Source organism: Pseudomonas lundensis, from assembly GCF_002269125.1.
In the GTDB taxonomy this organism is placed as follows: domain Bacteria; phylum Pseudomonadota; class Gammaproteobacteria; order Pseudomonadales; family Pseudomonadaceae; genus Aquipseudomonas; species Aquipseudomonas lundensis_A.
The window spans coordinates 57,672-105,229 of record NZ_NQKI01000015.1; the positions used below are offsets into that span (position 1 = coordinate 57,672).

Annotated in this window: 36 protein-coding genes (1 of these 36 only partly in view); 17 read left to right on the forward strand and 19 right to left on the reverse strand. The window is 56.7% G+C overall.

What is annotated here, in order from left to right; translation table 11 throughout:
* The 4 genes from CJF39_RS11535 to CJF39_RS11550 form a co-directional block, all read left to right on the forward strand.
* Positions 1-241, forward strand: partial view of a DMT family transporter gene (locus CJF39_RS11535; RefSeq protein WP_094993544.1) — the end only. It extends 806 nt beyond the left edge of the window; the window shows 241 of its 1,047 coding nt (coding positions 807-1,047); its start codon lies beyond the left edge, outside the window; the stop codon is at positions 239-241.
* Between the two features lie 40 nt (positions 242-281).
* The gene (locus CJF39_RS11540; protein ID WP_094993545.1) at positions 282-857 is read left to right on the forward strand and encodes a DedA family protein; all 576 of its coding nucleotides are present in this window, start codon (positions 282-284) and stop codon (positions 855-857) included.
* Positions 858-1,054: 197 nt separating this feature from the next.
* On the forward strand, positions 1,055-1,600 hold the full coding sequence (locus CJF39_RS11545; RefSeq protein ID WP_094993546.1) for a DUF4174 domain-containing protein: 546 nt from the start codon (positions 1,055-1,057) through the stop codon (positions 1,598-1,600).
* A 228-nt stretch (positions 1,601-1,828) separates the two neighbouring features.
* The gene (locus tag CJF39_RS11550) at positions 1,829-2,437 is read left to right on the forward strand and encodes a LysE family translocator (protein WP_094993547.1); all 609 of its coding nucleotides are present in this window, start codon (positions 1,829-1,831) and stop codon (positions 2,435-2,437) included.
* Here CJF39_RS11550 and punR read toward each other — a convergent pair.
* Complete coding sequence (punR, locus tag CJF39_RS11555; RefSeq protein ID WP_094993548.1) at positions 2,431-3,354, reverse strand: DNA-binding transcriptional activator PunR; 924 nt, start codon at positions 3,352-3,354, stop codon at positions 2,431-2,433. The genes CJF39_RS11550 and punR overlap by 7 nt on opposite strands.
* 118 nt (positions 3,355-3,472) lie before the next feature.
* Here punR and punC point away from each other — a divergent pair, with 118 nt between their 5' ends.
* Entirely contained in the window at positions 3,473-4,657 is a 1,185-nt protein-coding gene (gene punC, locus CJF39_RS11560) for a purine nucleoside transporter PunC (protein ID WP_094993549.1), read from the forward strand.
* A 57-nt stretch (positions 4,658-4,714) separates the two neighbouring features.
* A complete protein-coding gene (locus CJF39_RS11565; RefSeq protein ID WP_094993550.1) occupies positions 4,715-5,251 on the forward strand; it encodes a hypothetical protein in 537 nt (178 codons plus the stop codon).
* Between the two features lie 63 nt (positions 5,252-5,314).
* On the opposite strand, the gene CJF39_RS11570 is transcribed toward CJF39_RS11565, so the two are convergent.
* Positions 5,315-6,010, reverse strand: coding sequence for a pirin family protein (locus CJF39_RS11570; RefSeq protein ID WP_094993551.1), 696 nt, complete (start codon positions 6,008-6,010; stop codon positions 5,315-5,317).
* A 268-nt stretch (positions 6,011-6,278) separates the two neighbouring features.
* Here CJF39_RS11570 and CJF39_RS11575 point away from each other — a divergent pair, with 268 nt between their 5' ends.
* Positions 6,279-8,756 (forward strand): UvrD-helicase domain-containing protein, encoded by a 2,478-nt coding sequence (locus CJF39_RS11575; protein ID WP_094993552.1) that lies wholly within the window; start codon positions 6,279-6,281, stop codon positions 8,754-8,756.
* 36 nt (positions 8,757-8,792) lie between these two features.
* Here the strand turns inward: CJF39_RS11575 and CJF39_RS11580 are convergent, their stop codons facing one another.
* Complete coding sequence (locus CJF39_RS11580; RefSeq protein ID WP_094993553.1) at positions 8,793-10,319, reverse strand: ArnT family glycosyltransferase; 1,527 nt, start codon at positions 10,317-10,319, stop codon at positions 8,793-8,795.
* A gap of 368 nt (positions 10,320-10,687) precedes the next feature.
* On the opposite strand from CJF39_RS11580, the gene CJF39_RS11590 reads away from it, so the two are divergent.
* The gene (locus CJF39_RS11590) at positions 10,688-11,293 is read left to right on the forward strand and encodes an SCO family protein (RefSeq protein WP_094993555.1); all 606 of its coding nucleotides are present in this window, start codon (positions 10,688-10,690) and stop codon (positions 11,291-11,293) included.
* Positions 11,294-11,320: 27 nt separating this feature from the next.
* Positions 11,321-11,815, forward strand: coding sequence for a copper chaperone PCu(A)C (locus CJF39_RS11595; protein ID WP_094993556.1), 495 nt, complete (start codon positions 11,321-11,323; stop codon positions 11,813-11,815).
* Positions 11,816-11,865: 50 nt separating this feature from the next.
* On the opposite strand, the gene CJF39_RS11600 is transcribed toward CJF39_RS11595, so the two are convergent.
* The 3 genes from CJF39_RS11600 to CJF39_RS11615 form a co-directional block, all read right to left on the reverse strand.
* Complete coding sequence (locus CJF39_RS11600; protein ID WP_094993557.1) at positions 11,866-13,218, reverse strand: OprD family porin; 1,353 nt, start codon at positions 13,216-13,218, stop codon at positions 11,866-11,868.
* Between the two features lie 54 nt (positions 13,219-13,272).
* Complete coding sequence (locus CJF39_RS11605) at positions 13,273-14,439, reverse strand: DUF1624 domain-containing protein (protein WP_094993558.1); 1,167 nt, start codon at positions 14,437-14,439, stop codon at positions 13,273-13,275.
* 833 nt (positions 14,440-15,272) lie between these two features.
* Complete coding sequence (locus CJF39_RS11615) at positions 15,273-15,710, reverse strand: DUF4225 domain-containing protein (protein ID WP_094993560.1); 438 nt, start codon at positions 15,708-15,710, stop codon at positions 15,273-15,275.
* Positions 15,711-15,949: 239 nt separating this feature from the next.
* Between CJF39_RS11615 and CJF39_RS11620 the strand changes: the two genes are divergently transcribed.
* The 3 genes from CJF39_RS11620 (at position 15,950) to CJF39_RS11630 (ending at position 22,469) form a co-directional block, all read left to right on the forward strand.
* A complete protein-coding gene (locus CJF39_RS11620; RefSeq protein ID WP_094993561.1) occupies positions 15,950-16,285 on the forward strand; it encodes an RcnB family protein in 336 nt (111 codons plus the stop codon).
* Positions 16,286-16,513: 228 nt separating this feature from the next.
* Entirely contained in the window at positions 16,514-19,492 is a 2,979-nt protein-coding gene (locus CJF39_RS11625; RefSeq protein ID WP_094993562.1) for an RHS repeat-associated core domain-containing protein, read from the forward strand.
* A gap of 85 nt (positions 19,493-19,577) precedes the next feature.
* Positions 19,578-22,469, forward strand: coding sequence for an RHS repeat domain-containing protein (locus tag CJF39_RS11630; RefSeq protein ID WP_249275352.1), 2,892 nt, complete (start codon positions 19,578-19,580; stop codon positions 22,467-22,469).
* A gap of 54 nt (positions 22,470-22,523) precedes the next feature.
* Here CJF39_RS11630 and CJF39_RS11635 read toward each other — a convergent pair whose 3' ends face one another.
* From CJF39_RS11635 to CJF39_RS11655, 5 genes are read right to left on the reverse strand one after another with little or no spacing between them, the layout of a single operon-like run.
* A complete protein-coding gene (locus CJF39_RS11635) occupies positions 22,524-27,041 on the reverse strand; it encodes a SpvB/TcaC N-terminal domain-containing protein (RefSeq protein ID WP_094993563.1) in 4,518 nt (1,505 codons plus the stop codon).
* Positions 27,038-31,873, reverse strand: a complete 4,836-nt coding sequence (locus CJF39_RS11640) for a neuraminidase-like domain-containing protein (protein WP_094993564.1) — start codon at positions 31,871-31,873, stop codon at positions 27,038-27,040. Before CJF39_RS11640 ends, CJF39_RS11635 begins: the two co-directional genes overlap by 4 nt.
* Positions 31,874-31,912: 39 nt before the next feature.
* Positions 31,913-32,758 carry a hypothetical protein gene (locus CJF39_RS11645; RefSeq protein WP_094993565.1) on the reverse strand — a complete coding sequence of 282 codons (846 nt, stop codon included), beginning with the start codon at positions 32,756-32,758 and terminating at the stop codon, positions 31,913-31,915.
* A gap of 7 nt (positions 32,759-32,765) precedes the next feature.
* Positions 32,766-33,689 (reverse strand): hypothetical protein, encoded by a 924-nt coding sequence (locus tag CJF39_RS11650; RefSeq protein ID WP_141232182.1) that lies wholly within the window; start codon positions 33,687-33,689, stop codon positions 32,766-32,768.
* Complete coding sequence (locus CJF39_RS11655) at positions 33,646-34,788, reverse strand: Tc toxin subunit A (RefSeq protein ID WP_170942674.1); 1,143 nt, start codon at positions 34,786-34,788, stop codon at positions 33,646-33,648. Before CJF39_RS11655 ends, CJF39_RS11650 begins: the two co-directional genes overlap by 44 nt.
* A 340-nt stretch (positions 34,789-35,128) precedes the next feature.
* Between CJF39_RS11655 and CJF39_RS11660 the strand changes: the two genes are divergently transcribed.
* Positions 35,129-35,686, forward strand: a complete 558-nt coding sequence (locus CJF39_RS11660) for a hypothetical protein (RefSeq protein WP_141232183.1) — start codon at positions 35,129-35,131, stop codon at positions 35,684-35,686.
* Positions 35,687-35,902: 216 nt separating this feature from the next.
* Here the strand turns inward: CJF39_RS11660 and CJF39_RS11665 are convergent, their stop codons facing one another.
* The 3 genes from CJF39_RS11665 to CJF39_RS11675 all read right to left on the reverse strand — a co-directional run bounded on the left by CJF39_RS11665 (position 35,903) and on the right by CJF39_RS11675 (position 37,856).
* On the reverse strand, positions 35,903-36,112 hold the full coding sequence (locus CJF39_RS11665; protein ID WP_094993569.1) for a PLD nuclease N-terminal domain-containing protein: 210 nt from the start codon (positions 36,110-36,112) through the stop codon (positions 35,903-35,905).
* Between the two features lie 76 nt (positions 36,113-36,188).
* Positions 36,189-37,034, reverse strand: a complete 846-nt coding sequence (locus tag CJF39_RS11670) for a site-specific integrase (RefSeq protein WP_249275354.1) — start codon at positions 37,032-37,034, stop codon at positions 36,189-36,191.
* A gap of 189 nt (positions 37,035-37,223) precedes the next feature.
* Positions 37,224-37,856 carry a LysE family translocator gene (locus tag CJF39_RS11675; protein WP_094993582.1) on the reverse strand — a complete coding sequence of 211 codons (633 nt, stop codon included), beginning with the start codon at positions 37,854-37,856 and terminating at the stop codon, positions 37,224-37,226.
* A gap of 147 nt (positions 37,857-38,003) precedes the next feature.
* Between CJF39_RS11675 and CJF39_RS11680 the strand changes: the two genes are divergently transcribed.
* On the forward strand, positions 38,004-39,404 hold the full coding sequence (locus CJF39_RS11680) for a PLP-dependent aminotransferase family protein (RefSeq protein WP_094993570.1): 1,401 nt from the start codon (positions 38,004-38,006) through the stop codon (positions 39,402-39,404).
* Here the strand turns inward: CJF39_RS11680 and CJF39_RS11685 are convergent.
* Both CJF39_RS11685 and CJF39_RS11690 read right to left on the reverse strand, forming a co-directional pair.
* Positions 39,391-40,026, reverse strand: a complete 636-nt coding sequence (locus CJF39_RS11685; RefSeq protein ID WP_094993571.1) for a response regulator transcription factor — start codon at positions 40,024-40,026, stop codon at positions 39,391-39,393. The two genes, CJF39_RS11680 and CJF39_RS11685, sit on opposite strands and share 14 nt — an antisense overlap.
* A 3-nt stretch (positions 40,027-40,029) precedes the next feature.
* Entirely contained in the window at positions 40,030-41,850 is a 1,821-nt protein-coding gene (locus CJF39_RS11690) for a PAS domain-containing sensor histidine kinase (RefSeq protein WP_094993572.1), read from the reverse strand.
* Positions 41,851-42,019: 169 nt separating this feature from the next.
* Between CJF39_RS11690 and CJF39_RS11695 the strand changes: the two genes are divergently transcribed.
* Together CJF39_RS11695 and CJF39_RS11700 are read left to right on the forward strand one after the other, a co-directional pair.
* Complete coding sequence (locus CJF39_RS11695) at positions 42,020-43,642, forward strand: acyl-CoA synthetase (RefSeq protein WP_094993573.1); 1,623 nt, start codon at positions 42,020-42,022, stop codon at positions 43,640-43,642.
* 47 nt (positions 43,643-43,689) lie between these two features.
* Positions 43,690-45,462: an acyl-CoA dehydrogenase C-terminal domain-containing protein gene (locus CJF39_RS11700; protein WP_094993574.1), complete on the forward strand. Its 1,773-nt coding sequence runs from the start codon at positions 43,690-43,692 to the stop codon at positions 45,460-45,462.
* A 41-nt stretch (positions 45,463-45,503) separates the two neighbouring features.
* On the opposite strand, the gene CJF39_RS11705 is transcribed toward CJF39_RS11700, so the two are convergent.
* Both CJF39_RS11705 and CJF39_RS11710 read right to left on the reverse strand, forming a co-directional pair.
* A complete protein-coding gene (locus CJF39_RS11705; protein ID WP_094993575.1) occupies positions 45,504-45,800 on the reverse strand; it encodes a putative quinol monooxygenase in 297 nt (98 codons plus the stop codon).
* 17 nt (positions 45,801-45,817) lie between these two features.
* Complete coding sequence (locus tag CJF39_RS11710; protein WP_094993576.1) at positions 45,818-46,078, reverse strand: DUF465 domain-containing protein; 261 nt, start codon at positions 46,076-46,078, stop codon at positions 45,818-45,820.
* Positions 46,079-46,684: 606 nt separating this feature from the next.
* Between CJF39_RS11710 and CJF39_RS11715 the strand changes: the two genes are divergently transcribed.
* Complete coding sequence (locus CJF39_RS11715) at positions 46,685-47,209, forward strand: BcsE family c-di-GMP-binding protein (RefSeq protein WP_141232184.1); 525 nt, start codon at positions 46,685-46,687, stop codon at positions 47,207-47,209.
* On the opposite strand, the gene CJF39_RS11720 is transcribed toward CJF39_RS11715, so the two are convergent.
* The coding region (locus tag CJF39_RS11720) for an integrase core domain-containing protein (RefSeq protein WP_249275353.1) at positions 47,202-47,558 on the reverse strand (357 nt) is incomplete at its 5' end. The two genes, CJF39_RS11715 and CJF39_RS11720, sit on opposite strands and share 8 nt — an antisense overlap.

Consider the following 47,558-nt stretch of genomic DNA (forward strand, 5'->3'; position numbering starts at 1 on the left):
TTGGGTCGCGGCGGCCTTCATGGGGCTGGGTGTGTGGTTGCACTTGACTGAGGTGCATGCACATGAGCACCAGCATGCGCGCCTGGAGCATACCCATCGACATCACCATGATGAGCACCATCAACACACTCACGAAGCAGATGACCCGGCTCAGGAACCCCATACCCATGCACATGTCCATGTGCCTGTACGCCACTTTCATCCTCACTTCCCGGATATTCATCACAGGCACCGGCACTGACCCTGAAGTCCCCGGCCTATAACGGAGCACACGAGCGCGCATGTTTGAACACGTCGATGTCAACTACCTACTGGCCACCTACGGTTACTGGGCCATCTTTATCGGCTGCCTGCTGGAAGGCGAAACCATCCTGATTCTGGGCGGCATGGCGGCTCACCAGCATGTCCTCAAACTGCTTCCGGTCATCGGCTATGCCAGTCTGGCGGGCATGCTGGGTGATCAGTTGTTGTTCTGGGCGGGACGCTATTTTGGTGAGCGCCTGTTACCGCGCTTGCATAAACAACAGGCCGCTATCGACAAGGTCACGGCGTTGATCAATCGCCACCCGACCGTGTCGATTTTTGCAGTGCGCTTTCTTTACGGCATGCGCCTGGTGGGGCCGATGGTGATTGGCGCGAGTAAGGTGTCCCCCGTCAAGTTTGCGTGCATCAACCTGTTAGGCGCCGTGGTGTGGGCCACGCTGTTTGCCAGTGCCGGGTATTGGTCGGGAGAGTTCCTGCAGCATCTGTTAGGGGATTTAAAACCTTATCGCTTGCCGATTGCCCTGGGGGTGGTCGTCCTGGTGCTGGTCGTGGGACTGATCCGCCATTTCAGCTCAACGCGCAAAACCATTTAGCCAGGCTGGGTGCGCAGCCTGTAGCGCCCATGAAGGGTGTGTGGTTGCAAAAATCACGCTTGAAAGGCAAAGTCCGGCAACCCGGTTGCGTGATGAACCGCTTGGCCTAGACTCTTGTTTAGCGGCTCTGAGCCGAGGTTTTCATGCCGTGTTCACGACCTTTGCGCGCCGGTCCGATGACAAGAAAGGAGGTCCGCATGTTGATACGCTCAATGATCCTCGCCAGTGTGCTGGTCACGGGAATGGCGCACGCCGTTGAAGTCCCCAACCCCCTCGAACAGGACCGCGCAAAGGCAAGACCACTGGTGATTGTGGCGCGCACAGAGGCTGACCCCACCTTATCGACTCTGAAAAAATCCCTCGAAGACCCGGCTCAAAAAAAGGCTTTCGATGAGCGCAACCTGGTGCTGTACACCATTGTTGGCATCACCGGTAAGCGTGACGGCAAAGACCTTGAGCCGCAGTCAACCATGTCGCTGATCCGGGGACTCAAGCCGGGCATGATCATTGATAAGGCCAAAGTGTTTCTGATCGGTAAGGACGGCGAGGTCAAGTTCAAGTCTGAAGGTGACGCGGACCTCGAAACGCTGTTTAAAACCGTCGATGCCTTGCCGCCTGCCGAAAAAACGTTGCAAGCCCAAACGGGGCCTGAAACGTCGGTCACACCTGGCACCCAAGGCAAGCCTGACAAGTCCGGCAAGCACGTTAAACCCGCTAAACCTGCCAAACCGCTGGAAGACTGAAGTCACGGCCAAAAAAAGGCCCGCTGGGGGAAGCGGGCCAAGAGGGATTCACTAAAGGAGTGAGTTCAATCTAGACCCCGGAATGTGAATACCATGTGAAATGCATGTATTCAAAACAGTAAAGACCCGCAAAGTGTTCGGTAAAAATACAGCTCAGCTGTAGCGCAAGGCGCAGCAGGCGATCCGCTAGGGTGTCATTCATCTCTCCCTTGCCAGCCGGACGTCTTCATGCCGCTTTCCCTCGAGTTGATCTCTGCTTTCACGTTGTTTGCTTTTGTTTCGTCCATCACGCCTGGCCCCAATAACACCATGCTGTTGGCCTCCGGGGCCAACTTCGGCTTTCGTCGCACCCTTCCTCATGCGCTGGGTATCAGCTTCGGTTTCATGTTTTTAGTCGTGGCAGTGGGGCTTGGGTTGGGAGGCGTCTTTAAGGCTGTGCCCATGGCTTACACCGTATTGCGTTACCTCGGCGCGGCCTACTTGCTGTATCTGGCCTGGAAAGTCGCGACTTCCGGGCCGATATCCGGCACACACACCGCGCACGGCAAACCACTGGGGTTTTGGGGCGCAGCCGCTTTTCAGTGGGTCAATCCAAAAGCGTGGGTCATGGCGGTGGGCGCGATCACTACGTACACCCCCTCGCAGGGCTACATCACCAACGTCTTTGTGATTGCACTGGTGTTTGCCATCATCAATTTACCCAGCGTCTGCGTGTGGGCCGGCTTTGGTAGCGCATTACGTTCGGTACTGAGCCAACCCAGATGGCTCATGGTGTTTAACCTCAGCATGGCGCTGTTGCTGGTGCTGTCGTTGTATCCGATTGTGTTTGATCACTGATCCTGTTCTTCAGCGTCGTTGAGCCATTCCTGACTCAGCGTGTCGGTATCCCCCAGGTAGTCCAGTAGCCAGCTCATGGCGGGCGAGTGATTGTTCTGGACCCAGGCAATACAGGACGGGCTGGCAGGGAAGGGCCGTTGCAAGTGCAAGGCCACCAGCCGCCCTTGCTCAATGAGCGGGCGAGCGAGATGGGCAGGCACCATGCCGACACACAGGCCCTCACTCAAGCAGGCCAAGGCCGATGGCCAGTCCGGGACCATCATCCGCCGCTGGTTGTCGAGCGTCCAGGTGTCACGTTTGGGCAAGCTGCGCGATGTGTCGTCCATGCACAAGGATGGATAGGGCCGTAGCTGCTCGTCACTCAACAACCCTTCGAACGCCGTCAGCGGGTGATCCGGGCTTGCCACGCAGATCCAGTGCAACAGCCCCATGTCGCGGAAGGCAAAGCTACCCGCGACCGGTATGGCGCGGGTAGCGCCAATCACCAGGTCGGTTCGACCGTCCACCAATGCATCCCACACACCGTTGTACACCTCGTAGTGGACGATTAATTCCACATCGGGGAAGTGGCGGTAAAAGTCGAGAACCATCTGTTGGCAGCGCGGCTGTTTGGTGATGGAGTCCACAGCGACGCGTAACTGACCGCTCCAGCCATTGGCCACCTGCTGGCACAAGCGCCGGGTGCCCAGCATTTTTTTCATCACATCGCGGGCTTCCTTCACGAACAGCTGCCCGGCGGCGGTCAGTTCTACATCGCGATGGCGACGCACAAACAATGGCACCGCCAGCCACACTTCCAATTGGCGCACGGTATAGCTCACGGCAGAGGGCACGCGATGCAGTTCCTGAGCTGCGCCGCTGAAGCTGCCATGTCGGGCCACGGCATCGATGACATCCAGAGAGTATTCAGACCACACAGCGCTGCCTTCAAATTAATTGATGCTAAATAGAAAATATTATCGCTTCACAAGCAGATCCTCAGCCGGATAATGCGCGCCAGTCAACAAATTGTTTGATGGGAAGTATTAGGTGCACATGAAAAACTCGTTGGGATTCACGCTTTATCTGGCCGGGCTCAGCATGCTGGGTTATCTGGCCATGGACATGTACCTGCCGGCATTCGGCACATTGCGCGCTGAACTGCAATTGTCCGCAGGCGCTGTCGGCGCCAGTTTAAGTATTTTTCTCGCCGGCTTTGCCGTGGGCCAATTGTTGTGGGGGCCTTTGTCGGACCGGCTGGGACGAAAACCCGTGTTACTGGCCGGGCTGACGATGTTTGCCCTGGGCTGTCTGGGCATGCTTTGGGTCAACGATGCTGTGTGGCTGCTAAGCCTGCGCTTTATTCAGGCCATCGGCATCTGCGCCGCGGCGGTTACCTGGCAAGCACTGGTGATCGACCGCTACCCGGCCGACAAAGCCAACCGCGTATTCGCAGGCATCATGCCGTTGATGGGCCTGTCTCCGGCGCTGGCGCCCTTATTGGGCGCGCTGGTACTTAATCACTTGGGCTGGCAGGCGATCTTCACTGTTCTGTTTGGCATCGCCGTGATGCTGTTGCTGCCCACGTTATTGCTCAAAGAGAAAGTGCGCCCGCGCCTTGAGCAACACAACATCGTGCGCGTGAGTTACTGGCAACTGCTCAGCTCATCAACGTTTAGCGGCAACGTGATGATATTTGCAGCCTGTTCCGCGAGTTTCTTTGCCTGGCTGACGGCATCGCCTTTCATTTTGGGCGACATGGGCTACAGCCCGAATGACATTGGCCTGAGTTACGCCTTCCCGACGCTGGCCTTTTTGATCGGCGGCTACAGTTGCCGCAGCGCGTTGCAACACATCAAAGGCCGCACTTTGCTGCCATGGCTGCTGTTGGCTTACTGCGCAAGCATGGTGGGGCTGTACGTGGTGGCGACACAGACTCAACCCACATTGGCCACATTGCTGATCCCGTTTTGCCTGATGGCACTGGTGAACGGCGCGAGTTACCCGATTGTGGTGGCCAATGCACTGCTTCCATTTTCGGAAAACTCCGGCAAGGCCGCAGCGCTACAAAACACCCTGCAGTTGGGGTTGTGTTTTCTCGGTAGCCTGGTGGTATCGGCGTACATCAGTCACCCGCTGGACATTACGGTGGAGGTGATGCTGGCTTCGGCGCCCGTGGCGGTGCTCGGTTACCTGATCCAACGCCGCAGGGCCACTGCCGAACGTCTTGCAACGCGCTGAACTTTGTCGCGAACGGGGGCATCCAAACCTCATCGAGTTGCACTGTGAGCGTGTTGGATGACCCAGATCATTACCCCTGAAACCCCTGAACAGGTGCATTCCGAACATGATGCGAAAATGTTCGGATCACCCAAGGACCGGCTGGATTTTTACCGGCGTGAAATACAGTACGAAACCAGCATCCTGTCCCATCGAACGGACGCCTATCTGGCCGCCCAGTCATTTCTGGTGATTGCATTTGCATCGTGCATGGCCAACCTGAACCCGGAGTGGGGCAAGTTTTTCACCCTGACCGTGCCGCCGCTACTGGCTGTGCTGGGGCTGATGATTTCATTGAATGCCTGGCCGGGCATTCGCGCAGCGTACGACATCATTGACCATTGGCATTTCAAACAAAGTGAGCTGCTGAGCAGTGAACCGCAAATGGGGATGGCGTACGACGAGTCGCCGCTGTTCTGCGAAATGGAATCCACCCACAAGGGGTACAAGAAATCATTGATGTTTTCAGTGCGTTCCCCGTGGCTGTTTGCCATCTTCTGGATGGTGCTAGGGGCCTTCTCGCTGTATATCCAGATTGATAACCCTTTGACCTGATACACCGCGCGCGCAGAAGAGGCCGTAGTTCCGGGTGGGCATACGGCCTGTGAGTAACCCTGTTCAGGCCACATCGACCAGCACAATCTCACTGTCTTCGAGTGCCGTTACCCGCAGCACGCGCTCATCGACGATCGCAACACCATCCCGTGCGCTGGCCTGCAACCCGTTGACCTCAATCAGGCCGGTGGCAGGAACCAGATAAGCGCGTCGCCCCTGATCGAGCTGATACTCCGCGGTTTCACCTGCTTTCAGGTTGGCCGCCACCAATCGGGCGTCGGCGCGAATGCGCAAACTTTCCTGATCCCCGTCCTTACCGCTGGCCAATGTCACAAAGCCTTCACGCTGGCCTTTAGGGAACGGCTTGGCACCCCATGAAGGCGGGTCCCCGGCCTGATTCGGCATAATCCAGATCTGGAAAATCTTTGTTGCTGTCGACTCCAGGTTGTATTCGCTGTGGGCTATACCGGTGCCGGCGCTCATGACCTGTACATCGCCCGCTTCAGTACGGCCTTTATTACCCAGGTTGTCTTCGTGGCTGATGGCCCCTTCACGCACATACGTGATGATCTCCATGTCGCGATGGGGGTGCTTCGGGAAACCGGTACCGGGCGCAATGATGTCGTCATTCCATACCCGTAGATTGCCCCATCCCATACGCTGCGGGTCGTAGTACTCGGCGAACGAAAAGTGGTGGTGCGCATCCAACCAGCCGTGGTGAGCGCCGCCCAAAGTGTTGAAGGGTCTGAGTTCAAGCATGATGCCTCTCCTGTTCTGGTCAGTCGGGGGGGAATGAACGGTGTCCCGAATGAGAATGGAGAAAGTGTGCGCCTCTGAATCATCGATAAAAAGTTTAAAAAATACGTAAAACCAATCAATTAAATCGATACTTATCGACGCGCAATCTTCAACCTTGATGGTCGAAACGGCTGCTAAACAGCTGATGCTCAAGCAATTACTAGAACTCCCGGCGCAATGGAGCGACCATAGCCCATCCGCCCGGACAGCCTCACACCCTGGAGTCAGCGTGCCGCAACACACATCAGATTTGCCCGAACCCCTTTCCCCGGTCACTCAACTGCCGCTGCTCAAGCGTCTGGCAGCACGCCTGTTTGGCAGCGGTTTAAGTCGCTTGCGCGCCCAACATGCTGCGTCCTGGCTGCAGGGGCAGGCGGACGGTTTTCGCAGCGGGCACAGTGCCGGTGTGGATTACGGCTATGAAGAGGGGCATTCAGACGGGTTGGAAGAAGGCCGTCAGGTGCTGTTTATCAATGACACCCGCTCGCACGTGCTGCGTGCCCCGGGCATCGATGACAACCTGTTCGATGACTGGCGGCTGCCGTTGGGCGCGGAACTGAAAAAGCAGATCAAAGCCGATGTCTCGGCGCGGCTATCGGCCTCTGCACAGCCCAGCGCGGCGCAGTGGAAGATGATCTTCAGCGACACACCTTCCACATCCGTGGTGGCAGGCGCCGGGGCGGGCAAATCGACGTCACTGGTACTGCGCATTTTGCTGCTCAGTCACTACCTCGGTTTTGAATTGAGCTCCATGACGGTGGTGACTTTCACCCGCGAATCGCGCAAGGATTTCATCGCCAAACTGCAGGAAATCTTCGCCTTATGGGGGCGCACGCTTAGCCTCAAGGAAGCCCGGGAGGTGGTGCGCACCTTCCACTCGCGGATCTTGCCGATGGTGCGCAGCCTGCCGGGTTACGCGCAGCTGCAGGCCTTCGAAACCCTCAGCAACCGAGGCACTAGCGATGATGACGCCGACAGCAACCCGTTTGATTTGCGTATCAATGATGCTCAACGCCAACAGCTGAATGCCTGCTATCACGGCCTGTACAGCCAAAATGAGCGTTTTCGCGAGACGATGGGCGCGTTGTGCCGGCATGCGTTGCAGCTCAAAGAACTGGAGCGGGATCATCCGGACGTGCAAAAACGCATGGCGGTGACAGAATTGGCGGCCAAGCGTGATGAGGAACTGTGCGACACCCTCGAAGACTTGTGGTTTGCCGCCGGTGCCTGGCCGATTCAAGGCATCGAGCCGAGCCGTGAAACAGTAACCATCAACGGTTCGACGTTCCATTGCCACGGTTACATTGCGCAACTGGATGCGTGGGTGGTGCTGGGTTTCGATCCCCGTGAAAATCCTCAGATTTGCAGGCCCAATGCCAAATTGAGCGTGCGTGCAGAATGGGCAGTCAAGCGAACGCTGTTTCGAGCTTTCTGCGATAAGCCCTTGATATGGCTCGAATCTTACGATCAATCCAGACGCGTATTGTCCACGTTGTCCGGGGACACCAGCGCCGGGCCAGGCGTTGAATACAAGCTCAAGGGTGAACTGAGTCCGGCGCCGCTCCTTGACTGTTTTGTGACCGCCGCCAGCTTTATCGAGAACCTGGGGCTGGACGTCGCATCTGCCGTGGGCGACATGCGGTTTGCCAAAGACGACCCTGACCGCTTTTTCTTCGAGGCGCTGAGCCTGTTCTGGCGCGCGCTCGAAAGCCATCTGCTGGCGCAAACGCCTCCGGTCATGACCTACAACCGCATGTTTTCATTGTTCGGGGAGCACACCGCGCAGAATTTCAAACTGCTCAGCCACGAGCAGTTGCGTCCGTTGTCGCACGTGATGATCGATGAGTTTCAGGATGTCTCGCCGCAAATCGTTTCGTGGTTGCGCGCCAGCCTGCGCGAAATTCGCAGCCGTGGCCCCGCCATGCACGTGGGGCGGGCTGCGCAACGCTCTTCCTTGTTGTGTGTGGGCGATGACTGGCAATCGATCTACGGCTGGCGGGGCAGTTCGCCCACATACTTCATGGCCTTCGACAAAACGTTTGTCTCGCCGTCCACGACGCGGGTCATGCTCAGTGACAACTTCCGTAGCCAGCAGCACATCATTGATGCCGCAGAACATATCGTCCGTGCCGCGCCTTCCATACCGGGTAAACGGGCCAAGGCCTGTGGCGAAGCTAAACCGCTGGTCCCCGTCCAAGTACTGGACAGGGACGATGCCGCTTTGGTGGCGAAATTGACCGAGCATTACAACGCAGGTGATCGGGTATTAATGCTGTTTCGAAAAAGCAGCGATAAGGCACTGATTGAAAAGGATATTCAGTCGATTGTTAATGTGGATTCTAGATTGCCACCTGAAGCGCGCAGGCTGAGACAATTGACGTTCCATAGCGCAAAAGGCTTGCAAGCCGATGCTGTGTTTCTGCTTGGAGACTGTCAGCACCTGACCTCATCGCCCTACAAAAATCAGGTCTACCGCATGGCGGGCCTGGGAAATGAAGGCGACCCCGAGGCCTACGACACCGCGCAAAAAGATGAAGTGCTGCGCTTGGCTTACGTCGGTATTACACGGGCGATCACGCATTGTTACTGGTACGTGGAGAGTAAGGAGGCGCAAGGGCCGGCGATCCCCAAAGCCTCTGATCGAGTGCCCAAGGGCAAGGCATTCTTTGAAGATCTGCGAGGGCTTGGCGTTGACGCTTCGCGTTGAGTCTTAACCCGCTGCCGGGCAACGTGCCATGCTGCCTCAAGGCGACACAGGCACGTACGCCACGCTTTCATCGCCGTGCTGATGAAGCAGTCGCTGCCCCATGTTGGGCTGGCTCGTAACGGTTTGATGGTCGGCCTGTAAGAAGCTCAGCGGCAGGGGTTTGCCATGACCGTGCTGAACGAAAATCAGGGTGCGCCTGGGGTCAAAGTGCTGGCCGCTGGAGTGGTCGAGCCAGGCCATGAAATCAGCGCTGCTGCCGTCGTGGGGGTAATCCGCCGCGCCCCCAATGAAATAGAACGGCGCACCATCGTTCTGCACATACAAGGGCAGTTTGTTGTCGACGTCGACCATCACCATGCGCCATTTCTCCCAGGGGGCTTGGTAACTTGCCGCTGTTTTGACATCAGCGCCAAACTGCATGATCCCACCCCCGCTGTTAGTCCACGGGTAAACCACGCCCAGCACGGCCAGCATGAGGATAGACGTGCCTGCAAATGCCATGCCCCAGCGCCGCCATTGGCCCTTGCCATGCGCCAGCCTGCGGGTCACCCACCAGGCGGCCAGCAGCTGTGCGAAGGGCACCAGCGGTAACACGTAATAACTGCGGCGGCTGCCGCTGGCCGTGAAGAACAGAAACAGCAAGCCCAGCCCTGCCACCAGCCAGCGGGCTTCGGGTTCAATCTGCCGCCAGTGGCGCACGGCCACCCACGCGCCGATCATCCAGAAGGGTGCCCAGGGCAAGGTGTAGACCGGCAAATAAATCAGGTAGGTATAAATCGGTCCAACGTTGTCGAAAGGCTGGAAAAAACGCACCACATTTTCCCGCAGAACGAGCCCCAGGCCGCTTTCGCCGTAGGTCGGCGCGCCATACAGGTGAGAAAGCATGAACGGCAGCATGTACATCGCCGCGGCCGGCAACAGGGCGGCACACAAGCGCAGATTGAAATGGCGCTTCCAGCGTTGCTCGCCCAGTAGATGCGGCAATAACAGCAGCCCCGGCAAGATGAAGCCAATCAGCCCCTTGAACAGCGACGTCAGGGCCAGCAACAAAAAAAATACGCAGTAACGGCTCAAGCGCGTGTCATCGGGTGCGCGCCAATACCACCACACAGCAGCCAGCACCCCACAGACGGTGAGGATGTCGGCTGTGGCCACGCGTGCCCAAAACAGAAAATAAAAGGTTGTGGCCAGCATCCAGCCGGCAATCAGCCCTGTGCCTTTGCGGAACAGGCGTTCACCGATCAAATACAGCAACCACACGCTTGACCAGGCGGCAATCACTGCAGGCAGACGCAACGCCCAGTGATCCAGGCGCCCCAGTACGCCCGCAGTGGCCGTGATCAGCCAGTAAGAGGGCAATGGCTTATCGTAGTAAGGCGTGCCCTTGAGGTAGGGATCAAGGTAGTCGCCGCTTTGTAGCATTTGCAAAGCGATAGTGGCCCACCGGGTTTCAGGGCCCCAGAGTTCGCGCGCACCTAGCCCCAGCAACAGCAGTAATGCGGTCGTCACCAGCAGTAGCAACAGGGGTGTTAAGGCCTGAAACGTGTGTTTGCTGTGGTTCATCGCACTCCGGACTCAATCCTGATGAAAATCGCCGCTGACAGGTGCGTCGTTTGGCCGCGATCGATGCGAAACGGCAGAACCTGACGCATCGCTGAATCGGTTGCATGAACGTCCTCCCGGGCTGCGCGCACAATGGCGTGCCGGGTATGAAATTGACGTGAAAAAAATGTGCGTCCGGCAGGCATCAATGCCATTGCATTGCCACCTCTTGTCTAACGCCACGTGCTCCCGAGGGCTGAGAGTGGTAAATTCTGCGCCCATGAAACTCGTCACCCTGATATCGATCCTCTGTTGTAACGCCAAAACGCCGAATTTCACCGGTTCGTGGTTTGAATCGGTGATCTGTCGTGCGCCAAAGGAACCTTCACATGAATGATTTACTGACTCGCCGCCGTGTTGTTCAGGGCCTGGGCTTGCTCAGTCTGGGCGTACTTGCCGGATGCGACCCCGGCAGTGGCTTGTCGTACAAGTACGGTAAGGATTTAAGCAACGAGATTCTGGGGCGCAAGTTCAAGCTCCACGATGCTCAAGGCAACGACGTGATGCTAGGCAGCTTTCGCGGCATGATGCCGATGATTTTCTTCGGTTTCACCCAGTGCCCGGCCGTGTGCCCTACCGCACTGGCGCGGGCGGCGCAAATCAAGAAGATGATGGGCCCGGACGGCGACCGGCTGCAGGTGGTGTTCATCACCCTGGACCCTGAGCGTGATACCCCGGCGGTGCTGGATGCCTACGTCAAGGCCTTCGACCCGACCTTCATGGCGTTGTCCGGCACGCTGGAAGAAACAGCCGCCACGGCCAAGGAGTTCAAAGTCTTCTACGAGAAGGTGCCGAGCGGCGCTACTTACACGCTGTCGCACACCGCCACCAGTTTTGTCTTTGACTCACGGGGCGTGCTGCGCCTGGGGCTTTCACCTTCGTTGTCGGCCAAGCAGTGCACCGAAGATTTGCTTACCGTGATGTCCGTCTGCTGATTCAACGCACCTTTGAGAGCCAACACTATGAAACCCGTCAAGTACCTGATGTTGTCGTTGCTGGGCATGAGCCTGCATGTCTCGGCCCAAACCACTGTGGATGATGCGTGGGTGCGCGCCACCGTGCCGGGGCAGCCGTCAAGCGGTGCGTTTATGCGCATCACCTCGACTACAGACAGTAAGCTGCTGGCCGTCACGTCCCCCGTCGCCAAGACCGTGCAGATCCACCAGATGAGCATGAATGGCGACGTGATGAGCATGGGCCCGGTGGAGGCCATTAACTTGCCAGCTGGCCAGACCGTGGAGCTCAAGCCCGAGGCCTATCACGTCATGCTCATTGACCTGAAAGGTCAAATCAAAGAAGGCGATACCGTTCCGCTCACGCTGACGGTTGAAGATACACAGGGCACCAAAGCGTCCATTGAGGTGCAGGCCAAAGCCCGGGCATTGAATAGCATGCCGATGAACCACAAGGGCATGCACGGTCACGACGCCATGCATGACCACGGCAACATGCACTGATAGACGGCTGGGTCGGGCGATGACAGCGTGCGGTTGTTGCCCGTGAAGCTTCAGAAACGCCCGCTGAGGGGATACTCGAGGGCCAGGCGGATCTGATCCGTATCCAGTTCTGCTTGCGCGGTGTTACCGCGGTGTACGTTATGGCGCAGTGACACCACTGCGCCTTTGGCGACGCCGCTCTGCACCACATAGCGCGCCTCAAGATCCCGCTCCCAGTGTTTCCCGTCTTTGCCATAGCCCAGATAGGCGTAACCGCCACGCGGGTCGACGTGGCTGCCGTCAATGTCGCTGCCCCGAACATACGCAGCGCTGAGCATCAGGCCCGGCAGGTGCCACGGCGACATGTCCAGGTCGTAGCGCAGTTGCCAGGACTGCTCATTCGGCGCATTGAAGTCAGATAATTGCACAGCATTGGTGATAAAGATCGCGCCGCGGGTCACATAGTCAAACGGTGTATCGCCATGCACCTTTTGATACCCGAGGCTGAAGCGGTGCGCCCCGTTTGAGTAGCTGGACAACAGGCTCCAGGTGGTGTTGTCCAGGGCGCCGGACAGGGCTTTGCCTGTGTCGGTCGTGCGGTACAGATTGAAATTGAACGCCAGTGCGCGCTGTTCATCGAGGGGCTGGCTGACGATAACCCCCAGGTACTGCTGGTTCCAGGTGTCCTCATAACGCGAGGTATACACGCTGGTGCTCACTTGTTTGCTAGGGGTATAGACCACCCCGGCGAGGTCGAATGCATTGCCCTTGATCGCATTGGAGTAATTGACCACGAACCCCTGATGATGACTGCTGGCATTACGGTCGGTACTTTCAGTGAAATGCCCGCCGACCATCCTCACGTTCTCCCATTCACTGCTGCTGAGAAACACCCCGGTTGCTGTTTCGGGCAGCAGGCGGCTGTCTGAAGAGCTGAACACCGGCGTTTTGACCCGCTGTTCGCCCCATGACACGACGGTATTGGACAGGCGCAGCTTCAACGCGGCCCCGCCGCGACTAAAGTCGTTCTTGGGATAGCCTTCGTTATCCAGCCCCAGCAAGCGGGCTTTACCCGCACGTCCGCCGCCACTGTCGAGTTTGACCCCCAGGTACGCGTGAGCATCGACGCCGACACCTATCAGCCCTTGGGTGAATCCCGATTGCAGGGAGCTCATCAGCCCGTAGGCCCATTCCTCGGCATAGCCATTACGCGCATACCGGGATTTGTAGGCATTACGTGAACCGCTGTTGCGCGCGCCATGCCGGTATTCGCGGCTGTCATAAACCGTGCGGTTAACCACGCTCCAGGTGCTGTCCTCGATAACCCCCTGGCTTTGCGATTGGGCCGACTCGGCCATAGCCAAAGGGCTGACCAGTGCAATCAGCCACGCTGATCGGTTGCGTAGCACTGAATTACGTTGCATGTCATTTATCCATAAACCGTTCAAAGGGTGCTCACGCGCAGGCTCTTCGCGCCCTCAAAAATACTTGAGCCAGGTGATGTCGCGGCGACGTGCCTTGAGCCCTGCAAACCAGCGCACCGGCCAATACAGTGCGACGGTGAGTGCGATGGCGGTCAGCCAGATGGCACTGATGTGATCGAACCCGAACCATGCACCCTGATTGAGCCCGAACACGGCACTGCTGAGCAAGTACAGCACTTTAAGCACGTACAGGTGCAGCAGGTAAAAAAACATCGGCGCCGCGCCAAACACCGCCAGCGTGCTGATCCAGCGGCTTTGTTGCGCGCGTTCAAAGGCCAGCAACAGCAGCAACCCAACACCGAGGGTCAGTGTCAGGAACAGCAACGAAGGCGGGTATTTGGTGATATTGAAAAAGCTCATGACGCTGTGTGACAGCTGCTCGTAATGGACCCAGGGTGCTTCGCCATAGCCATTGAACAGGCGCAGGACGAGGAAACCCAGTAAGCACCCCACGCCAGCGCGCAACAAATTGCGTTGACGCACGTGGGCTGAGGCGCCACGCGAAAACCATGGGCCGATGCAGTAACCCAGCGCAATCACACCGATCCACGGCAACACGGGGTACGACGTGCGCAGGCGCAGGCTGCCCGAGAAGTCGATCCAGCCTCGGTCATGCAGGATCGCCCACGGCACATGCAGAAATGACCCTTGAGGGAAATGAAGGCTGTCCAGCAAGTTGTGCCCGGCCACAATCACCAGCGCTGCTGCAAACAGTGCAGGGCGGGGCAGCCAGACCAGCACCGAGAGCGCGATCATGCTCACGCCAATGGCCCAAATCACTTGCATGTAGATCACAGTGGGCGGGAGTTGAAAGGTCCAGGCGAAGTTGACCAGCGTGAATTCAAGTACCACCAGAAACAGACCACGCTTGAACAGAAACGCCGCAACATCGGCTTTACCGTGGTATTTCTCCCCGTACAACCAGGCCGACAGCCCCGTCAGCAACACAAAGACCGGTGCGCAGAGGTGGGCGAGGGTGCGGCTGATAAAAAGTGCGGGGTCGGTGCTGTCGATCGCCATCGGATCGGCCACTTGGCGGTGCAGGAAGAACGTTTCACGCACATGGTCCAGCAGCATGAACAGAATCACCAGACCGCGCAGGGCGTCGATGGACAGCAAGCGTTGTGACTGGAGCGGCGCAACAGGGGACGAGTGGGGCATTGAAAGGATCGCAAGCAAGGATTAGTCGGAATGGCAGCAGGTTAATACCTGCACCAATGGTTACCTTATAACATCCACTGCTTGGTTGAATACCCTCCGCTGTCTTGTGCCGCATGAATACCCTCGGGTTGCCTGCGGTTTATAAGGACGTGTGGATTTGCGCTGACACCCGTGACAGGACGCATCCCACCAATGGCGATTTACGCCTTGTCAGGAGGCAACTGTGCATGACGATGCCCTGGGAAGTTCTGGAAGCCTTAGGCTCTGTACGAATTGTATCTGCGCTCGGTTATGCCGCGTTGAAAACAGGCTCGGAATGCTCATTTACACCCCGTAAACTCCGCTTCCTCGCCAGTTTTCGCCTTGCCTAACCTTCGCTCGAAAACATTTCGTACAGACCCTAGTGCGCGGTCTGTTCAGCAATGCAGTGATAGTCGCACGAGATGAGCTGTAGCCACTGTGTAATCCAGTGAGGATAACCAGGACGCGTCTATGAAAATCCTCCTTAATGGGAATTGATACGGTGTGAGTTCACGTCCTTGAAAACAACCATTTAACGTTCCGCTTAACAGGCAGTGAAAAGGAATGAATAAAAATGCAAGCAAAAGCCAACCAACCGATAAATGGGTGTTCTGACATGATGTCGGGTCTATACCCTAAAAACGGGAAATAATTATTCTCAATAATCTCTATATAGGGCACGACAAATAAGCCATTAAAGATCAAGCAGAAAAAAAGCTTACTTTTATTTAAGCCACTCCCTGAAAAATGTATTTTTAGACAGTAGGCAAAAAAAATGCCGCACACGGCCAGCGCAGGAAAAACCCACATAATCATTTTTTGACCTCTTGATAGATCTGCTTTCCTGTTTGGAAATCAGTCTGTATTTCAAGGCCCCATGCGCCAACCCCCATTTCCTTATAAGAGCGCACATAGTCCGTTCTGACATATCTAAATAAACGCCAGGCACCTGGCTTTAATAAGTGTCGAGTAAGGCCATAGACAGACAGGCCTAAGTCAACGGAACTGTAGGCTAAATCCCCCTCGCGGTCTTCATAGCCCGCCGACTTTGCTATTGCTTGACAACCCTTCCTGACGGGACCTTCTGTATCAGATCGATCCACTAAAAGATTGCGCCCGTTTTCATAAATGTTATTAGCACCATGGGCCATCAATGGCACACCTGCTACGAGACATAGCGTACCTACTGCGGCTTCGCGAACAACCTGGCCTGGTCTGTTAGTGGGTAGGTCGCGAAACCAAAGTATCAGCGCTTAAAAAGCCTTTCTGTACCACTACACCGAATGCGCAAAGGCTTGAACGTGCAAGAAGTCGGACTGGCCATGTTTCTGGAAAGCACGCTTGACGCTGAACAGGCATCGGGCAAAAACGCATTGGCATGAGGTGAAGGGCACTCTCACACGCGTACACGGTCTATTCCCACAGCCAGGGTGCTCAATCGAGCGTTCAGGTCTGGAAATAGGTCCATTGCGTCTTAAAGAGGTCAATCATGCGAAACATTATTTCTGCATCACTCATTGCCGGTTTTTTATGTGCAATGCCCTATGCAGCGCAGGCCGCAGACGACAAGGCGAGTGACTGCAAGCCCGATTCGATTCTTGCCAAATCCGTGGATCATCACACGTGCTACACCAGCGGGGACAAGGCACCCGATCAGTACACCCGCGAAGAATTTGCCATCAAACACTGGAAAGCCAAGGGGTTGCCGCAACCCAGCGAAAATTCGCAATGGGTGCAGTTCAGTGGTCATTACGTGCTGGTTAATCGCACCAATTCGGTGATCGAGCAAATTCGTACGCTTAAAGGCACTGTTGTGAGTCAGTAATCCCCCGCAAGCGGGCCGCTGTCTGCAGCGGCCCGTTCTCTGGCGCCTGCAGTGCGGTGCACGTTAATGTTTTCGGATGTACGCGTAGGGGCATTCGCTGACAGGCCGATGAAGAGGGCGAATCTAGGGGCGATGCGCATTTTGATGACGATGCGAGACCCGGCTACGGCATGAGTAAAGGGCCTGCTTTGTAGACTTTTTTTTCAATCTGCAGTCAGGACCGTAATCATGCCTCAACGCTTGCATCACCACACGCCAACACTAGGCGCTCAAGATCCACGGGGGTTGACGGTGCGCGAGGTGGCGTACCATCGGCGCTCACCTGAACAGACAGCCGAGGCGCGCATAACGCGTCAGGTGTACAGCGCTACCGGTTTTTTACACGAGCAATGGGACCCGCGTCTGTATGAGCGCCGACAACGTGTCCCTACCACTGAGCCCAATCAGCGTACGCAATTCACGCTCAGCGGGCGCGTGTTACGCACTGACAATGTCGACAGCGGGCACTGCATCACTTGGAGAGGCGCAGGCAATCTGATCCTCGATACCTGGGACGCATCGGGCATACGCCATAGCCATGAGTATGACGACTTGATGCGCCTCAAAGCAGTGTTTGAGCAGGGGCCCAATCCTGGCCCGCGCCGGTGTACGGAGCGCTTCAGTTATGCCGGGGCCAATGCCGGCGATGCCGCCCTCAATCGCTGCGGGCGTGTATGGCAGCACGAGGACCCGTCAGGTGTCCTGACGTTCGAGCGTTATGACATCAACGCTAACGTTGTCGCTCAAGCTCGGCGGTTTATTGAAGGTTTATCACAGGCGCCGATGCATGCGCCGCCCCCGGCGCTGCCCCATGCGGCGTTAGAAGCCCTTCCTTACATGACCCAATGGCAATATGGCGCGCTGGGCCAATTGCTGGCTCAGCATGACGCCAAGGGTAATGTTCAACTGCCCCGGTACGGCATCGACGGCAGCCTGTCGTCGATGGCCATTCGCTTCAACCAAGGCCAGCAACGCTTGCTGCTTCAAGAGCGTCGTTACACGGCCAGTGGCAACGTTGAAACCGAGCAGGCAGGCAATGGCGTGCGCAGCACCTGGACCTACGACCCGATGGATGAGCGTCTGTTACGGTGCAAAACCCAGCGCAGTCGCCACCCTCGTACAGTCCTTCAAGATTTGACCTACACCTATGATCGAGCGGGCCTGATCGTGAGTGTCAACGATGGGGCACAGCCGGTTGAATGGTCGGACAACACGCACATAGAGGCCTCCTCCCACTATGCGTACGACACGCTCTATCAACTGATCGAAGCGACCGGCCGCGAGCATGCGAGGCATACAGGGGGAGCGACGCTCCCGCCGCAAGAGGATTTTGCCCAAGGCAGTGCCCAACGGCGCCGGGGCTACCATCAACATTACCGCTACGACGCATCCGGTAATCTCATCAGCTTGCGCCATACCCCCACTCAAGGCAGCGGTTACACCCGGCACCTGAACCTGTCGAACACCAGTAATCATGGCGTGGCCCAGGTCACAGGTGTGGTCAAGCGGCCCGGCCGGGGCAGGGGGTTTGATCACAAAGGCAATCAACTGGCCCTTGAGCGGGGGCAATCCCTGCACTGGAATGCACGCGATCAACTTCTGGGCGTAACCCACATCGTGCGCGTTGACGCTGATAACGATGATGAGATCTACCGCTATGACGGTAACGGTCAACGCGTGTACAAGGCTCGCCGCTCCAGGGCACATAACGCCGTGCACCTGAGTGAGGTCCGCTATCTGCCGGGGCTGGAGATCCGACGCGATACGGCGACCGGCGAATGGCTGAATGTGTTGGTCGTCAATAACGCGTTCATCAACGTGCGCATCTTGCAATGGGAACAGGGTCGACCCACTGGCATGCAGGACGGGCAAGTGCGTTATAGCCTGGCCGATTACCAGGGTAACCACACGCTGGAACTGGATCAGGATCAACGCCTGCTCAGTCAGGAGCACTACTACCCGTATGGCGGGACGGCCTGGTGGGCGACTCACACGGCAATAGAGGCGACGTATAAGACCGTGCGTTTCTCGGGCAAAGAGCGCGATGCCAGCGGCCTTTACGCCTTTGGTTTGCGCTACTACGCACCTTGGTTGATGCGCTGGATCAGTGCAGACCCCGCAGGCGACGTTGATGGGCTCAATCGCTATGCCTTCGCACGAGGCAACCCGATCAATCGTGTCGATGCCGACGGATTGCAAAGCAACCCGGTGGAGGCGCCCAAGGCCCGGTTTGCCACGTTGCGCGGCATTACCACGCATATGGCAAACCGGGTCAGATCGCGTGTGCAACTGGCAGGCTCGGCTGCTATTCGAGACGCGTTGGCGACCTACATCAGCAACGCCTTGAGCGCCGGGCTCGACGTTGCGCTGTTCGAGGGGCGACAGCCAACCGCGGCACTGAACACTGCCTTGCGAAATACCGTGGCCGCGCTTGATGCGCTGGCCATGATGCACATGAGCAGCGGCCTGCTGGGCAACATCTGGCGCTGGAGCCCGCTGATCGGTTTCGCCGTGGCCGCCGCTGCTGACCGAGGCTTTATGATGCAGGGCCTCACCGAAGGGTCAGAGACCGAGCTGGAGTGGGACCCGGTGGCCCGTATGCGTCTGGGGGGACACATTCGCGCGTTTTCCAGAGAGATCGTGCAGCAAGTGTTACGCGGCTTGGGAGACACGGCTTCCTGGGGGCAAACGCCGTTGACCGCCAGAGTGCCCAGAACGCTGCTGGCCTCTGCCGCCTATGCCGTGGCGACTGTGCCCAACGCGATGTACGCCGCCCATGTGCCGGGCCCGATCACCCCCAATATCGGCCCGCTGATTGAGGCCTACGATGCCGCAGCAGGGACCTTACTGCGCAGTGGTCACCGAACGGTTCGCCATGACGTTCACCAGCAGACGCTGCAACTGCCGCCGGCCATGGATACGCTGCACGGCGGTATCAGCAGAATGTTCAATCAGACCTGGACGTATTGGGTCGGGGTCGGCATCGAGGCCGTGGCTGGCGCGGTGACCGGCGCGTCCCCAGCCGCCCAGAGCGCACGGGCGCGCACGTGGGTCAGCGTGGCACGCGGCGTGGTGTCAGCACTGACTGAAGTGCGGGGTTTACTGTTGCAAACCGCCCGCGCCGGGTTCGGTAATATCGGCCGGCTTTGGCGGCCGTCAGCCGCTTGAGTCACCCGCACTACTATGTGACCACCTACCAGCCCGACCTGAGTAATAGCCTTTTTGCTCTATGGCATTAAACAGGTCGGCAACCATGGCACATCTGCATCAATACACGCCGTCATTGACGGCGCTGGACCCCAGAGGCTTGAGCGTACGTACAGTCAATTACCATCGGCTGACGGTGCAACAACCTCCCGAGGCCCGCATTCACCAATCCATGTATGGCGCCACCGGGTTTCTGACCCGGCAGTGGGATCCGCGCTTGCAAGCACTGCGGGTGAGTAACAGTGATGCGCAGCCCAATCTGCGCCACCTCACGAGTCTGTCAGGGCACTCTGTGCGCAGCGACAGTGTGGACAGCGGCTGGCGCGTCACCCTATTTGGCACCGCACGCCAGCCACTCAACACCTGGGATGGCCGTGGCAGCCATCAACGGTTTGAGTACGACAATCAATCCCGGCTTACCGCCATTCACGAACAACGCAGCGACGACCCGAACCCTCGCTGCACTGAACGTTTCACTTATGCCAATACCCGGACCGGGAAGAACGGTCACAATCTGTGTGGTCGCCTGGTGCGGCACGACGACCCGGCAGGCGTGGTTCTGTATGAGGGCTACGCCTTGTCGGGCGCCTCGACGCGTCAAACCCGCTGCTTTGCGCGCTTCCCTGATGCGGTCAATTGGCCGCAGGACGTGACTCAACGCAGTGATCTACTGGAAACCCGCACCTATTCCACTCAATGGCAGTACAACGCACAGGGCGACTTGCTCGCACTGGTCGATGCCCACGGCAATCGTCAACGTTTTGAGTACGGTATCGCGGGAGAGCAAACACAGATTGAATTACACATGGCCAGTGGCAAGCACGCGGTCTTAATGGATCAGCGGACCTATAACGCCGCAGGCCAAGTGACAACCGAGCGGGCGGGAAATGGCGTGCTGATGGTGGCGTCCTACTCGGAGGCGGATGGCCGCTTGCAGCATTTGACGGCGCACCGCCCTGGCTTACACCGCACGCCGTTACAGGATCTTGCCTACACCTACGACCGGGTAGGGAATGTCGTTAGCATCCTCGACAGCGCGCAACCAACGACCTGGACCCACAACTCACGCATTCAGGCGTTGAATACCTACAGCTACGACACCTTGTATCAGTTGGTCAAAGCCACCGGGCGTGAGAGTACGCGCCCGACAGGAGGGCGCTTGCTGCCTGATGTGATGCTGATGGGCGCAGATCACCTCCGATGGCGCAATTACACGCGTCATTATCACTACGACGCAGGCGCGAACCTGTTGCACATGCAGCATATCCCCTCATCCGGGCAAGGTTATTCCCAGCGGATGCGGGTAGCCCCTGGCAGCAATCGAAGCCAGTTGATGGCGAGCGCTGCCCAGGGAGAGGTGTTCGACCCTTGCGGTAACCTGACGATGCTCGTGCGCGGTCAGGGTATGGACTGGAATGTGCGCAACCAGTTACAGCGCGTGACGCTGATCAGCCGTGATAACGCAGGCAATGATGAGGAATTTTACGCCTACGACGGGCAGGCAGCGCGTGCCCTCAAACGCAGGGCAAGCCTGGCCAAGGGCGTCATGCACCTCAGCGAAGTGCGCTATTTGCCTGGCCTGGAGCTGCAGTGGAATCACGTCACCGGCGAGCAGTTATGGGTGGCGGCTGTGCAAGCCGGTCACACCCACGTCAGAGCCCTTAAATGGGAGCACGGCTTACCTGACGCGGTGAGGGATGAGCAAATCCGCTTCAGCCTGTTAGACCATCTGGGCAGCGGCGTGCTGGAACTGGACGAACAGGCCGCCTTGCTCAGCCAGGAAGGGTTCTATCCCTTTGGCGCCACGGCATGGTGGGCGGCAAAAAGCGCCCTTGAAGCCACGTTCAAAACCCTGCGCTACGGCGGCAAGGAGCGAGACGCTACGGGTCTTTACTATTACGGCATGCGTTATTACGCGCCCTGGATGCTGCGGTGGATCAACCCTGACCCTGCGGGAATTGTCGACGGTTTGAACCTCTACGCCATGCTGCTGAACAACCCCATGAGCCACATAGACCGGCAAGGCCTGCAGGCTGAGGGTTTGTCGCCCGAACGACGCGTCGCGTTTGGTTTTTATATCGTGGTGGTTGCCTTGTTGGGAGCAGCCATTGGGCACCAGCACAATGCTCCGCTCCTCGGTGCCGCACTCGGGGCCATGTTGATGACGTCGCTGCTGGCGCTGGCGCTCAGAGGCGAACGTCTTTCACAGCAACCTCACTCTGAGGAGGACCTCTACGTGTTTACGCAAGCCGTGACGGCCAAGGTTTTGGAGTTCACCCAAGCGCAGCACCTGAGCGCCACTGAAACAGTCAAGATGTTCAATTTTGTCTACAGCAAGCTGGCCCCACTGCATGAGGAAGTGGGTATCTCGCTGGGAGCGCAAACCACGAGCGGGGGCGAGATATATGGCTATGTGGGGCCTGCCAGCGCCATTGGCGCGATAAAGGGTCTCGTCGATACAGGGCGTCCGCCCTCGCGTGAATCGCGAAAAATGGGGGTACACAGTATTTTGCTTCGCAGCCGTCACCTGCCATCTCTTGCTGCGCCAACAGTTCAACACGCCGTCACAACGCCTGATGTCCCTGCGGCAGGCGCCTTAAGCCGGCTACCGACGGCAAAAAAATCCCACGCTGCACGTCGCCAGCCGCCTGTCACGGCCAAGCCAGCACCTGTTCAAGCAGCGCCGCCGATCAGTGTCGATGAGACCGCGGTGGCATCTGCGCTTCAGGGGCCTGAAGGGACCAGTATTGCGCTGACCATCAGCCATGTTCTGGAAGGGCGATTCCGCGCCGTGAATTGGCATCAGCACGCTGATTTGCTCTGGTCCGCCGATATACATGGCTATCAGGGCAGCCGCAGACGAGGCGCGTACCGACTGATGTTTGAGCATCTGGGTGATCGCCGTTACCGGATTGCCGGTATTCGCGACCCGCACTAAGCCAGTGCCTTGCACATGCGTCGCGCCAACGCATGTGCAAGGCCTGAGCATCCGTCAATCGGCAGGAAGATCCTGCTCCAGTCCGTAGGTGTCGTTTTCGTCCTCAGTGATGGTGTACCAGGTGCAATACGTCTGACGGCTTAAATCCCCACGCGCATTCAGCGTATGAGTGGCGCGCCCTAACGCGTCATAAAACACTTGATCGCTGTAACCGCTCACGCGCAACGACGCATCGTTTATATAGCGATGGTGATTCGCGAAGTAAGGGCGATAGTTGCGAATGGCCAGCCCTTTGTTGTTGTACTCCACCCGGCTGCTGACTCGCCAGCGGGTTTCGCTGTACTCACTGACCGGCTTGCCGTCCGTGTCAACGTTTAGCGCGCCGTTGTCATTTACGCTATAGGCCATGCCCCCCGGCGCCAATTGCTTGGTTTGCAAGCTGCGTCCAAACCCATCGCTGCAGGTCAGGCTGATCCTAATGAGCGCCTCCTCAGGCTCCGTCGCGGACGGGTAACGATCGGCTTGCAACACCACGGCATGCACAGGTTCGCGTCGCGCGCGCTGAATCAGTTCACTTAACTGCCGCTGGCTCTCATCGCCCAGGTTCAGCGTGGCCTGACGTGCCCTGGCGCGAATATGCCCGCTGGGCAGGACATACCCCTGGGCCACCCATTCAGGACGCAGGGCCGGCACAGCGATCTGCCCCATCCAACTGAAGGGGGTATAGAAGCTGGCGCTGGCGGCTTTGTTAAGCGCTGCTTGAGGGGATTTGATCGCGCTGTCAGGGCTGTCATCCGCTGGTCGACGGTATTGCGACAACGGCGCAAACCCCACCGGCACGCCTTGCTCCTGACCAAAATAGCTACTGACCTGCAAGTGCCCGAAAGCGTCATAACGGGCGTGCTGCTCCGTGCCCTGGGGATCGGTGACGCGTACTGGCAGCTGCAACCGGTAGTCATACACCGCGCGGGTGGTGCAGCCATCGGCGGTTTGAACCTTGGCAATGTGGCAGTAATACGGATCGTGCTCCAACGTGGTGACGCCATGGCTTTCGGTAGGCCGCACACTGCGTGCCCGGTAAAAACCTTGAGCCGAGCGGTACTGCGTAAGGTTTTTTTTGATCGACCACAGGCTGATCGGGGCCGCACTGTCCGGCAAGAACGCTGAGGCTGGATGATAGTGAGCCGCCGTCAGGGCCTGGGTCAGATTAAATGGCTCGGCACCCGGCAAATCGGGCAGATTCTCATACGCCTTTAGGGCCTGTTCATCCAGCTCGGCAGTTTCGGTGTGGTCCGGTAATGCCAGAAAATCTGCCGTACCCAAGGGATAGGGCGAAGCTGTTTGCACGTCTTGGTAATACTGCGTCGACAACCCGCCCAGTGTCCGTTGTGCATCTGCGCCCAACGGACTTTGGGCGCTTTGATCGATAAACCGCTCGTAGCTGATCCGCTCAGGGGCCAATGTGTGGGCTGTGGTGCCTTTTGCCAACACCAGTGCATTGGCGCGCTGGCGATAGGGCAGGTGCAACCGCCAGCGTTGCGGCTGATCAAGGTGTATGTACTGAGCCCGCGACTCTGTCAGGTAATACGTCTGCTGCGCCGGATCGTGGGTGTCCTGCCACCACTGGATGTGATGAGGCTCGCTGAACGGCGGACTGTCTTGAGGGGTTTTACGACGGGCGTAATGCACGGTGACGCTATGCGTCAACCCGCCAAACGTGTCCCAGCGCAAATTGAGGGTGTGCTGGCAGCCCGGGTCCTCGGGTTCGCGCTCATACCGGTAGCTGATGGACTCCAGCAACAAGGGCAACACCGACGACCGCCCATTGACCTGACGCACCAGAAACCGGTTCTGACTGACTGAATACGGCACGGCAGTAGGCGCCGGATCGCGGGCCGCAAAAATTTCCTGGCGCATCAGCGAACCACTGAGGGCGTAATTGATGTCCTGGCGGTGAGCGGGCGTCACCGCCTCAGCGATCAACGTATCGTCGGTGTCACCCGGCTGTAGGCGACTGATAAGCGTGTAGCCCAACGGCTGAGCGCGGGTATCGAGGTTGAAATAGTCGCGCCGCAGCATGTCGGTGGCCTTGCCCGTGTGAAACCAGCTTTTGCGCAGCAATGTTTGCGTGTGGCGGTTGTCCGGTGTGTCACTGCCCGACACCTCTGTATCCGTCTCCAGCAAAAAGCCAAACCCCTGAAACTTGCGCTCCACGCTGTTATAGAAACCTTCTCGGTACTTCACCTGCTGGGTCAGGCGATTACCGCTGATGGCGTCCGTCTGCTGTTGCCGGGTCACCAAATGCAACGCAAACGGGACGCCGCAAATGGCAGGTCGACGCTCCAGGGCGCGCTGGTGCTTTTCATCCAGCCACTCTTGGGCACTGCTGCGGTAAGTGAGTGAGCCGCTGGCGCCCATGTTGTTGTCGGTACTGACCAACAAATACGGTTTGGCCTGGACAAAGTCATAGCGCCAATGAGGCGGCGTCGCGTGCGGCATCGTCACGATCAGGCTCGAACAGCCCAATCCCTGAAGGTCGGCGGTGCTGACCGTGCATGAACGGTCATAGCGAAGGTTTTGTGGCCACGGTAACTGAGTGGGCGAAGGCGCGAGGCCCGTGCCGAACAAGTTCATGAAAATCAATGCGTGCTCGGACTGAAGGTACAGCACATCGGTCGCGCCGGAGCCGTCCAGATCCGCAAGCAATACCCGTGAGGCGTCAAATTCGGCATAACTGAAGGGCAGGGTGGCAAACACAAACCCTTTGCCGAAACGGCCGTTGCCCAAATTCGGCCAGCACTTGATTTCATGGTGACGAATGCGGATCAAATGCTGCTGCCCGCTGCCCAGAATATCGCTGAAGGCCACCACCTCCGTACCGGGGGAGCGGCTCAGCACAGGCAACCCATCATCGTCGTCCGCGTCATGCGCCACATCCTGCCCCGGCTCAAAACCGTCCTCAGGCTGATTGATATACAACCGGACACTCCGAGGGCCGATCAAGGACAGGTCGGGCACGCCATTGCCCATCAAGTCTGCCAACTGCCCCTGGGGGTGAAAGAACTCTGTCGGCAGCGCCGCGAACGGCGCAAAACTCGACCAGCGCCGACGGGCGTTTAGCGTAAAAAATCCGCCCAGGGCGGGCTGCGCAATGATCCACTCCAACTGCCCATCGCCATTGAGGTCAGCCAGGGTTTGGCGCAGCGATTCGCGATCAGTGGCCACCGGCATCTCCGGTAACGTTTGCAGAGGCCCATAAGACACCGCATCGGTGGTGAGCCCGGCAGGGTCCCTTACAGGTTCGCGGTAGTGCCAAAGCCTGTCCTGGCTGTACAGAACGCCCGGCATGCCATCGCAATACAAATCCACCAATTGATAGTGCTGCCCGTCGCCCGGGCCCTGTAACGCGTCGAAGGCCGCGTACTGGGCTGGCGTGTTTGAAAGCGTAAACGGGCTGTAGCTGAATTCGACAGGTGGCCAATGACTGGCCACCCCCGACGCATCAAAGGCCTGACTGTGAACAGCATTGAGAAAACTGCCTCGGTGTTCGCTGGTCCCGTATTCAAGCAATAAGCGACGCACCAACACGGGCTCGGACCCCATGGCTGTTTCATCGGGGAAGTAATGAAACATCAGGATTTGCTGGCACAGCCGCCGGCTGCCCAGCTCAAAGCCATACGCGTAGTTAAAGTAAGGGTCGGGGCGCTCCTGCCAGACTGCGCGTTCGGCATAACTCGGGGTTTGAGTCAGGTCGGTGGTGCGCTCGCCATAATCAAACAGCAGCTCAAAGTGCCACTGAAGAGGTGCCAGGGACGGCGCAGTCCATAACGCCAGATGGGTACGGGGTTGGCGGTTGCCATAACACACACGTTGGAGATAACGCTGGGCACTGAAATCACGCACCGGGGCCGTGTCCGCAGTGATCTGCTCTTGCTTGTATTGGTAGTAAATCTGCTCACCTGAGGGGGTCAGGCTTTCTTCCAGCAGCCACTGTGCGACGTGGTGTGGCGTGTGAGGATCAGCGCAGCGTGCGCCAGGGGTTTTACCGAATACATGTAGATTGCCATCAGCACTGTGTATCAGCCAGAACCCGGCGGGGTCAGCGCTGCACGTCCAGTGTTCAACCCGGTCGAAGGTTGATTCCACCCGTGGAAAATAGCGCGTCACGCGATACGCCGTGTCGAGTGGCAAACCGTTGAACTGTTGAATGGTGGTGGTCTGAATCACCCCCTGCTGATTTTTTTCGGCGCGCAGCTCCATGCCCGAAGGCCCGAGAAACTCATCCGCGGCCGTATACCGTGGTACTCCGGTCTGGGTGTTACGCCGGATGCTGCCGGGAGAGGCGGCCCAACCGATGCCAAACGGGCCATTACCCAGCGCGCTGCTGTAATTCAAGCTCAATGAAGGGGTAAAACCGCGCCCCGGTGAAATGGGCAGGGGGACACTGAAAGACGACTCGCCTGTCATGCCGAGAGCCCCCCACCCGGTGCCGATACTCTGGATGGCGCCACCGCCCTTGGGCAGCGACGGTGTAAAAGCGTCTGCCACAGTGTGCTCGGGAGGGGTCGTCATGCCTGTGCTCCTGCGCTTTTGGCAACATAACGCACATGAATGATGATGTCCGTCAGTGAGTTCAACATCGCTTGCTGGGCACTCGGGTTAGGGAACGAAAGCCTCCACCCTGAGACGGCACCGGTGAATTCGAAGGGCAGGTATCGATCTCCGCCATCAAAGTTCAGGGTAAATAACCCGCTGTCGTTCAACCCCGTCGACAGGGCGATTTGTTCATTGATGCGATGGCTTGAGTATTCGAACTCGCCTTTATCCGGCGTATGAATCGTGTGATGGGTTTGCGTCAGCGTGGCGCGAATATCTTCATAAGGGCTCAGCGTTGCAGGCAGTGTCACGCTGATACTTTTGATGCGTCGCAGATAGTGTTCCGGGTAATCGGCATCGAACAACGCCTTAGTCAGTTCAAACTCAACAATCCCTGTTTTTTTCAGGGACGCACTGAGTTCCTCCCAGGCAGCATTGCGCGTGGCGTTAGGGTCTTTGGCTTTCAACTGTCTGAGGGAAATGGTTTTGGTGATTTCCATTGGCCTTGCATGGTTGTGAAAGTAGGCCGCTTGCATGTTGATGAGGCTGAGTTTGAGCCCTTCACCCGCACTTAGCCCGCTGCGATGACTGTTCCACTGCGAGGCATGCACAAACGTGCGATCCGACTCCGCGCGCTCGTAATGCCAACAGGCCTGAGCGTCCAGGCACAAGGAAAGGGCCATGTCGTAGGCTTGCAAATAGAACGACGAAAACTGCGTATTGAGCCATTGATAGAGTTGCGACGTGGTGAATCGTTTTTCCAGCAGATCAAACATCAACCTTGCCTGCCTGAGCGCCGTTTCTGCCGACGCGTATTGCAGTCGACTGCTGTTCGCCTGCTCACGCTGGACGCGCAGTTGAGCCTTCACTTGCGCCAGTTCGAGACGCGACTGAGCCAATGTGTGCTCCCACTCCTGAGTGCGGCGATTGAATGCCTCATTACGATCGAGGTGAGTGGCATTGGCACGCTTTTCATTGGCGAGCAATTGCACGCCTGCCTGTGCCGCGTAGAACGCCCCCTCAAGCCGCCAACCGCCTGTTGAGGTGCCAAAAATGTTGGGGGCCAGCATGGCCAGGCCGGCAGCACCTTGCAGGCCATATGCCACACTTTCCAGCGCGGCACTGGCCTGCAGTTCCTGGGTAGCCTGCTGTTCGTTGGGGCTGACGCCGTCTTTAATCAGACGTTCCAGGTGCGCTATTCGTCCTTCTACAATTTCTTGACCCGCCTGCAAGGCCGCTTCATTTTTTTCATCAATGATCAGACTCTGCGCTTGCTGCTCCAGCGACAAGCCTGCCATCTGCCACACCTGCTGCTGTTGCAACTCAACCTGTTCGGCTTGTGCCTTGCGTTCAATAATCGACAGCAAGGTGCTGCCTAGCTGCACAACGTTGTCTACGGCTGCCATCGCCAAGGCATGCATCACCTGAAACTTGTAATGCCCGGCATGCGCCGGTTGTCGACGGGCGGAAACAGCGTCTCCCGGTATGCGCTGGCTGGCATACAGGCTCAAGAGGTGTTGAGGCGAAGCAGGGGTGGCGTACAGCGATACCCGTAGTGGCTTGCCGGTGATGTCCAAGTGCTGACGCAGATTGTGCAAACGCGCTTCTACTTTGTCCCAGCGCGCCAGTAACGTGCTGTTCAGCGGCACACACAGATACTGCGAGTCGTTAGCCCGGTGGGAACGTTGTGCGGCGCGCAGGTGGTTCGAGACCAGCGGCAACCCCGAGTCCGGTCGCAAGGCCTTGCGTTCATTGACGCGCAGGTGATCATCGGTTTGCGTGGTGAAGGTATCAAGACCAATGGACGTCCATGGATCCATAAGGCGCAGGGTCGGTTTAGCCCCGAGCAGGGATTTGGCACGTACATACCACAGTTTGGCTTCGTTCAAACTCTCGGGTGTTGCCTGGCGATACGCCGCGTCGCCCCGATTAACCAGGATATCGACATACAACGCATACAATGCACGCCGAAAATGAATGGGGGCACTGAGTGCGATTTGATTGGGGTCTTGAGGGTTATCAAGGACATAACTCATTTCCGTATGGCCAGCGGTTAATACGGATAAAACCCAATAGTCGGACGCGGAGGACGCACCTTTGGATTTGCGGCTTGGATCAAATAGATAATTAAGCCATGCCTCGGCCTCGCCATAACGTTGTTCAAGGTTCAAGCGATGGGCAATAAGCCAGGGAAGGTAGAGAAATAACTCCCAATGGTACTTGCCGACGGCGCCATGAAAGTCGAGCGGTTGATGGCCGGTTGCACCTGTCAGCGGCGGCTCGCGGTGCGTATGTGATAAAGCGAAGAGGGTATCCATGCCGGCAGAGGCTGCCGGTATGAGCTTGTCACCCAGCGTTGTATTAAGGCGGATAGGCGCGCGCGGTAGTGTGACGGCCCCATTGGAGAGAGCAATCGTAGAACCGCTAAAGTTGATGAATTCAGCGATGCCCCGTGTGTACGATTCCTGGCGATCGATGAAGGGGGCCATCGGAATGTCGGCCACATTGTTCTCGTTTAAGGTGATTTCATACGCTTTGAGCGCATAGCCCAAAATCGTGAAGCGCATGTCATCTATGTTCTGCTCCCTGATCAGCACCCCATGAATAATGGGGATTTTTTTTGCATGGCTGATGTAGTCGTTGAGGCGCTCAGCCGTTAAGCCAAGTGACGCGCTGAAGGTCTGGCCTGCAATGAGTTCCGGTGTGCCACCTTCAAGATTACGCCGCAATACTTGGCTATCGCCCACCAAGTGAGTGTTTGAAATATGAATATTAACCGGGTACTGAACGACCTGATCTTTATCGTGAGCGTCCAGGGTCATAATGACTTGCTTATACACCCGTTCCAGACGCGACAACTTAACCTTCTCCAGCAACAGTTCGCGGCTGTCGATTGCTGTGTCAGTACTTCGCGATACGGCGTTGACCGCTAACTTCGCAGAATAGGTGGTGTCCGGGGTTTGAAATAAATAATCGAACACCTCGGTAGACAGACTAAAACCCTTGAGGTTATACATTTCTGAAAATAACGTCTGGCCAAAGGGTTTGACGATTAAGCCCTCGCTGTCGAGCGGCTTGTTAGCGTGCTGAATAAAATCACGAAACACCGTGCCCGTCTTATTGCACGTTAATTCGAGACTTAAAATATCGTGGAGCAGGCGCGACGGTTGTGGGTGGTGCAAGTTCAGGTAGGAATCACTGTCCAAGGCGATGGTTGCGCCTCCCGCCCGCGTTCTCCACAGGACGGTGAATTTTAAGAAGAACCAGTATTCGCTTTGCTGGACGACCAATTCAACACTTTTGAATGATGGGAAGTGCCTGTCGACGGCCGATGTGATTTCCAGGCTGGAGGTGGTTTTATTAAACGTGGCTTTCACCGGTGCCTGAGCATCAGCAATATTCTTTTGAGTCCCTTGAAAATCCCATCTGTCAGTGCCGGGGTGGTGCGCTGTCGGATTATCGATTTTTATATCGACCGTATTAATACTGGGAGCTTTGAATCCGAAACGGCGCTGATTATGTTTTGCAAAAATATCCAGGTAGCGCGAGGCTTGTTGCGCAATGTTATTGGGAAATATGACCAACTCACTTGTTAAGGAATACGTTGATTGCAGGTGGTGAACATTGAGTTGATTATCGAGACGTACGGCATGGGAGAAGCTGAACTTACTGCGCGTCAACGTTGAGGTGGCGTCTGAACGACCGGGAGCAGTAGCCGTCAGCCCAAAATACAGCGAGGCAGGAGATGTATGCGGATCCACCACCGCAACCGTTGTGACGGTGGCATTCAACGCATCCCCTGATAATTCATTAAGCTCTTTATGGATCGCATACTCGTCGATGCACACGTGCGGACAGCTCCAGCTGCCATCAATTTTCAAGTACGCATAATGCAGGCGCATGCGCACGTAACGCTTCATGAAGTGCCGTAAATGCTCAGGGTTGAAAATGTCCAGGTTCGCAGGTGAGGTCGAAGGCCCGTCGTGCCCCACTGGAGGCTGCGTGCACTGCGCCCAGACAACAAATAGACGATCATTGAAGTAAACGGGGCGAATACTTTGCACCGGAATATCAAAAGAAGCGGGAATAGGGATTTTTCTCCAGTCCGTCCACGCTGTAGGCACTGAATAACTGGCAGGAAGCGTCGGGTGAGCGTCCGTGAGCGGCAACGCACTTTGCTTGGCCATATCCAGCGTCCGCCAATAAAAGGTATTTTCTCCATTGGACTTGCCGACCAGGTAATAATGGCTGTCCGCCATGGCCTTGGACGATCCATCAATATAACCATTGATGACCTGCAACTGAGCGACCTCTTCTACGCGACCTAAATAGCGGTTGACCGCAGAGCGAATATGATCAGGTTGCAAGTTAGGCTGATTAATATCATTTTCAAGTTGCTGAAAACTTTCTGTTTTGTCCAGCCGGAGCACAGGATTGAGAAAGTTAGAAGGGAAGTAGCGCAATTGTTGATGCGCGTGCCAAACCGAGTAACTGTGCAAGTTAGTTTCCCAACGCATGCGCTGGGACGGTGTCATGGCGAGCAGGTCGTAACCCGGTTCGAAGCCTGACGCAATGCTGTTGATGTATTGCTGCAGGCTGCCAATAGCACTCGCCACCCGACTGGTGATCACTGACTGACTGACTTGCACATCCAGTAACCAATAGCCGTATAAATCATCCAGTGATGCACGCGGTGCATGCTGAGCAGCGGGGTCATGGCTGTGCAGCGGATTAAACGCATGCAGATAAAACGCCAACATGGCGTCGCGTAATTGTTCGTTGAGCTGCTGACTGATGAGGGGAGTCATGATAATTCCTTGTGCGACACGCTAATGGATACAGACAACTCAGGCATGAACCGCCATGACGGCTTCACCCACCTGCGTCCATTGAGGGCCCGGGATATGAGAGTTGAGATTGGTAACAGTCAATAAAACAGACGCAGACAAGCCGGTACGCAGGCAGGCGCGGTGGCAGCGGGCAACCCAATCCAGTTGGGTAATGGATTGAACGCGGGTATACGCAGTATTTTTCAGCAAAGCCGTTATTTCGCTCGCGCTCCAGCCCAATAAGCCGCTGAGGTTCACAATCAACTCGGCTTCATTGTCCGCACTCTTGTCATTCACCCGCTTTAAATAATTTAACAGGTCGGACTCATTTAAGCGGTAATGAACCAGCAGGGACTGAAACTGCTGCAATAAGTACAGGGTATTCAAGGACAGCTTCAGAAAATTTTCAGCGCCATTACTGGAGTCGAGCCAGTGCGGATGCAGCACAAAGGTTTGCAACGCGTCCGAACGCACGCTCAAGGCTAATAAACTGCTCGCGTTCGGCGCCACTAACACATTGTGTTTAAGGGCTTTTTTGCTGTCTTTTTGCCCCAGCGCAACCGCCATGCTCTGAATGGCGTTTTTAATCCTTTTATCAATGATCAACGAAGACTCTATCGTGGTTGAATGCTCACTGAACGTGCTGACCAGCTGTTTATTCCAGGGCAATAACTGCGTGTAAGCGGAGGTTAAATAAGGCGAAAGGATTGAAGTGATTCGCTCGACTACCTTGTCTTGATCTTTATCCTGATTCAGGGGAGTGAGATAACTCTTGACGGACTTTTTCAGCATTTTATGCAGCCGTTCAAGATCTGCAGTTTCAGGCAGCACTGGGTAGGTCTTCAGAATTGTTTTAATCAGCACATGACTTTTAGTGAATCTCAGTTTTTTTTAACTCTTCTTCCTCTCCCTGAGACAGCGTAGGGAATGATTCGTCGGGCAACGCGTATGTTTCCAGCGCACTCAAGTGTTCTATAAATGGTTGTAGGTAGGCATGGGCGCCATTTTCTGCCTCTACGGCGTCCAGTAACAGTTGACGACGCACTGTCTGAAGCGATGTGCCGGCGTCACTGAACCACTGGACGGCCCAATCCATTTGCATGAGCACATCCAGGAAATCAGCGGGCGCATTACTTCCACTTGCCCGCAATGAGGGAGAAACCAGTTGCTTGATATAATCAGTGCCGCCCAATAACTCGGCCAGCTGATACATGTCCAGCACAGAAAGTCCGAACAATCGCGCCAGACGGGCCTGTCGATAGAAACTACTGAACGTCGCGAGGTCTTTTTTCGGCGTCAAATACTGTTGTATACGCTGGGACATGGCGCCGAATGAAGTGGGGGTATTGAGAACACCTAAACTGGCGCAGACCTTATGTACAGCGATTAAATCCGAGTCGTCACGCGCATCAAGTTTGAAGAGGCTGCCGTCCAATGTCAGCGCATCATTGAACAGACGGTCACTGTTATAGACCCGGTCATACAAGGCAGGTGCCTGCCCGACACGATGCACCGACAGGTGATGCACCATGGCTGAAAACTCCTCAACGGACACGGTGTAACGCTGGCTCAAATATCGGTAAACGCCCAAGGCCCGAAGCGTATTGTCGTTTATGGTAAAGGTGTTTACTTCAGCACCGGCACTTGCTACACAGTGCACGAAGGTTTTGATTTCCGTGTAAGGGATGTTCGTCCAGCGTTGCAAACGAATAATGCGCTGCAATCGATCAAGTTGTTCAACATTAACAAAATCAATAACCGGTGCGGTGTCCTTGTCTTTGATATCTATCCCCACCCTGGCGGGCACTGCTGTCAAAGGCGTTACAACATGCGGCGAGAGCAGGGGGGGTAAAGTTACCCAAACAGAACAGCGCCTGCATGTGTTCGTCGTCAAGTTCTGTTTGCGCCATAAAATGGGGAAGCGATTTTAATAATTCAAACTCACTTCCCAAACACGTTCTTGCCAATCTGTTTCTTCCCTGGGGCGTATCGTCATTGGCCATCTCTGCCGTGATCAACGATTGCTGCTGCGGACTAAGCGCTGCCAGTAATCGTTGGGCTTCATAGCTTTCCTGCTGAACTTTTCCATACACGGTGCTTGGTTGTTGACTGAGGGGAAGGGTCAGACTAATTGCATAGCTCAACTCACCCAACATGGGTTTATCCCCCCCCAACCCCAACAAACATTGTTGATGGGAAAGAGAGAAGGGTAATTGCAGCGGGTAATACTGCTCCGCCAGCGCCTCTTCAACGACGTCACTTCTGTACACGTCTTTATTGTCAATAAGGTGTTTGCGGATATCGCCATGCAGCAATTCGTTCACAAGGTTCAGCAACGGAACTTGCTCATTCACCGCCTGTGCATCAACCGTCATGCTCATCAATGAGGGGCGGCGTTGGGCCAAGCGTGTCTTCGGCAATTGACCCTTGCCGGTATTCTCCAGCTCCCGGGCAAACATATAGAGTGCGCGAAGGTAGGCCGCTGGCGAATCGATTGCAGCTAACGATTCAGGTGTGCAGACATTATTCCAATCTTGAGGGAACAATGACGTATAGGTAGCGCCATGTTGTGACGCCGTGGCAGCAGCACGTTGGGCTCGTTCTTCGTCTGAGAGTAAATCGCGTTGTTCACGATGGAGAAACTCCAGTTGCACAACATGGCTGAGCGCCTGGTCGTATATCTGACCCGATTCTTTCTCGCCAATATCATTCAAGACTTCGGCGAACTCCATCTTGGAAAGTCGGACAACGTCGAAAATTGAAAGCAGGTTGGCGCCTGCCATTTTGGCCTTAAAGCGTTCCTTGCTGCTGGCTGAGAGACCTGGAATTCCCGCGAGTGAAAGCAGTAAATCCGTAGGCTGATTATGGGGAGTAGCGTCGGTCGTATCTGACATATCAATAAATTCCAGGAGGCTCTGCGGGGGATCCACAGCGCGACCTGAAGCTAACATCGACGTTTAAAGCGCTCGGTCAGACAGCACCGTTCTGATTCCTCAGACTGATCGTTAATTAAGTAAGGGTTTCAATGAAGCTGTCAGCACCGTGTAAGGCGCAGCAGAAGGATCGTGGAGTGCTAATCACCGGACCCGGGCAAGAAACCTGCACAGCGGAAAGACTTCCTGATACGTGATTTAACATAATATACATTATGCGAACCTAAGTATTGGGGTGTCAGGGTCAGTGGAGGCTGCTTTTGAACAGGCAGATAAGCATTTCAGGTGCTGGAAACCAACGTTGGATTTTCGCCTGCCAATCCACTGCCGCTGGTTGCCCAATGATCAACTTAATAAAATGGTCTTCTTCACGATGACACGCTGGCCGTTGAAAATTTTGCAGCCTACTAGATCGCAGTGCTTCAAACCTTCGATCAACCGTGCGACGCTTATAACCCTCAGACGTCCAGCTCAACTTTGGTCGTCGAAACCTTTCAATTACAAGGGTGAGTTACTCATGAAATACAGCCTGACATTCATGCATCCCAATGCCCATGATTCACGGGAATCTGATTTCTACACATTGGAAATCGATGCTCAGTCAGCACCTCAAAGCCTCAGTGATTTCAATGGAGGAACAGCTAAGGCTTACGCTGGTTACCAGACTTCCGATGATAAGTTCATCATCAAAGCCGACCCGCACAATGACGATACTATCGAGCTATGGGGGCACAACACACCGGTATGGAATGTTTGGCAAAACACGAGCAACCTGAATCTTGGCGGCAAAGTCATAGTTAACGAGTCCGGAAAACACTATTCATCCATAGAAGCAAAGATCACCAGGCGCAGCTGGTAGCCTTCATGCTTATATATGAAAGAATTTTCGCAGACGCGAAAGGTATAAGGAGCGTTTAGTTCTCCCTCGCCCGAGAAAATAACTTAAAAATATAACTAAACTAAATGTCTGTTTAGTTTAGTTATATTTATGGCGGAGGAATTTACTGCCTCCACCACCCTTACACACGCCACACAACGCAGCGCTCAATACGTATAACCTAGCTATCCGCACGCCTCAAGAATGCGAAGATCCATCGTCGGTCAATTGCTTTGGTCCCGCGATCAGCCAGGCCAGTAACCCCAGCAACGGGACGAAAATCAATACTGCAACCCACATGCAACGGCTGTTCACGTTGGCACCGCTCTTGAGGACGCTCTTGATTGCCCACAACTCCAACAGGAGAACGACGACTGCCAATGCCACCCAGATGTATTCAATTTGCATGCTTAACCTCCCAAGTTGTTGTGCATTAGGCGGCTGATGCGCATGAGGGTTCATTAAATTCACGTTGAGCGTGTGCTCACAGGATGAAGCGATCTGTGGCGTTACGGCGCTCGTTGTCATCACGCATGTCGTAACTGACGGTGGTTGCGATGTTGGCGTGGTGCGCCAGTTTTTGTGCAATGGATACGTCGTACTCCTCAATCACACGGGTAATGAAGGAGCGACGGAAGTCGTGGGGCATGATGTTGACCCCTACTTGCTTGCCGCGCTGTTTGGCAATGTAGTAGATCGCGTGCTTGGTAATGCGCTCGCGGGTGATGTGGTTGCCGCGACGAATGCGGTTGAACAGGAAGTCGTCGTCACTTACGCCTTCCGGCAAATGTGCGCGACGAAACGCCAACCATGCTTCGAGTTTTTCAAACGCCCAGGCCGGTGCGAATTTGATCAACTCCTTGTTACCTTTGCCCATCACTTGCAAGCTGCGCTCGGCCACATTGATCTGGCTCAGGTCCATGTTCACGGACTCTGATTTGCGCATCCCGGAGCCGTACAAAATGGCAATGATCGCTGCATCGCGTAACCCTTGCGGGCGCGGATCGGCAGCACAAACGTCCATCAACTCGCGAATCAACGTACGGCGCAAGTTACGCCCTTTACTCAGGCGTGTGCCCCCGCCCGCCTTCACTGCCCGGATTTTCAGCAGATGATCCTGTGTGATCAGGCTTTGTTGCCACGCCTGATTCATCACCCCGCGGATAGCATTGACGTACAGCGAAGAAGTGTTTGGCGCATAACCATCGGCGCGCAGCGCAGCAACGAGCGCGGTGATATGCCCAGGCTGCAAATGGTGCCAGGGGAACTCGTCAATGGTGACGTCTTCAACACCCAAACGGTCCGCCGCATCTTGCAACACATAGCGCATGGTTTGCCGGCTGGACGGTGCCAGGCGCTCAAGGTAGAGCACCACGGGTGCTTGAACATCATGTAGAGGGCTAACGTTAACCAACGGTGTTACGGGTTCGGAAGTCGACAAAACCAATCTCGATACGGTTTGAAACAAGCCCGCAATATACCGCATCGACAGCGTTTTTCTGACCCGGTGTCTCGCCGATTAAAATCCCCGCGCCAACAGGGCTGCCACACCCAGCAGCAGGATGGCAGTGACTCTCTGTACGATGCGCTGGCGTTCCGGGCTTCGCAGGACCTGACGAATACGCTGTCCGAAATAGCAATACAGGCACCCGCTGGCGAATTGCAGCAACAAGAAGGCTAACCCGAGTGCGGCCACGTCGAGCACCCGAATTTCGCCCCCCTGCCCTGCAAATTGCGGAAATACTGCACTGAACATGACGATGGTTTTCGGATTCGAAAAGCCGGTCAGCAGGCCTTTGCCGAAACGGTCCGCAAACCCGCTGGCCAATGGTGCATGCGCGTCGTGCAGTGAAACCCCGTGACTGGTCCATTGCCGATACGCCAGATACAGCAAATAAGCGACGCCGATGTATTGAATCGCACGCGTTATTAACACATTGCCCTTAACCAGTTCTGCAAACCCCACGGCGAAAATCAACATCGACACCAGATACGCGGCACTGGCGCCCAACTGTACTGGCATAGAGCGCTTGAGCCCCTCCTGCATGCCAAACCCCATCAACAACAGGGTCATGGGGCCGGGGCTGAACGTCATGGTCGCGCAAAAAACCAAAAAATAGGCAAACGAAGTCAAGGTCAATTGAGTAGCCATACAGCGTTTTTCACCCTTAAACACATTGCCCGAACGTGTGCGGGCGGTCAGGCAGTGTGTGCAATCGCCAGCGCTGAGGACAGGTAAAGCCGAGGCGAACATTACCGGTCTTTACTGGTAGCATGACCGGCTAAGTTCGAGGCCGTTATGTCCATTTCCCGTATCGAATTCCAACCCGGCACTTCCAAAGTGCAGCAAATTGTTAGCGCACTGACCCAGGCCATCGATGAAGGATTGCTAAGCCCCGGTAGCAAGTTGCCATCTGTGCGCGAAATGACACTCGTGTTGGGCGTCAGCAAATTCACCCTGATCGAGGCGCTGGATCGCCTGCGCGGACAAGCACGCATCACCTCCAGCCAGGGCCTAGGGTATTTTGTAGCGTCCAGGCCGATGACCGCCGCCACGGCGCCTGTTGACCTGTTACCCAACGATCTGACCAGCGTCCTGCGACGCTCACTGATCGGCGCCAGCGCAGCCTTGCGACCCGGCGGCGGGCACTTGCCTGAACAATGGCTTGAGGCCAGCACGCTGCGCGCCAGTCTGCGCGCCGTCAGCCGCTCCCCGCTGCTGCGGTTAACAGGTTACGGCGACCCCGCGGGTTATCTGCCACTGCGCCAGGCGTTGCAGCGAAAGCTGGCAGCACAGGGGCTGGACGTTGCGCTTGAACAGATCACCACCACCAGTAATACGGTGCAGGCGCTCGACATGGTGTTGCGCTTGCGCCTGCGGCCGGGTGATACCGTGTTGTTGGACACGCCCTGCTACTTCAACTTCCACGCCAATCTGGCGTTACACGGGGTTTGTGTTGTCACACTGGAACGCACGGCTCAGGGGTTGGATGTGCAGGCACTGGAAGCGCTGCTGGGGACACACCGACCAAGCGTCTACCTGACCACCAGCGTATTGCAAAACCCCACCGGCCATTCGTTTACACCCGCTCAGGCTTACGAACTGCTGGAACTGACCAAACGTTACAACTGCCACATCATCGAGGATGATCTGTATGGCGATTTGCATCCCGAGCCGCCGCCGCGCTTGTCGACATTGGCGGGGTTAGACCACGTGACATACCTCAGCGGTTTCTCCAAAACCCTCAGCGCCAATTTGCGGGTCAGTTTTGTTGTGACCTCACCGCAAATGGCTGCCAACCTCACGCACATGAAGTTGATGTGTGGCGGCATTACCTGCGAAATGCTGGAACAGACGCTGTATTCGATGCTCGCGGATGGCAGTTACCACAAACACCGAAAGCGGATTGTGCACCGACTGATGAGCGCCGGGGCGCGGGTTGCAGCAGGGTTGCAACAGGTGGGAATGAGCCTGAGTGTGCCCTACACGGGCGGGCTGTTTATCTGGGCCACGTTGCCGCCAGGTTTGGATGCCGAAAGGCTCGCCCAGGCAGGGCTCAAGCAAGACCTGGTACTCGCCCCCGGAACGTTGTTCGGTTATGGGCCGCAGCTGACACGCTGCCTGCGCTTCAACGTGGCCCATACCGACGACCCGCAGGTCATGGCCGCCGTGCAATCGGTGCTATTCACCGCAGATTGAGCGGATCGACCAGCCCTGCAGCGATCGCCATGCCCACCAGATCAGGTAAATGGTGCGCCTGCATGCGCTTCATCACCCGTGACCGATACAGATCGATGGTCTTGACGCTCACGGCCAGCAGCTCGGCGATTTCGCGGGTCGTATAGCCCTTGACCAACGGCATCAACACATCACGCTCCCTGGGGGTCAGGCTGTTGAGGCGCGCTTGCACGTCGCTCAACGCCTGACTGGCGCCCTGTTGCGGAGTACGGGCATTCAACGCTTGCTGCACGCTATCGAGTAGCAACTGCTCGTTGTAGGGTTTCTCGATGAAATCATGGGCACCTGCCTTGAACGCACGCACCACAATCGGCACGTCAGCATGACCGCTGACAAAAATCACTGGCATCGTGATGCCGCGTTCCCTGAGGGCTTGCTGCACATGCAGTCCGCCCATGGACGGCATGCGCACATCCAGCAACACGCACGCGTTCAGGCTCGGGTCGCAGGCCTGCAAAAACGCGTGCCCACTGGTGAACGGCACCGCGTGCAGGCCGACCGATTCCAGCAGCCAGACGGTGGAATCGAGCATGCCCTGATCGTCATCGACCACATACACCATGGGCTGCATTGAAGTTGTCATTGCTCAGTCACTCTCTTGTTTTTGTTCGGGTGGCTGGGCCGCCCCCATCAACGGCAAGTTACAACACATCAACAGGCCGTGAGGTTGCGGATGCGCTTCAAGCTCCCCACCCAAGCCCTCGATGATACTGCGGCTCATGGACAAGCCCAGGCCAAGGCCGTCGGCCTTGCTGGTGTGAAACGGGGTAAATAAGTGCTGCAACTGCGCCTCACTGACCCCCGGCCCCTGATCAAGCACGCTGATTTGCAAACGTGAGGCCCCTAAAGGTTGTGCCTGCAAGCGGATGCACGAAGGCTCTGTGGGACGACGCTCGCCATTGGCGTCGATGGCATTACGCAGCAGGTTGAGCAGCACTTGCTCCAGCAGAACCTGGTCGGCATACACCCGCGGCAAATCAGCCGGTATTTCTTGCTCAATCGTCACCTTGCGGGCGCTGGCTTCCCAGGCACACAAGCTGACAGCCCGGCGCATCACCTCACTGACATCCAGTGCCTGCACGTTACGTCGACCTTTACGCAAAAAACTGCGCAAGCGCTTAATCACTTCGCAAGCATGGTTGGCATGCAGGGTGATGCGCTCCAGCCCTTGCGCAACCCGTTCAGCGGCTTGCGGATTACTGTTCAACGCGTGCAAATAACGCTGACTGGCACTCGCATAATTGACCACGGCGGCCAACGGCTGATTGATCTCGTGGGCGATGCCGGACGCCAACTCGCCCAGTGTCACCAAGCGTGCCGTATGCGCCATTTCTTCTTGGTGCTGACGCTGCTGGGCTTCGCGCAACTCACGCTCGCGCATGTCACGGGCCACCAATGAAAAGAAGCGCTCCCCGGCAGTTGAGCGGTGCGCCAGTAACAGCAGCGATACCGGCACGGAAGGGTCGTCATTCAAAGGCAGCAAACGCGTTTCAGTGCTCCACAGGCCCTCCTGCTCAGCGCGGCTCCAACCCATAGCATCGAGCTGCAACACATCTTGCCGACTCAAGAATGCACTCAGCGCAGGCATCCCGGCCGAGGGCGCCAGCCCCAAAATTCGGCGTGCCGCCGGGTTGAGGTAGGACACCCCGCCCTGCGGGTCGATGAACAGCACAGGGTCCGGATTGGCCTCAACCACCTCGGCCAGGCGTCGCTTGTTCTCTTCGGCCTGAACCCTGGCGGTGATATCACGGGACACGCTGACGACTTCCACCACCGCACCGGTATAGGTTTCACGAATGGCCCGGCTCGCAGTTTCAAACCATAGGTAATGCCCGCCCTGATGGCGAATGCGGTAGGTCATGGTGTAGTAACCGTCTGCGTGCAAAGCATCCCGTGCCTGATGAATCACGTCCGACAAATCGTCAGGGTGAAACAGGCGTTGCGCCCGGGTCCCGCGCAGGACTTCGGGCCAATAACCAAGCAGCGTCCACGAGGCTGGCGAGGCATCCAGAAAGCGCCCGTCGGGGGTATGACGCGAAATCAGGTCGGTGGTGTTTTCAGTGATCAACCGGTACAAGCGCCTTGCTTTGGCGGCCTCCCGTTCGGCCATCCATTCCTGACTGGCCTCCCGACCACGCGCCAGCACACAGTGGCTGGCCATGTCCGGAATCAGCGTCCACAGCCATACGTGTTCCTGGCATTGGGCTTCCACGTGTTCAATCGCCCGCTGTTGTTGCAGGCACGCGCGCACCAGCTCGGGCAGATTATTGGGCAGCCAGGCGCGTACCTGCTCCCGTGGTGCACCCGCCAGCAAGGCGTCCAGCGCCGGGTTGACGGTGAGCGGCGAGCCCTCTGCGTCGAGGATCACAGAAGGTTGCGGATCATGCAGCATGAGCGACACAGGCATAGGATTCCCTGAACACCATCTATATAGAATAACTACTATATTGCTTAGGTATTACTTCCATATCAAACCCGGAGTGGGCTATAAATCGTGCCGGACATCAAACTGACCCACTCGCCACTGGCAGAGCGGGCAGCCATAGAGCTAACAATCAGCCACCGGAATGACCCATATGTCGATTTTTGAGCAAGGCCTCGGGCCTGCCGCTGTCAATCATACTGCCCTCTCCCCGCTCGGCTTCATCGAACGCACTGCCAGCGTCTACCCCCACTACCCTGCCGTGATCCATGGTTCGATTCGTCGTACCTGGTCGCAGACGTACAGCCGTTGCCGACGTCTGGCCTGTGCATTGGCCGGGCGCGGTATTGGCAAGAACGATACCGTGGCCGTGATGCTGCCCAATATTCCGGCGATGCTGGAAGCCCACTTTGCCGTGCCCATGATCGGCGCCGTGCTCAATGCACTGAATGTACGCCTTGACGCGGAAGCCATCGCCTTCATGCTGGCCCATGGCGAAGCCAAGGTACTGATCGCCGACCGGGAATTCCATGACGTGGTGCATGCCGCCGTGGCCATGCTCGATCACCCGCCGCTGGTCATTGATGTCGATGACCCGGAATACGGCGAGGGCCAGCCGGTCAGCGCGCTGGATTACGAAGCGCTGCTGGCTGAGGGCGACCCGGATTACGCCTGGCAATGGCCCGACAACGAATGGGACGCCATCGCCCTCAATTACACTTCCGGCACCACTGGCAATCCCAAGGGCGTGGTGTATCACCATCGCGGCGCGTATTTGAGCTCGCTGGGCAACCAGATGATCTGGGCTATGGGCAACCACCCCGTGTATTTGTGGACCTTGCCGATGTTCCATTGCAACGGTTGGTGCTACCCGTGGGTCATTACGGCTTTGGCGGGCGTGCATGTGTTCCTGCGCCGGGTGGACCCGCAAAAAATCCTCACCCTGATTCGCGAGCACCAAGTTACCCACCTCAGCGGCGCCCCTATTGTGCTCAATGCATTGGTGAACATGCCGGAATCGGCCAAGGCGGCTATCGATCACCCCGTGCACGCGTTGGTGGCCGGTGCGGCGCCGCCTGCCAAAGTGATCGGCGCCGTCGAAGAAATGGGCATCAAAGTCACCCACGTGTACGGCCTGACTGAAGTCTATGGGCCGGTGACCATCTGCGCTTGGCATGACACGTGGGATGAGCAGCCCCTGGCAGAGCGTGCCCAAATCAAGTCGCGCCAGGGGGTGCGTTACCCGACCCTCGAAGGGCTGATGGTGGCCGACCCGAAAACCCTCGAGCCAACACCGCGCGATGGCGAAACGATGGGCGAGATTTTCATGCGCGGCAACACCGTCATGAAGGGCTACCTGAAAAACCCCAGCGCCACAGCCGAAGCCTTTGAGGGTGGCTGGTTCCATACCGGCGACCTGGCGGTGTGCCACCCGGACGGCTATGTTGAAATCCGGGACCGCTTGAAGGACATCATTATTTCCGGGGGTGAAAACATCTCCACCATCGAAGTCGAGGGCGTGTTGTATCGCCACCCCGGCGTGATGGAAGCTGCCGTGGTGGCGCGCCCGGATGAGAAATGGGGGGAAACCCCGTGTGCATTTATCACCCTCAAGGCCGATCATGGCCATGTGCGCGAAGCGGACATTATGGGCTTTTGCCGTGAACACCTGGCGGGGTTCAAGGTGCCGCGTACCGTCATCTTCACCCTGTTGCCGAAGACGTCCACGGGTAAAGTCCAGAAGTACGTGCTGCGTGACATGGCCAAAGCCCTTTAGTCAGGCGCAGATCGCTTCCATTCCATGAGCTGCAACGAGGTTTCGTGATGCCTGAATTCAATGCTCCACTGCGCGACATGCGCTTTGTACTGCACGAAGTATTTGACGCCCCTGCCCTATGGGCACGTTTGCCTGCGCTGGCTGACCACGTCGATGCCGACACGGCGGACGCGATTCTTGAAGAAGCCGCCAAAGTCACCGGCCAATTGATCGCGCCGCTCAATCGCAGCGGCGATGAAGAAGGCGCCCAATGGCACGCTGGCAACGTCACCACACCGAGCGGATTCAAAGCCGCCTACAGCATGTACATAGAAGGTGGCTGGGTGGGGTTGTCCGGCAACCCGGAATTTGGCGGCCTGGGCATGCCAAAAATGCTCGCCGTACAATTTGAAGAAATGCTCTACGCCGCCAACTCCAGCTTTGCGCTGTACTCGGCGCTCAGCGCCGGCGCGTGCCTGGCCATTGACGCCCATGCCACTCAATCCCTGAAAAACATCTACCTGCCGCCGATGTACGAAGGCCGCTGGGCGGGCTCCATGTGCCTGACCGAGGCCCATGCCGGTACTGACTTGGGCATCATCCGTACCCGCGCCGAGCCACAACCAGACGGCAGCTTCCTCATCAGCGGCAGCAAGATCTTCATCACCGGCGGCGATCAGGACCTGACCGAAAACATCGTGCACCTGGTGCTGGCCAAGCTGCCGGACGCGCCCCCGGGCCCCAAGGGCATCTCGTTATTCCTGGTGCCCAAAATACGGGTCAATGACGATGGCAGCCTCGGGGATGCTAACGCCGTCACTTGCGGCTCGATCGAACACAAGATGGGCATCAAAGCCTCTTCCACCTGCGTGATGAACTTCGATGGCGCAACGGGCTGGTTGATCGGTGAGGCCAACAAAGGCCTGGCCGCGATGTTCACCATGATGAATTACGAGCGCCTGTCGATAGGTATTCAAGGCATCGGCTGTGCCGAAACGTCTTATCAGAATGCCCGCACTTACGCCCGTGAGCGCCTGCAAAGTCGCGCTCCCACTGGCAAAACGGCGCCTGACAAAGTGGCCGACCCGATTATCGTCCACCCGGACGTACGGCGCATGCTGCTGAGCATGAAGGCCATGACCGAGGGCGGCCGGGCTTTTGCCAGCTATGTAGGTCAGCAACTGGACCTGTCCAAGTTTTCGGATGACCCACAGGAACAGGAGCAAGCCAGCGCATTGGTGGCGTTACTCACCCCCGTCGCCAAAGCGTTTTTCACGGACACCGGGCTCGACAGCTGCGTACTCGGCCAGCAAGTGTTCGGCGGTCACGGCTATATCCGTGAATGGGGACAGGAACAGTTAGTGCGTGATGTGCGAATTGCACAAATTTATGAAGGCACCAACGGCATTCAGGCGCTGGATTTGCTCGGGCGCAAAGTGGTCGCCAACGGCGGTGCAGCCTTGCGGTTGTTCACTGGCCAGATTCGACAGTTCGCCAGCCTGCCCGGCAAGCCTTATGGCCCCGAACTGACCGACGCGGTGCTGCGCCTTGAAGACGTGACCGATTGGCTTCTGACTCGGGCCGCGAGTAACCCCAACGAAATCGGGGCGGCGTCGGTGGAGTATCTGCACCTGTTCGGTTATGTGGCCTACGCCTGGCTGTGGGCGCGCATGGCCGACGTGGCCCAAACGTCCATGGACGCCGATCCACCGTTCTACCGTGCCAAACAGGCAACCGCACGGTTTTACTTCACCCGCTTGCTGCCGCGCATCTTAAGCCTGGAGCAATCGATACGCGCGGGAAGCGAACCTCTGTTTGAGCTAGACGCTGCCAGTTTCTGACCCAAAAAAACGGCGGCCTGTTCAAGGCCGCCGTCAGTGGTTCAGAGGCTCACTTCATCCAAGTAAAGCACCTCTCGGTGCTCGACCAAATCGGCCGCGGCGGCGGCCATTTTCTGGTAATGATCAGTTTTTTGGTGAAAATCAATCGCGGCCTGATCTGTCCAGCCCTCCATAAACACAAACCGTTGCGGATCTGCCCGGTCGACATGCAGGTGATAGAACAGGCAGCCTGGCTCGTTGCGTGAATCCGGTACGCAGGCCAGCAGCGCATTTTTCAGGGCTTCACCCTTGCCTGGCTTGGCCAGCAGAATGGCAACCACTTTGATGGCATTGGACATGTCAGATTCCTGTCAATTCATTGGGCGTGCTGAGCGGGGTTCAACCGCTTTAGTTCATCGACGATTTTATCTTTCACTTTAAGCCGTTTATCTTTGAGCAGGATCAATGTGTCGTCGGAAGTGCCAATGGCCTCATTCTTTTCGGCCTCAAGCACATGCACATCGGCTTCCTCATACTTTTTGATCAACGCTGCAAGATGAGGGTCTTGCGCCTGCAACTTTTGCACGTGTTCTTTGGTATGTCCCAGGTCTTGATACAAATCATGTTTAACCGGCATAGCTCAGTACCTCATGTAAGTTGCAGTAGGAAAGCAGGCTCACTGTATCAGCCTGCCCGTCAGCTCTCATGTCCTCTAAGCAATAGCACGCTGTGCCTCACACAGAAAGCCGCGTGATGACATTCTGCTTAGGGGCATTGCGCTTGAACCAAGGCAAACCGGCCCAGCACACCGCCTGACGCGGGAAAGCCTCTATTGGGCTCCTGCGCACGACGCAAGTTCACACCCTGTGCCTCATGGTTTTTTACCCGCTCAATTCCAACCGGGCTGACAGTCCAGACCATCCCTAATCGTCAATTAAATGACTGATGTTTCTCTGACAGCAATTTATTGACGAAAGTTGTTCTAAATCATGAGCAATGCCCATTTTCCGGTGATAGGATGCATTCCTTTCCGCCGTGCCTGAAAGATTATTTCTAATTCCGTGCACGATTTATTTACAGGGATGTGTACGAATAATCGTCTACGCTGATTGTTAAACGGATACGCCATTTGTTTGACACCAAAGAGTGTCCGCCCGATGCGTTTTCACCGAACGTAGAGGCATGGCAGTACCTGAAAACAGTGCGCATTTTTATTTGTACGCTTACATGGGGGGCGTATCGCTTGGCTCTAATTACCTTGGCCATTCGAGGGTTGCTGGATCAACAAATCGCGCTGCGTACGGGCGGGTTGTACTGGGTGACTGTCGATCAAGCACCTGACGCAAAAATTCTGGCCCGCCAGTTTATTGAGGCGCTGCCAGTCCAGAGCCCTTCATCGTTGATTTCCAGCGCCAACACCCCGCAAAGCATCATCAGCGATCTGGCGCCCGACCGCGGCCCGACCAAGCTCAAGCTGTTTGAGATTGCGCCAAACGACATCGCTCAGGCCCTGGCCACCTTGACCCGTGAGTTGAATCGCGCAGGCATCAGCCCTGCCTGCCAGATTGTACTGGTGGCGCCCGCCAGCAGTTGGGGCAACAAGGTCGCAGCGCATCGTCTGGGCCAATGGCTCAAACGCCTGCGTACCTGGCTGGTCGAGCGTCAGGCCACCTTATTGGTCATCGCCCATGGCGACGCCCAACCGTTGCACAGCGAACTGTTGCAGTTCAACGAAACGTTATCGGGGCTCTGTGTAGTGGTCAACTAATCCCGGACACGACGTTAAGTTTTTTCTCGGCCTGAGCCGGCGTTAGCCCGCCATTAAATTGATGAGGCCGTATCCAGTTGTAGCGATGCATCAAATAATGACTGATGTCTCGTTGTGCCTGCTGAACCGACATATAACCCACTGAAGGTATCCACTCGGTTTTCAAGCTGCGAAATACTCGCTCCATCGGTGAGTTGTCGTAACAATTGCCCCGGCGACTCATGCTCTGGCTGATGCGGTACCGCCACAGACGCTGACGGAAGTGGCGACTTCCATATTGGGCGGATTCAACTGGTCGTCGCAACACCTTGATCGAGGTGTTTATGGGACGATCCGCAGGATGGATGCA

Excerpts from the sequence above, each read along its gene's own strand:
- CJF39_RS11570 (WP_094993551.1), bottom strand. The coding sequence starts at position 6,010 with ATGCTTGAACTCAGACCCTTCAACACTTTGGGCGGCGCTCACCACGGC.
- CJF39_RS11670 (WP_249275354.1), bottom strand. The coding sequence starts at position 37,034 with ATGCGCTATGTGTTGCAAGATGCGGCGGACCGTTTGGGTGTTGAAGAC.
- CJF39_RS11700 (WP_094993574.1), top strand. The coding sequence starts at position 43,690 with ATGCCTGAATTCAATGCTCCACTGCGCGACATGCGCTTTGTACTGCAC.
- CJF39_RS11675 (WP_094993582.1), bottom strand. The coding sequence starts at position 37,856 with ATGGCTACTCAATTGACCTTGACTTCGTTTGCCTATTTTTTGGTTTTT.
- CJF39_RS11665 (WP_094993569.1), bottom strand. The coding sequence starts at position 36,112 with ATGCAAATTGAATACATCTGGGTGGCATTGGCAGTCGTCGTTCTCCTG.
- CJF39_RS11635 (WP_094993563.1), bottom strand. The coding sequence starts at position 27,041 with ATGACGACCCCTCCCGAGCACACTGTGGCAGACGCTTTTACACCGTCG.
- CJF39_RS11540 (WP_094993545.1), top strand. The coding sequence starts at position 282 with ATGTTTGAACACGTCGATGTCAACTACCTACTGGCCACCTACGGTTAC.
- CJF39_RS11565 (WP_094993550.1), top strand. The coding sequence starts at position 4,715 with ATGACCCAGATCATTACCCCTGAAACCCCTGAACAGGTGCATTCCGAA.
- CJF39_RS11550 (WP_094993547.1), top strand. The coding sequence starts at position 1,829 with ATGCCGCTTTCCCTCGAGTTGATCTCTGCTTTCACGTTGTTTGCTTTT.
- CJF39_RS11630 (WP_249275352.1), top strand. The coding sequence starts at position 19,578 with ATGGCACATCTGCATCAATACACGCCGTCATTGACGGCGCTGGACCCC.
- CJF39_RS11655 (WP_170942674.1), bottom strand. The coding sequence starts at position 34,788 with ATGTCAGATACGACCGACGCTACTCCCCATAATCAGCCTACGGATTTA.
- CJF39_RS11690 (WP_094993572.1), bottom strand. The coding sequence starts at position 41,850 with ATGCCTGTGTCGCTCATGCTGCATGATCCGCAACCTTCTGTGATCCTC.
- punC (WP_094993549.1), top strand. The coding sequence starts at position 3,473 with ATGAAAAACTCGTTGGGATTCACGCTTTATCTGGCCGGGCTCAGCATG.
- CJF39_RS11625 (WP_094993562.1), top strand. The coding sequence starts at position 16,514 with ATGCCTCAACGCTTGCATCACCACACGCCAACACTAGGCGCTCAAGAT.
- CJF39_RS11600 (WP_094993557.1), bottom strand. The coding sequence starts at position 13,218 with ATGCAACGTAATTCAGTGCTACGCAACCGATCAGCGTGGCTGATTGCA.
- CJF39_RS11710 (WP_094993576.1), bottom strand. The coding sequence starts at position 46,078 with ATGCCGGTTAAACATGATTTGTATCAAGACCTGGGACATACCAAAGAA.
- CJF39_RS11590 (WP_094993555.1), top strand. The coding sequence starts at position 10,688 with ATGAATGATTTACTGACTCGCCGCCGTGTTGTTCAGGGCCTGGGCTTG.
- CJF39_RS11605 (WP_094993558.1), bottom strand. The coding sequence starts at position 14,439 with ATGCCCCACTCGTCCCCTGTTGCGCCGCTCCAGTCACAACGCTTGCTG.
- CJF39_RS11640 (WP_094993564.1), bottom strand. The coding sequence starts at position 31,873 with ATGACTCCCCTCATCAGTCAGCAGCTCAACGAACAATTACGCGACGCC.
- CJF39_RS11685 (WP_094993571.1), bottom strand. The coding sequence starts at position 40,026 with ATGACAACTTCAATGCAGCCCATGGTGTATGTGGTCGATGACGATCAG.
- CJF39_RS11580 (WP_094993553.1), bottom strand. The coding sequence starts at position 10,319 with ATGAACCACAGCAAACACACGTTTCAGGCCTTAACACCCCTGTTGCTA.
- CJF39_RS11705 (WP_094993575.1), bottom strand. The coding sequence starts at position 45,800 with ATGTCCAATGCCATCAAAGTGGTTGCCATTCTGCTGGCCAAGCCAGGC.
- CJF39_RS11595 (WP_094993556.1), top strand. The coding sequence starts at position 11,321 with ATGAAACCCGTCAAGTACCTGATGTTGTCGTTGCTGGGCATGAGCCTG.
- CJF39_RS11695 (WP_094993573.1), top strand. The coding sequence starts at position 42,020 with ATGTCGATTTTTGAGCAAGGCCTCGGGCCTGCCGCTGTCAATCATACT.
- CJF39_RS11545 (WP_094993546.1), top strand. The coding sequence starts at position 1,055 with ATGTTGATACGCTCAATGATCCTCGCCAGTGTGCTGGTCACGGGAATG.
- CJF39_RS11680 (WP_094993570.1), top strand. The coding sequence starts at position 38,004 with ATGTCCATTTCCCGTATCGAATTCCAACCCGGCACTTCCAAAGTGCAG.
- CJF39_RS11620 (WP_094993561.1), top strand. The coding sequence starts at position 15,950 with ATGCGAAACATTATTTCTGCATCACTCATTGCCGGTTTTTTATGTGCA.